General features: G+C 71.6%; 48 protein-coding genes and 3 pseudogenes (2 of these 51 running past the window's edge). 23 read left to right on the plus strand and 28 right to left on the minus strand.

The window, feature by feature from the left end:
* The 8 genes from ABZ562_RS02085 to ABZ562_RS02120 form a co-directional block, all read right to left on the minus strand.
* Positions 1–1,383 carry the 5' portion of an ABC transporter ATP-binding protein gene (locus tag ABZ562_RS02085; RefSeq protein WP_361472675.1) on the minus strand. The gene continues 318 nt to the left of window position 1, outside the view, so the window shows 1,383 of its 1,701 coding nt (coding positions 1–1,383); the start codon lies at positions 1,381–1,383; its stop codon lies off the left edge, out of view.
* Positions 1,380–12,278, minus strand: a complete 10,899-nt coding sequence (locus ABZ562_RS02090; RefSeq protein ID WP_361472678.1) for an amino acid adenylation domain-containing protein — start codon at positions 12,276–12,278, stop codon at positions 1,380–1,382. The genes ABZ562_RS02085 and ABZ562_RS02090 overlap by 4 nt, the downstream gene beginning before the upstream one ends.
* Before the next feature lie 69 nt (positions 12,279–12,347).
* The gene (locus ABZ562_RS02095; RefSeq protein WP_361472680.1) at positions 12,348–14,135 is read right to left on the minus strand and encodes an ABC transporter ATP-binding protein; all 1,788 of its coding nucleotides are present in this window, start codon (positions 14,133–14,135) and stop codon (positions 12,348–12,350) included.
* On the minus strand, positions 14,132–15,187 hold the full coding sequence (locus ABZ562_RS02100) for an iron-siderophore ABC transporter substrate-binding protein (RefSeq protein WP_361472683.1): 1,056 nt from the start codon (positions 15,185–15,187) through the stop codon (positions 14,132–14,134). Before ABZ562_RS02100 ends, ABZ562_RS02095 begins: the two co-directional genes overlap by 4 nt.
* A gap of 86 nt (positions 15,188–15,273) precedes the next feature.
* Positions 15,274–16,107 carry an ABC transporter ATP-binding protein gene (locus tag ABZ562_RS02105; RefSeq protein ID WP_361473256.1) on the minus strand — a complete coding sequence of 278 codons (834 nt, stop codon included), beginning with the start codon at positions 16,105–16,107 and terminating at the stop codon, positions 15,274–15,276.
* 135 nt (positions 16,108–16,242) lie between these two features.
* Positions 16,243–17,322: an iron ABC transporter permease gene (locus tag ABZ562_RS02110; RefSeq protein ID WP_361472686.1), complete on the minus strand. Its 1,080-nt coding sequence runs from the start codon at positions 17,320–17,322 to the stop codon at positions 16,243–16,245.
* Positions 17,319–18,377, minus strand: coding sequence for an iron ABC transporter permease (locus ABZ562_RS02115; protein ID WP_361472689.1), 1,059 nt, complete (start codon positions 18,375–18,377; stop codon positions 17,319–17,321). The genes ABZ562_RS02110 and ABZ562_RS02115 overlap by 4 nt, the downstream gene beginning before the upstream one ends.
* Before the next feature lie 17 nt (positions 18,378–18,394).
* The gene (locus tag ABZ562_RS02120) at positions 18,395–19,765 is read right to left on the minus strand and encodes a lysine N(6)-hydroxylase/L-ornithine N(5)-oxygenase family protein (RefSeq protein WP_361472691.1); all 1,371 of its coding nucleotides are present in this window, start codon (positions 19,763–19,765) and stop codon (positions 18,395–18,397) included.
* Between the two features lie 247 nt (positions 19,766–20,012).
* Here ABZ562_RS02120 and ABZ562_RS02125 point away from each other — a divergent pair, with 247 nt between their 5' ends.
* Positions 20,013–20,960: a methionyl-tRNA formyltransferase gene (locus ABZ562_RS02125; RefSeq protein ID WP_361472694.1), complete on the plus strand. Its 948-nt coding sequence runs from the start codon at positions 20,013–20,015 to the stop codon at positions 20,958–20,960.
* A gap of 73 nt (positions 20,961–21,033) precedes the next feature.
* Here ABZ562_RS02125 and ABZ562_RS02130 read toward each other — a convergent pair whose 3' ends face one another.
* The 3 genes from ABZ562_RS02130 to ABZ562_RS02140 are packed head-to-tail and all read right to left on the minus strand — an operon-like array spanning position 21,034 to position 23,623.
* A complete protein-coding gene (locus ABZ562_RS02130; protein ID WP_361472697.1) occupies positions 21,034–22,032 on the minus strand; it encodes a sugar phosphate isomerase/epimerase in 999 nt (332 codons plus the stop codon).
* Positions 22,033–22,057: 25 nt separating this feature from the next.
* The gene (locus tag ABZ562_RS02135; RefSeq protein ID WP_361473259.1) at positions 22,058–23,254 is read right to left on the minus strand and encodes a Gfo/Idh/MocA family oxidoreductase; all 1,197 of its coding nucleotides are present in this window, start codon (positions 23,252–23,254) and stop codon (positions 22,058–22,060) included.
* Positions 23,255–23,284: 30 nt separating this feature from the next.
* Positions 23,285–23,623, minus strand: coding sequence for an MFS transporter (locus tag ABZ562_RS02140; protein ID WP_361472700.1), 339 nt, complete (start codon positions 23,621–23,623; stop codon positions 23,285–23,287).
* A 201-nt stretch (positions 23,624–23,824) separates the two neighbouring features.
* Between ABZ562_RS02140 and ABZ562_RS02145 the strand changes: the two genes are divergently transcribed.
* From ABZ562_RS02145 to ABZ562_RS02165, 5 genes are all read left to right on the plus strand, one after another.
* Positions 23,825–24,856 carry a LacI family DNA-binding transcriptional regulator gene (locus ABZ562_RS02145; RefSeq protein WP_361472703.1) on the plus strand — a complete coding sequence of 344 codons (1,032 nt, stop codon included), beginning with the start codon at positions 23,825–23,827 and terminating at the stop codon, positions 24,854–24,856.
* 332 nt (positions 24,857–25,188) lie between these two features.
* A complete protein-coding gene (locus ABZ562_RS02150) occupies positions 25,189–25,371 on the plus strand; it encodes a CopG family transcriptional regulator (RefSeq protein WP_361472705.1) in 183 nt (60 codons plus the stop codon).
* Between the two features lies 1 nt (position 25,372).
* Positions 25,373–25,720, plus strand: a complete 348-nt coding sequence (locus tag ABZ562_RS02155; RefSeq protein WP_361472708.1) for a VOC family protein — start codon at positions 25,373–25,375, stop codon at positions 25,718–25,720.
* Positions 25,721–25,751: 31 nt separating this feature from the next.
* The gene (locus ABZ562_RS02160; protein WP_361472711.1) at positions 25,752–26,609 is read left to right on the plus strand and encodes a class I SAM-dependent methyltransferase; all 858 of its coding nucleotides are present in this window, start codon (positions 25,752–25,754) and stop codon (positions 26,607–26,609) included.
* 104 nt (positions 26,610–26,713) lie between these two features.
* A complete protein-coding gene (locus ABZ562_RS02165) occupies positions 26,714–28,768 on the plus strand; it encodes a SpoIIE family protein phosphatase (RefSeq protein WP_361472714.1) in 2,055 nt (684 codons plus the stop codon).
* On the opposite strand, the gene ABZ562_RS02170 is transcribed toward ABZ562_RS02165, so the two are convergent.
* Complete coding sequence (locus tag ABZ562_RS02170) at positions 28,765–29,460, minus strand: type 1 glutamine amidotransferase domain-containing protein (protein WP_361472717.1); 696 nt, start codon at positions 29,458–29,460, stop codon at positions 28,765–28,767. The genes ABZ562_RS02165 and ABZ562_RS02170 overlap by 4 nt on opposite strands.
* 111 nt (positions 29,461–29,571) lie before the next feature.
* Between ABZ562_RS02170 and ABZ562_RS02175 the strand changes: the two genes are divergently transcribed.
* Positions 29,572–30,192 (plus strand): L-threonylcarbamoyladenylate synthase, encoded by a 621-nt coding sequence (locus tag ABZ562_RS02175; protein WP_361472719.1) that lies wholly within the window; start codon positions 29,572–29,574, stop codon positions 30,190–30,192.
* Between the two features lie 2 nt (positions 30,193–30,194).
* Here ABZ562_RS02175 and ABZ562_RS02180 read toward each other — a convergent pair whose 3' ends face one another.
* Positions 30,195–30,440: a hypothetical protein gene (locus ABZ562_RS02180; protein ID WP_361472722.1), complete on the minus strand. Its 246-nt coding sequence runs from the start codon at positions 30,438–30,440 to the stop codon at positions 30,195–30,197.
* A 311-nt stretch (positions 30,441–30,751) separates the two neighbouring features.
* Between ABZ562_RS02180 and ABZ562_RS02185 the strand changes: the two genes are divergently transcribed.
* From ABZ562_RS02185 to ABZ562_RS02205, 5 genes are read left to right on the plus strand one after another with little or no spacing between them, the layout of a single operon-like run.
* Positions 30,752–32,356 (plus strand): ABC transporter substrate-binding protein, encoded by a 1,605-nt coding sequence (locus tag ABZ562_RS02185; protein ID WP_361472725.1) that lies wholly within the window; start codon positions 30,752–30,754, stop codon positions 32,354–32,356.
* A gap of 1 nt (position 32,357) precedes the next feature.
* Positions 32,358–33,287, plus strand: coding sequence for an ABC transporter permease (locus ABZ562_RS02190; protein WP_361472727.1), 930 nt, complete (start codon positions 32,358–32,360; stop codon positions 33,285–33,287).
* Between the two features lie 14 nt (positions 33,288–33,301).
* The gene (locus tag ABZ562_RS02195) at positions 33,302–34,267 is read left to right on the plus strand and encodes an ABC transporter permease (protein WP_361472729.1); all 966 of its coding nucleotides are present in this window, start codon (positions 33,302–33,304) and stop codon (positions 34,265–34,267) included.
* The gene (locus tag ABZ562_RS02200; RefSeq protein WP_361472732.1) at positions 34,264–35,247 is read left to right on the plus strand and encodes an ABC transporter ATP-binding protein; all 984 of its coding nucleotides are present in this window, start codon (positions 34,264–34,266) and stop codon (positions 35,245–35,247) included. The genes ABZ562_RS02195 and ABZ562_RS02200 overlap by 4 nt, the downstream gene beginning before the upstream one ends.
* Complete coding sequence (locus tag ABZ562_RS02205) at positions 35,240–36,262, plus strand: ABC transporter ATP-binding protein (protein WP_361472735.1); 1,023 nt, start codon at positions 35,240–35,242, stop codon at positions 36,260–36,262. The genes ABZ562_RS02200 and ABZ562_RS02205 overlap by 8 nt, the downstream gene beginning before the upstream one ends.
* Positions 36,263–36,293: 31 nt before the next feature.
* Here the strand turns inward: ABZ562_RS02205 and ABZ562_RS02210 are convergent, their stop codons facing one another.
* Positions 36,294–37,484 (minus strand): alginate lyase family protein, encoded by a 1,191-nt coding sequence (locus tag ABZ562_RS02210; protein ID WP_361472737.1) that lies wholly within the window; start codon positions 37,482–37,484, stop codon positions 36,294–36,296.
* Between the two features lie 143 nt (positions 37,485–37,627).
* Complete coding sequence (locus tag ABZ562_RS02215; protein ID WP_361472740.1) at positions 37,628–38,047, minus strand: hypothetical protein; 420 nt, start codon at positions 38,045–38,047, stop codon at positions 37,628–37,630.
* Positions 38,048–38,404: 357 nt separating this feature from the next.
* Here ABZ562_RS02215 and car(A) point away from each other — a divergent pair, with 357 nt between their 5' ends.
* The 4 genes from car(A) (at position 38,405) to ABZ562_RS02235 (ending at position 41,590) form a co-directional block, all read left to right on the plus strand.
* Positions 38,405–40,060, plus strand: a complete 1,656-nt coding sequence (gene car(A), locus ABZ562_RS02220; RefSeq protein ID WP_361472743.1) for an ABC-F type ribosomal protection protein Car(A) — start codon at positions 38,405–38,407, stop codon at positions 40,058–40,060.
* A 201-nt stretch (positions 40,061–40,261) separates the two neighbouring features.
* Positions 40,262–40,993, plus strand: coding sequence for a hypothetical protein (locus tag ABZ562_RS02225; protein ID WP_361472746.1), 732 nt, complete (start codon positions 40,262–40,264; stop codon positions 40,991–40,993).
* Positions 40,918–41,448: a hypothetical protein gene (locus ABZ562_RS02230; RefSeq protein ID WP_361472748.1), complete on the plus strand. Its 531-nt coding sequence runs from the start codon at positions 40,918–40,920 to the stop codon at positions 41,446–41,448. The genes ABZ562_RS02225 and ABZ562_RS02230 overlap by 76 nt, the downstream gene beginning before the upstream one ends.
* Entirely contained in the window at positions 41,438–41,590 is a 153-nt protein-coding gene (locus ABZ562_RS02235) for a hypothetical protein (protein WP_361472751.1), read from the plus strand. Before ABZ562_RS02230 ends, ABZ562_RS02235 begins: the two co-directional genes overlap by 11 nt.
* Before the next feature lie 25 nt (positions 41,591–41,615).
* On the opposite strand, the pseudogene ABZ562_RS02240 reads toward ABZ562_RS02235, so the two are convergent.
* Positions 41,616–42,114: pseudogene (locus ABZ562_RS02240) on the minus strand (SGNH/GDSL hydrolase family protein); the annotation flags it as partial.
* A gap of 241 nt (positions 42,115–42,355) precedes the next feature.
* Here ABZ562_RS02240 and ABZ562_RS02245 point away from each other — a divergent pair.
* Positions 42,356–43,006 (plus strand): annotated as a pseudogene (locus ABZ562_RS02245) (response regulator transcription factor); the annotation flags it as partial.
* A gap of 102 nt (positions 43,007–43,108) precedes the next feature.
* Here ABZ562_RS02245 and wrbA read toward each other — a convergent pair.
* Positions 43,109–43,729, minus strand: coding sequence for an NAD(P)H:quinone oxidoreductase (gene wrbA, locus ABZ562_RS02250; protein ID WP_361472754.1), 621 nt, complete (start codon positions 43,727–43,729; stop codon positions 43,109–43,111).
* A gap of 235 nt (positions 43,730–43,964) precedes the next feature.
* Between wrbA and ABZ562_RS02255 the strand changes: the two genes are divergently transcribed.
* Positions 43,965–44,726 carry a pirin family protein gene (locus ABZ562_RS02255; RefSeq protein ID WP_361472756.1) on the plus strand — a complete coding sequence of 254 codons (762 nt, stop codon included), beginning with the start codon at positions 43,965–43,967 and terminating at the stop codon, positions 44,724–44,726.
* 67 nt (positions 44,727–44,793) lie between these two features.
* On the opposite strand, the gene ABZ562_RS02260 is transcribed toward ABZ562_RS02255, so the two are convergent.
* From ABZ562_RS02260 to ABZ562_RS02270, 3 genes are all read right to left on the minus strand, one after another.
* Positions 44,794–45,411 (minus strand): SUKH-4 family immunity protein, encoded by a 618-nt coding sequence (locus ABZ562_RS02260; RefSeq protein ID WP_361472759.1) that lies wholly within the window; start codon positions 45,409–45,411, stop codon positions 44,794–44,796.
* A 103-nt stretch (positions 45,412–45,514) separates the two neighbouring features.
* A complete protein-coding gene (locus tag ABZ562_RS02265; protein ID WP_361472762.1) occupies positions 45,515–46,102 on the minus strand; it encodes a helix-turn-helix domain-containing protein in 588 nt (195 codons plus the stop codon).
* A gap of 32 nt (positions 46,103–46,134) precedes the next feature.
* The gene (locus tag ABZ562_RS02270; RefSeq protein WP_361472765.1) at positions 46,135–46,611 is read right to left on the minus strand and encodes an aminotransferase class I/II-fold pyridoxal phosphate-dependent enzyme; all 477 of its coding nucleotides are present in this window, start codon (positions 46,609–46,611) and stop codon (positions 46,135–46,137) included.
* Between the two features lie 144 nt (positions 46,612–46,755).
* Between ABZ562_RS02270 and ABZ562_RS02275 the strand changes: the two genes are divergently transcribed.
* On the plus strand, positions 46,756–47,178 hold the full coding sequence (locus tag ABZ562_RS02275; protein ID WP_361472767.1) for a PPOX class F420-dependent oxidoreductase: 423 nt from the start codon (positions 46,756–46,758) through the stop codon (positions 47,176–47,178).
* Between the two features lie 61 nt (positions 47,179–47,239).
* On the opposite strand, the gene ABZ562_RS02280 is transcribed toward ABZ562_RS02275, so the two are convergent.
* From ABZ562_RS02280 to ABZ562_RS02295, 4 genes are all read right to left on the minus strand, one after another.
* Positions 47,240–48,265, minus strand: coding sequence for a tetratricopeptide repeat protein (locus ABZ562_RS02280; RefSeq protein ID WP_361472769.1), 1,026 nt, complete (start codon positions 48,263–48,265; stop codon positions 47,240–47,242).
* Between the two features lie 164 nt (positions 48,266–48,429).
* Complete coding sequence (locus ABZ562_RS02285; protein WP_361472772.1) at positions 48,430–49,383, minus strand: ABC transporter substrate-binding protein; 954 nt, start codon at positions 49,381–49,383, stop codon at positions 48,430–48,432.
* Positions 49,380–49,910, minus strand: a complete 531-nt coding sequence (locus ABZ562_RS02290) for a GNAT family N-acetyltransferase (RefSeq protein ID WP_361472775.1) — start codon at positions 49,908–49,910, stop codon at positions 49,380–49,382. Before ABZ562_RS02290 ends, ABZ562_RS02285 begins: the two co-directional genes overlap by 4 nt.
* Positions 49,907–51,046 (minus strand): LLM class flavin-dependent oxidoreductase, encoded by a 1,140-nt coding sequence (locus ABZ562_RS02295; protein WP_361472777.1) that lies wholly within the window; start codon positions 51,044–51,046, stop codon positions 49,907–49,909. The genes ABZ562_RS02290 and ABZ562_RS02295 overlap by 4 nt, the downstream gene beginning before the upstream one ends.
* A gap of 610 nt (positions 51,047–51,656) precedes the next feature.
* On the opposite strand from ABZ562_RS02295, the gene ABZ562_RS02300 reads away from it, so the two are divergent.
* Entirely contained in the window at positions 51,657–52,631 is a 975-nt protein-coding gene (locus tag ABZ562_RS02300) for an amino acid ABC transporter permease (protein WP_361472780.1), read from the plus strand.
* Here ABZ562_RS02300 and ABZ562_RS02305 read toward each other — a convergent pair.
* The 3 genes from ABZ562_RS02305 to ABZ562_RS02315 form a co-directional block, all read right to left on the minus strand.
* Complete coding sequence (locus tag ABZ562_RS02305; protein ID WP_361472782.1) at positions 52,606–53,499, minus strand: glutathione S-transferase C-terminal domain-containing protein; 894 nt, start codon at positions 53,497–53,499, stop codon at positions 52,606–52,608. The two genes, ABZ562_RS02300 and ABZ562_RS02305, sit on opposite strands and share 26 nt — an antisense overlap.
* Before the next feature lie 371 nt (positions 53,500–53,870).
* Positions 53,871–54,329, minus strand: coding sequence for an Rrf2 family transcriptional regulator (locus tag ABZ562_RS02310; RefSeq protein ID WP_361472785.1), 459 nt, complete (start codon positions 54,327–54,329; stop codon positions 53,871–53,873).
* Between the two features lie 33 nt (positions 54,330–54,362).
* Entirely contained in the window at positions 54,363–55,574 is a 1,212-nt protein-coding gene (locus ABZ562_RS02315) for an acyl-CoA dehydrogenase family protein (protein ID WP_361472788.1), read from the minus strand.
* Positions 55,575–55,681: 107 nt separating this feature from the next.
* On the opposite strand from ABZ562_RS02315, the gene ABZ562_RS02320 reads away from it, so the two are divergent.
* From ABZ562_RS02320 to ABZ562_RS02330, 3 genes are all read left to right on the plus strand, one after another.
* Positions 55,682–56,356 carry a formylglycine-generating enzyme family protein gene (locus ABZ562_RS02320; RefSeq protein ID WP_361472790.1) on the plus strand — a complete coding sequence of 225 codons (675 nt, stop codon included), beginning with the start codon at positions 55,682–55,684 and terminating at the stop codon, positions 56,354–56,356.
* A 33-nt stretch (positions 56,357–56,389) separates the two neighbouring features.
* Positions 56,390–56,845 carry a hypothetical protein gene (locus ABZ562_RS02325; RefSeq protein ID WP_361472793.1) on the plus strand — a complete coding sequence of 152 codons (456 nt, stop codon included), beginning with the start codon at positions 56,390–56,392 and terminating at the stop codon, positions 56,843–56,845.
* Between the two features lie 66 nt (positions 56,846–56,911).
* Complete coding sequence (locus tag ABZ562_RS02330; protein ID WP_361472796.1) at positions 56,912–57,478, plus strand: NUDIX hydrolase; 567 nt, start codon at positions 56,912–56,914, stop codon at positions 57,476–57,478.
* A gap of 63 nt (positions 57,479–57,541) precedes the next feature.
* Here the strand turns inward: ABZ562_RS02330 and ABZ562_RS02335 are convergent.
* Positions 57,542–57,671, minus strand: a pseudogene (locus ABZ562_RS02335) (MFS transporter); its annotated part runs 884 nt beyond the window's last position; the annotation flags it as partial.

A 57,671-nucleotide genomic window follows, 5' to 3' on the forward strand; every position in this document is an offset into this window, starting at 1 on the left:
ACCATAGTCGAGTCCTTCGCGGTGGAGGGCGACGACATCGGTCAGCATGGACGCCTCGACGGCCTCGGCCACCGTCCGGCTGGTGCCCGACGGGTCGATGTTCGTCCGCAGGGTGCCCGCGAAGATCTCCCCGTCGTACGGGTTCACCAGCACGCACGCGCGGACCTCTTCGATCGACAGGTCCGCCAGCTCCTGTCCGCCGATCCGCACCGCTCCCTCGTACGCGCCGGGCGGGACGCGCACGGCCAGGACCGACGCGAGGTCGGCCGCCGCGCGCGGCTGGTAGGCGGCGATCGCCACGAACTCGCCCGCGGCCACCTGGAACTTGAGCCTGCGCAGGGTCCCGTACCGGACGCAGTCGACCTCCAGGTCTCCGCCCGCGTCCGGACGGCCCGGCCCCGGGCTCGTCACCGGGGGCGCGGACAGCACCAGCGCCATCCGCTCGGCCGACGCGCGCGCCATCATCACGTACTTGGGCATCTCCGAGAACAGTCTGAGCGGTTCCATGATGAACTGCGCGAGCCCCACGGCCATGACCAGTTCCCCGATGGTGATCCGGCCGCTCCACGCCAGCGAGCCCGCCGTCAGGGTCACGGCGGCGGCGAGGACCGCGTTGAGGGCCAGCGCGGTGCCCGCGTACACCCCATTGACCTTGGCGACCGTGATCGCCTGGTGTTTCGCCTCCGTGCTGACCTCGCGGTAGGACCGGAACGCCGCGTGGTTGCCGCCGAAGCCGTGCAGCGGGCGCAGGCCGGTGATCAGGTCGGCGACCTTCGCGCCCGCCCGCGCCACCCGGGCCTGCTGTTCGCGGGTGCTGGAACCGATCCGTTTGGACAGCACGCTGAGCACCGACAGGATCGCGACGGTCCCCACGATCACCAGCAGGCCGAGCCGGACGTCGGCCAGGCCCAGCGCGATGGCCGCGACCAGCACCGCGACCAGCGAGCTGATCAGCAGCGGCACCACTTCGATGATGTCGGCGGTCTGGTCGGCGTCCTCGGTGGCGATGGTCAACACCTCGCCGGACTTGAGGTCCACGTCCCAGGCCACCGGCTGGAGTCCACAGCCCGCGACCTTCACCCGCCAGTGGTGCGCCTCGGTGGTGTTGGCCTTCTGCAGGACGCGCATCCCGAACCGCCACGACAGCGACACCGTCGTGATGATCACCGCCAGCGCGGCGATCGACAGGCCGAGCGCGCCGGGGCTCCGGTCGCGCATCGTGTGTTCGACGATCAGGCCGAGCGCGATGGGAAACGCCGTCTCACCCGCCTGGTACAGGCCCATGAGGACGGTGCCCCGGGCCATGGCGCCGAGGTTGCGGCGCAGCGCGGTGCGGAGGATGTCGGACCCCGGGCGGGGCCGCTGGGTGTCGGATGTCGTCATCGGGAATCCGCGCTGTCGAGGTGTCGGGCAATCGCTTCCGGGGTGCGCAGGGTGAACAGATCCCGGATGGTGATCACAGGACCGTACTCGCGGCGGAGCAGCCCGATCAGCCGCACCGCCAGCATGGAGTGTCCTCCCAGGGACACGAAGTCGCTCACCGCGCTCACCTCGTCGTCGTCCAGATCCAGTGCCTCGGCGAAGAACTCGCACACCGCCGTCTCGGTTTCCGTGGCGGGCCCCCGCTCCCCCGCCGTGGTCAGCGCGCCCAGCGGCTTGGCCTCCGGCAGCGCCTTGGTGTCGGCCTTCCCGTTCACCGTCAGCGGGATGCTGTCGACTCGCGCGTAGTGCGTCGGGCGCAGGAAATCCGGCAGCCCGGCGCCCACCTCGGCGGCCACCGTCGCCAACTCGGCGCCGTCCAGCACCAGATAGGCGGCCAGCCGGTACGCGCCGTCGACCCGCGGGTCGGGCTGGGCGACCGCGGCGGCGAACCGCACCGCCGGGTGTGCCGCGAACGCGGCCTCGACCTCGCCGGGTTCGACCCGGTGCCCCCGGATCTTGACCTGCTGGTCGGTGCGGCCCAGGTACATCAGGTTGCCGTCGGGGCGGCGGACCACCAGGTCCCCGGTGCGGTACATGCGCGCGCCGGGTTCGCCGAACGGGCACGCCACGAAGCGGTGCGCGCTCCGGGCGGGCTGCCCGAGATAGCCGCGCGCGATGCCGATGCCCGCCACGTACAGCTCGCCGGGCACTCCGTCCGGCAGCGGCCGCAGCCACGGATCCAGCACATACACATCGGTGTTGTCGATCGCCACTCCGACCACCGGATCCTGGCATTCGAAGGTACCGACGCCGAGGGTGTTGATGGTGTATTCGGTGGGCCCGTAGAGGTTGTAGCCGACCGTCCCCTCGGTCCCGGCGAGCCGCTGCCACAGGGCCGGGGGGACGGCCTCGCCGCCCAGCAGCACCAGCGCGGGCCGCCGGTCCGGGTCGTCGAGAAGGCCCTCGGCCACCAGTTGCTGCGCGTAGGTCGGGGTCACGTTGATCACGTCGATGCCGTGCTCCCGGCAGTAGGCGACCAGCCGGGGCGCGTCGCGGCGCAGTTCCTCGTCGCAGATGTGCACCTCGTGGCCGTCGGCGAGCCACAGCAGTTCCTCCCACGACATGTCGAAGGCGAACGACACGGTGTGGGCGATCCGGAAGGTCCGGTGGCCGTGTTCGGCCAGCACCGGTTCGAAGATCCGGCGCTGGTGGTTGATCAGCATGTTGGTGAGCCCGGCGTACTCGGTCACCACGCCCTTGGGGGTGCCGGTCGAGCCGGAGGTGTAGATCGTGTACGCGGGGTGCCGCAGCCGGTCCGGGTCGTCCGGGGCGTACGTCACCCACGGCTCGGTTTCGGGCAGCGGGCGGTCCAGCTCGATCAGGTCGCCGGTGAGCCGCGGCGATACGGCGCTCACGGTGAGGATCACCTCGGGGCGGGCGTCCGCGACGATGGCGGCGATCCGCTCGTCCGGGTGGTCCAGCTCCAGCGGCACATACGCGGCGCCGACGCGCAGCACGGCGAACAGCGCCACGATCGAGTCGAGGGAGCGCGGGACCGCGAGGCCCACGGTCCGCTCGGGGCCGATGCCGCGCCGGGCGAGCACCCCCGCCACCGCCCGGCTGCGGTCCCTGAGCTGGGCGAACGTCAGCGTCGAGCCGTGGGCGACGAGCGCCACCCGTTGCGGGTCGCGGTCCGCCGCCCGGTCGAACCGGTCGACCACGGTGTCCGTGCCGATGTCCGTGCGTGGCCCCCGCGAGGGCCACGGGCCCAGCCCCGGCAGCGCACCAACCGGTCCGGTGGAGCGGGCCAGGCCGTCGAGCACGCGCAGGTAGTCGCCGAGGAGACGGCGGGCGCGCCCGGCGTCCTTGTCGCGGTACTCCAGTTTGACATCAAGCCGGTCGCCGGGGGTGATGACCCAGGTGAACGGGTAGTGGGTGGAGTCGTCGGCCTTCACCGAGGTGATGCCGTGCCGGGCGTTCATCTCGGCGAGCGCGTCCAGGTCCAGGAAGTTCTGCAGCACGAACAGGTTGTCGAACAGGGTGTCGTGCCCACTGGCCCGCTGGATCTCGCCGAGCCCCAGGTGTTCGTGGTCCATCGCCTCGACCCTGGCCGCCTGGACGGCCGACAGATACGCGCCGACCGTGTCCTCCGGCCGGGCCCGCGTCCACATCGGCACGGTGTTGAGCAGCACGCCGACGATGCCGTCCAGGCCCGCACCCTCGCGGCCGGAGACGGTCACGCCGAACACGGCGTCGCCGCGGCCCGTATGGGCGCCCAGCAGCAGGCCGAACGCGCCGGTCAGCACCGAGTTCAGCGTGACGCCGTGCGCCCTGGCCGCTTCCCGCAGCAGCTCCGACTGGTCGGCGGAGAGGGTGTGCACCAGCGTGTCCGGCAGGTCGTCGGACAGGGACGGGGCAGGTCCGGCGAGCAGCGTCGGGCCGGAAAGGCCGGTCAGGTGCTCGGCCCAGAAGCGCTCCGATACGGCGCAGTCCCTGGCGGCGAGCGCCCGCGCGTGGTCCTCGAAGCTCGGCGTGGCGGGGGTGGCGTCCAGTGGTTCGCCCGCGAGAACGGCGCGGTAGGCGTCGAACAGGTCCCGCAGCACGATCTCGCGGGACCAGCCGTCCCACAGCAGCAGGTGGTAGCTGAGCAGCAGCCCGTCGCGGTCGTCGGGCAGCCGCACCACGGTCAGCCGGATCAGTGGCGGTTCCGCCACGTCGAATCCCGTGTCGCGGTCCCGGGCGCGCAGGGCGTCGACGTCCGCGTCCGTGGCGAGCGCGATCGTGCGGACATCGACGCGTCGGCCCGCCCTCAGGACCTGGACCGGGTTGCCGTCGTCGTCGGTGGCGAATCCGGCGGCCACGACCGGGTACCGCGCGATGACCCGCGCCATCGCCTCGGCCAGCGCGTCGGGGTCCAGGCGCCGGTCGAAGGTGAACCAGCTCTGCGCGACGTAGTGTCCGGCCGCGCCCGCCATCTGGGCCTGGAAGAACAGGCCCCGCTGGAGCGGGGTGACCGGGGCCGTGCGCTCGGCCGTCGCGGAGGCGTCCGCGACGCGTCGCAGTGCGCTGCGCCAGTGCTCGGTGATCTCGTCCGGGACGCCCTCGGCGAGGGTGAAGTCCGCGTGGAGGCTTCCGGTGGCCGCGTCGGTCCAGGCGTTGACCTCGACGGCGTACGGGCTGCCCCGGTCGCCGCCGGTGAGGCGCGGCGCCTGGGACTCGCCGCCCCGGCCGAGGTAGTTGAACAGCACCTGGGGGTGGCGGGTGAGCAGCGGGGCCGTCTGCGGGTTGAGGTATCGGAGCTGCCCGTACGCGATGTGTCCGCGCTCGTCCGGCTGGCGCTCGGCGACCTCGTGCGCCGCCGCGACGGGGTCGGTGTGCGGACCGAGCCGTACGGGCGCGATGGAGGTGAACCAGCCGACCGTGCGGGTGTAGTCGTGGTGTTCCAGCGCCGGGACCCGGCCGTGCCGCTCCAGGTCGATCGCGAGATCGGTGGGCGAGGACTGGATATGGGTGAGCGCGGTGCGCAGGGCGCCGCACAGCAGCTCGGTGAGGCCGACGCCGAGCGCGGCGGGCGCGCTCCGCGTCACGCGGTCGCTCACGTCGGGCGCGAGCACGACGGTGGTCTTGCGCGACTCCCCTACAGCCGGCAGCAGTTCGGGCGCTTGGAGCGTGCCGGCCCAGTGCCCGAGGTCGTCGATCGCGTGGCCGGACCGCGACGCCAGCGCGTCGGCGTACTCGGCGTACGGCGTGGTCGGCGGCGGCAGGGGCTCGCCGCGCAGGGCGGTGGTCAGGTCGTCCAGCAGGACCAGCCAGGACACCGCGTCGACGGCGAGGTGGTGCACGGTGGCCACGAGGGTCCGGCTCGCCTCCAGCCATGCGAACGCGACCACGTTCCCGGACTCGGGGTCGAGCCGTGCGGCGGCCTCGTTCGCCACGGCCGTCGCGTCGGTGGCATCCGTCGCCACGACGGTGACCTCGCGGGTGGGCTCGGTGCGCAGGGCCCACACCCCGTGCTCGACGCGCAGCCGCAGCCGGAGGGCCGGGTGCGCGGCCACGACGGCGTTCGCGGCGCGCTCGGCGTCGGCGACCCCGGTGCCCTCCGGGGCGACCAGCGTTCTGGCCTGGGCGAAGCGGGCGAGGGATCCGCCCAGTTCCCGCTGGCGCAGGATGATGGGCGTCGGCGTCAGCGGGCCGTCCGCGCGGCGGGCGGGCGCGGGCGCCGGGGCGGTCCGCGGTGTCCGCGTCGCCAGGTGCTCGGCGAGCGCGCGCGGTGTCCTGCGCAGGAACACGTCCCGTGGCGCGATCGGCAGGCCGAGCGCCCTGGCCCGGTTGATCACGGTGATGGCGACGATGCTGTCGCCCCCGGCCCGGAAGAAGTCGGTGTCACCGTCCACAGCGGTTCCGGGCAGGGTGTCGGCGAAGATGTCGGCCAGTGCGCTGAGCGCGTCGCCACTCGAAACCACCGGCGGGTCGTGCTGTGCGGCCCGCTCGGTCAGGGCCTTACGGTCCAGCTTGCCGTTGACCGTCAGCGGCAGCGCGTCCACCGGCAGCACCCGGCCCGGCACCATGTGCGCGGGCAGTTTCGCGGACAGCAGGGAGGTGAGGTCGCCGGGCACCCGGCCCACGATGTGCGCGACCAGGTGGTCGCCGCCGTCCGCCACGGTGACGGCCACGTCGGCCACGCCGTCGAGTTCCCTGATCGCGCCCTCCACTTCCCCCAACTCGATACGGAATCCCTTGAGTTGGACCTGATCATCGGCGCGCCCGGTGAACTCCAGCTCGCCGTCGAGGGTGCGGATCGCGAGGTCGCCCGTGTGGTACATGCGAGAGCCGTCGCCCGTGAACGGGTTGGCCACGAACCGGCCCGCGGTGAGCCCCGGCCTGCCCAGATAGCCGAGCGACACCTGGTCCCCCGCGACGTAGATGGCGCCCACCCGGCCCGGTGGCACCGGCCGGAGCCGGTCGTCGAGCAGATAGGTGGCCAGGCCCGGAATCGGGCCGCCGATCGGGCTGGTGTCGCCACCGGGGCGGAAGTCCGCCTCGGTCAGCACCCGGTGGGTGACATGGACGGTGGTCTCGGTGATGCCGTACATGTTGACCAGCTCGGGCGATCCGGTGCCGTGCCGCTCGACCCAGCCGCGCAGCCGCCCGGGGTCCAGCGCCTCGCCGCCGAAGATGATCCGGCGCAGCGCGGGCAGGGGCGCACCGGCCTGCCGGTCGGCCTCGATGAACTGGTAGAACGCCGACGGGGTCTGGTTGAGCACGGTCACCCCGCGCTCGCGCACCAGCCGGTGGAAGTCGACCGGCGAGCGGGTCAGCCCGTACTCCGGTACCAGCAGCTCACCACCGTGCGCCAGCGCGCCCCACAGCTCCCAGACCGCGAAGTCGAAGGAGAAGGAGTGGAACTGGACCCAGACGTCGTCTGGGCCGAAGCCCATGCCGGGCCGGGTGTTCACGAGCAGCGACACCACGCTGGAGTGCGGGACGACGACGCCCTTGGGCCTGCCGGTCGATCCGGACGTGTAGATCACGTACGCGGGGTCGTGCCAGGCGGCCTCCGGACCGGGCCCGGTGGCGGTCCGCGGCGGCTCCTCCTCCGGCACGAGCACCCGGGCCGGTACGCCCGCCCGGGCCAGCAGCCGCGTGCAGCGGCCCCGCTGCTCACGGTCCACGAGAACGACGTCCGGAGCGGCGTCGGCGAGGATGTACTCCAGCCGTTCGTCCGGATAGGCCAGGTCCAGCGGTACGTACGCGCCGCCCGCAGTGACGACCGCGACCAGGGCGACGACCTGCTCGACGGAGCGCGGGACGGCGACGGCGACGCGCCGGCCCGGCCCGGCCCCGGCCGCGCGCAGGGCCGAGGCCAGCCCGTCCTTGGCGTCCGCCAGTTCGCCGTAGGTCAGTGAGCGGGCGTCGCCGTCGAGACCGCACCAGGTGACGGCGGTGGCGGCCGGGTCGCGGCGGGCGGCGGCGTCGAACAGCGCGCCCAGGGTGGCCGGGGTGACCGGCGGCGCGGCATGCCGGGCACCCTCCGGTGTCAGGGTGTCGACCGGGGCGTCCGGGCGGGTGAGCAGGCCGGTGAGGGCCTGGGTGAAGGTGTGCAGGACCGCCCGGGCGGTCGCCTCCCGCAGCAGTGCGCCGTCGTAGATCAGGTTGAAGCGCGGGCGGCCCTCGGGCGCGCGCTCGACCACCAGCGTCAACGGGTAGTGCGGGGCGCCCTCGTTGACGATGCCGGTGATGACGAGCGTGTCGCCGGGCCGCCGCAGCCCGTCCACGTCGGTCGCCACGTCGAACACCACCAGGGTGTCGAACAGCGTGCCCGCGCCGGCCCGGCGGCCGATCCTCGCCAGCGAGACATGCTGGTGCGGCAGCACCGCGCTCTGGTGTTCGCGCACCGAGGCGAGCAGGTCGCGGGCGGTGGTGGTACCGGTCCACCGGGCGCGTACGGGGATCGTGTTGATGAACAGCCCCACCATGTCCTCGATGCCGGGCACCTCCGCGTCCCGGCCGGACACCGTGGATCCGAACACCACGTCCCTGCCGTGCAGGATGCCGCCCAGCGTCACCGCCCAGGCGCTGTGCACGGCCACGCTCAGCGGCACACCGGCCGCGCGGGCCGCCGCGTCGATGTCCTCCTCCGGCACCACGGCGGTGTCGGCGAACCGGTCGGACGGGGTGTGCCCCTCGGCGACCAGCGAAGGACCGGGCAGCCCGGCGAGCTGATCGCGCCACACCCGGTCGCTCTCGTCGGCGTCGCGTCTCGCGAGACGGCGTACGTAGCCGGGGAAGCCGCCGAGCGGATACCCGGACCCGGGCGCGTGGTATTCGGCGAGCAGGGTACGGAGCATCGGGGGCACCGACCAGCCGTCGGCGATGATGTGGTGCACGGTCTGCACCAGAACGTCGCGCCCGGGGCCCTCGCGGATGAGGGTGTACCGCATCAGCGGCCCGGTGGCCAGGTCGAACCCGGCGCGGCGGTCCCGCTCGGCCACGGCGCGGATCTCGTCGTCGGTGATGCCGGGGCGGTCCAGTGTGGTGAAGGGCGCCTCCACGCCGCTCTCCAGCACCGAGACCACGCGGCCGTCGGCGAGGGCGGTGAACCGCGCGGCCAGGTTCGGGTACAGGGTGAGCAACCGGGTGGCCGCCGCCGAGAGCCGGTCGGGGTCCACCTCGCCATCCAGGGTCAGCAGCTGCTGCTCGACGTAGGCGCCCGTCGAGTCGTCGTCGAAGACGGAGTGGAAGTACAGGCCCTCCTGCAGCGGGGTCAGGGGCAGGATGTCGCGCAGCGCCGGGCCGTCCAGGGCGTCGACGTCGGCCTGGGTCAGCGGCACCGGGGCGAAGTCACTCGGCGAGTGGCCGCCCCGGTCGAGCCCGGCCAGCCCGGTCAGGGCCTCGCGGAAGTACGCGCCGAGGGTCGCGATGTCCTCGTCGGTGAACACGCCGTCCGGCCAGGAGATGGCGGTGACGAGTTCGTACGCGCCGGTCGCGGCCGGTTCGGTGATGGCATTGAACTCCAGGGCGCGCGGAAGGCGCATCCTCGGATCGCGCCTCTCGCCCAACTGCCCAGTGGGTGCGGAGAGTTGCCAGTCCCCGGAGGCGCCCGCATCGAAGCGGCCCAGGTAGTTGAACAGCACCTGCGGTGCGGGGGCGTCGAACTCGGCGCCGCGCAGATACCGCAGGGCGCCGTAGGAAAGCCCGTTCCCCGGCACGCGGGCGAGGTCTTCCTTGACCGCCTTGAGCGCGGCGCCCAGATAGGCGGGGTCGGTGAGATCGGCTGCCGCGCCGGGGTCCACGGTCACCGGGAACAGGGTGGTGAACCAGCCCACGGTCCGCGACAGCTCCGGTTCGAATCCGGCGGCGTCCGCCACGAACCGTCCTTCGCGGCCGTGGCCCTCCAGCTCGATGTGCGCGAACGTCTGCTCCTGACCGAGGTCGCGGCGCCATCGGGCGAGGGTGACGGCGAGCGCGGTGAGCAGCACCTCGCCCACGCCCGTGTGGAACGTCGCGGGAATCTCGCCCAGCAGCGCGGCCGTGACCTCGGGGCCGACCGAGACGGTCCGCACCCGCTCCCGCGCGACGGTGTCGGCGTCGGTGAGCGCGCGCCTGCCCACGAGCCCGTCCACGCCCGGCAGGGGACGCCGGTAGTACGCACGGTCCGCCTCGAACCCGGCCTGTGCCAGCAGCTGCGTCCAGCGCCGGAACGACGTGCCCACCGGGGGCAGCGCGATCGGCGCGCCCGAGGCGAACTGCCGCCAAGCCGTGGCCAGGTCGTCCATCAGGACACGCCAGGACACGCCGTCGATCACCACGTGGTGGACGACCATGACCAGCTGCCGTGCCGCGCGTCGCCAGACGGCCCGCAGCATCACACCGCCCGCCGGGTCCAGGCCGCCGGTGGCGAGCGCGACGCACTCCTGGAGCGGCCGGTCGCTCTCCTGCCATCCGGCGACGGCCCGGTCCGCCGCCGGGATGTCGAAGCTCCAGCGGTCGCCGCGCACCAGCCTGGCGCGCAGCATGTCATGCCGCCCGACCACGGCGGTGAGGATCGCGTCGAGGGCGTCGGCGGTCAGGTCCGCCGGGGTGTTCACCACGACCGACTGCACGAATCCGTCGATCGCGTCCGTGGTCTCGCCGAGCCACCGCACGATGGGCGATCCCACGACGGAACCGGTGGCCACATCGGCGTGGTCCACGGTGGCGGCGTCCTCGACGCTCGCCACCGCCGCCAGCGCCCCCACGGTGCTGTGGGTGAAGATCTGCCCGGTCGTGAGGTGGAGGCCCGCCTCGCGCACCGCGCTCAGCAGCGAGATGGCCAGCAGGCTGTCCCCGCCGAGCTGGAAGAAGTCCTGGTCGACACCGACCGCGTCCAGCCGCAGCACCTTGGCGACCGCCGCGCACACCACGCGCTCGTTCTCGGTGGCGGGCGGGACGAGCGGGCCCTTACCCGTCGCGGGTTCCGGCAGCGCGCGGCGGTCGAGCTTGCCGTTCGCGGTGAGCGGGAACTCCTTCATCACGACGATGTGGGCGGGCACCATGTACTCCACCATGTGCTCGGCGGCCCACGCCGTGACCTCGTCCGCGCGCAGGTCCTCGCTCCCGGCGGCCGGGATCACGTAGCCCACCAGGTGGGTGCCGCCCGCCGCGTTCTTCTTCGCGACGACACAGGTGTGCCGTACCCGCGGGTGCTCCGCGAGGCCGACCTCGACGTCCTCGATCTCCAGCCGCATTCCGCGGATCTTGATCTGGTTGTCGGCCCGGCCGAGGAAGTCCAGCGACCCGTCCGGGGCGAACCGCGCGAGGTCACCGGTCCGGTACAGCCGGGACCCGTCCCCCGCGAAGGGGTTCGCCACGAACCGGGACGCCGTCAGACCGGGCGCGCCGATGTATCCGCGCCCCAGGAGGAAGCCTCCCACGTACAGTTCGCCGCCGACCCCGACCGGGACCGGGCGCAGTTCGTCGTCGAGCACGTACAGCTGGGTGTTGGGGTTGGCCTTGCCGATCGAGGTCGACAGGCGTTCCGCCACGCCCCGGTAGACGACGTGTGAGACACCGATCGTGGTCTCGGCCGGGCCGTAGCCGTGGTAAAGCGGGATGTCGAGCCGGGTGCGGAACCGCTCGTACAGCTCCGGGGTCAGCACCTCGCCGCCGCACCACACGTGCCGCAGGCCGGCCAGCCGCCCGGAGTCGCCCGCGATCTCCAGCAGCACGTCCAGCATGGACGACACCAGGTAGGTGAAGGTGACGCGCTGCCCGTCGATCACGCTCAGCAGATGGTGGGGGTCGCGTTCGCCGCCGGGCCGCAGGACCACCAGCCTGCCGCCGTGCACCAGCGGCAGGAAGATCTCGTTGATGGAGATGTCGAAGGACAGCGGCGCCTTGAACAGCGACGCGTCGTCAGGGCCGAAGCCCAGGATCTCGTGGCCCTGCCACAGCAGGCGCTCGCTGATGGCTTCGTGCCGGATCATCGCGCCCTTGGGCCGCCCGGTCGAACCGGAGGTGAAGATCACGTAGGCCAGGGCGTCGCCGGGGACGGTGACCTCGGGTCCCTGCGCGGGGAAGGCACCGTAATCCCAGTCGCCGAGGTCGACGGCCACGGCGTGCGGTTCACCCGGGCCGTGCTCGCCCGAGTCGTTGAGCTGCGCCACGACCTGGGCGTCGGCGATGACGACGGCCCGGCGCTCGGCGGGCCACCGCGGATCGAGCGGTACGAAGGCGCACCCCGCCCGGAGCACGCCGAGCAGCCCGACCACCATGTCGGCGCAGCGGCCGAGGGAGATGCCGACGACCTGTTCGGGGCCGAGTCCGCGCTCGATGAGGTGGTGGGCCAGCTGGCCGGAGAGCTGGGCTGCCTCACGGTAGGTCAGCGACCGGTGCTCGTCGACGATGGCGACGGCGTCCGGCCGGGTGCGCGCCTGCTCGCGGAACATCTCCACGATGGTCGGGCGGACCCGGTCGGCGTGGGTGTCGTTCCACTCGGCCAGGGCGGCGAGCCGCGCCGCCACGCCGGACGGGCCGATGGTGCCGAGGGGCCGGTCGGGGAAGTCGGCCAGGTCGTCCAGCGCGAGCTGCGCGTCGGCCGGTACGACGCCTTCGGGGAGGGTGATGCCGCGGCCGTCCGCGCCGGCCTCCCAACCGCCGGGCGCGGTACCGCCGTTGTCGACCCAGCCGAGGACGTCGGCGAACAGGGTGGCGGGGGTGAGGTCGATGCCGTCGGGGCTCCGGCCCGTCGCCCAGTACGACAGCCCGACGGCGCACGCTTCGGCGATGGTCCTGTCGGAGAAGTCACCGGTCCGCCGGCGTACGCCGGAAAGGCGCGCGGGCGAAAGCAGTACGCGACGAGCGCTCGGTTCCATCATCGAAGACTCAGCATTCCTTCCACATCACGAACACCACGTCCTGACGACCTCATGTGCGTCAGGGCGTGCCTAGCTGCCTTCTCGCCAGGCCCGCCACAGCCGGGCGTAACGGCCGCCCAGGGCCACCAACTCCTCGTGCGTCCCCTGCTCCACGACCCGTCCCGCGTCGAGCACGGCGATCCGGTCCGCCGCCATCGCCTGGGTCAGCCGGTGTGCCACGAACAACGTGGTCCGGCCCGCGCACGCGGCCAGCACGACCCGCTCCAGTCCGGCGGCGCCCTCGCTGCCCGCCTCCGCGGTCGACTCGTCGAGCACCACCACCGGCGACCGGCGCAGCACCAGCCGGGCCAGGGCGATCTGGGCGACCTTGGTGACGTCCAGGCGCTCGCCGCCCTCGCCGACCATGGTGTGCAGCCCGTCGGGCAGCGCGTCGACCCACCCCCCGGCTCCGACCGTGCGCAACGCGTCCATCAGCTCGGCGTCGGTCGCTTCCGGCGCGGCGAGCCGCAGGTCGTCGGCGAGTGGACCGGAGAACACATGGGTGTCCTGCGTGAGGATGCTCACCAGGGACCGTGCCCCGGCCTCGTCCAGACCGGCGAGGTCGGTCGGCCCGATGTGCACCGACCCGGCCTGCGGGGTCCCGATGCCCGCGATCAGCGCGGCCAGGGTCGACTTGCCGGCGCCCGTCGCCCCCACCAGCGCGAGCGAACCACCGGCCGGGATGGTCAGGCTGACGTCCCGGAGGACCGGGTCCTCGGCGCCGGGATAGCGATACGTCAGCCCCGTCACCGTCACCGGGTGCGGCACGGCGTCCGGCGGCGCGACGGCCGCGTCGCCCACCAGCCGGTCCTGAGCGGCCTCCCCGACCACCCCGACCAGCCGGGTCAGGCTCGCGCCCGACTTCTGCGCCTCGTCGAAGGTGAACATGATGGAGCCCAGCGGCGTGAACAGCCGGTGGAACATCAGCGGGGCCGACGACACCTCGCCCAGGCTGGCGGCGTCGGCCTCCAGCAGCGCGTATCCCACCACGATGATCAGCACCAGCCCGATGAACTCGGCGCGGTTCTCCCGGCCGACGAACCGGCCGAAGAACCGGAACACCTCGATGCCGAGATCGCGCACGCGCCACGACTCACGGGTGACCTTCTCGCGGAAGGCGCCCTCCAGGCGGTAGGCCCGGACCGTGTCGATCCCGTTCAGTCCGCTGATCAGCGCCTGTGCGCGGTCGGCCTGGGCCGCCCGCTGCCTCTGGTAGAGCGGGGCGGACCGGGGGAGGTACCAGCGCAGGGCCAGCGCGTACGCGGGCAGCGCGCCGGCGCCCGCCAGGCCGAGCCGCCAGTCGAGACCGAACATGCCGGCCGTGGCGATGAGGACCAGCACGCCCGCCGAGAACACCGTGGGGACGGCCGTGCGGATGCCCTTGGACAGCACGGCCACATCGTCGCCGACCCTGGAGAGCACGTCTCCCCGGCCCACCTGCTCGATTCGGGCGCTCGGCATCCCCAGCACCGCGCGCACGGCGCCTTCCCGCAGCCGCGCGAGCAGATCCGCGCCCAGCCGTCCGATCAGATAGGTCGACACCGCGGTGGCCGCCGCGCCGAGCAGCGCGGCGGCACCCATAAGCACCCCGACCGTGACCAGGGCCGACCGCGGTTCGCCCTCGACCACTCCGTCGACCACCCGGCCGAGCAGAAGCACCGGGAGCACTTGGAGCGCCGCCCCGGCCACGGTGGTGAGCACGGTGGCGGCCGTCAGCCACGGCACCTCGCGGCAGTGCGCCGCGACCCATCGGGTGGCCACGCGTCCGGTGGCCGTGCGCAGGGTGGCCGGGGCGACAGGTGCGTCGGTGACGCTCACCCCTGGCCGGCCGACGTGACGAGCTGGTCGATCGCGTACGGCAGGGACAGCAGGGTGCTCTGGGACATGGCCGCGCCGACGGCCGGGCCCTCACTGTCCAGCAGGTACGACACCTTGCCCTTCTTCACGGCGTCCAGGTTGGTGAACAGCTTGAACTTCTTCAGCGCCCGCTGGTCCGCCGCGTCGTTGATGACGAAGACGCGGTCGGCGTCGGCCAGGTCGACGCGCTCGGGCGAGAGGACGGTGAAGAACTTCCCGTCCGCGACCTCGTCGACCTTGGCCTGATAGGTGAAGCCGATGCCCGTCACCAGTCGTCCGCGCACATCGGTGGAGGTGAACGGCGCCACCGAGTTCTTGTACCAGGACAGCGCGACGGCGGTCTGCCCGGCGAACTTCGGATGCGCCTTCTTGGCCGCGTCGAGCTTGTCCTGAACGCCCCGCACCAGCTCGGTGCCCTCGTCCTCCTTGCCCAGCGCCTTGGCGATCTGCGCGGCGTTGTCCTGCCAGGGGGCGCTGAACGGCTCCTTCTCGCCCTTGGTGCGGCCCACGGTCGGGGCGATCTTGGAGAGCTTGTCGTAGGCGGCCTTGTCGATCTCGGAGTAGACCGCCACGATCAGGTCCGGCCGCAGGGAGGCGATCTTCTCGTAGTCGGGGCCGGTGTCGCCGTTCTTCATGACGACCTCGGGCCGGGTGCCGCCCCACTTGTCCTTCACCCAGGGCCACTGGGTGTTGATGTCGGGCTCCTTGCCCGCCGGGTTCGGGTACTGGTCGACCATGCCGACCGGCTTGACGCCGAGCGCCAGCATGGCCTGGTCGTCCGTGTAGCCGAGGGAGACGACCCGCTGGGGCGCCTCGGTGATCTTCGTGGATCCGAACGCGTGCTCCACCGTGACCGGGAAGGCGCCGGAGGCTGCGGCCGGGTCGTCGTCACCCGTGGTGTCCGCCGAGTCCGCGCCACATCCGGCGAGGAGGCCGATGCCGAGGGCCGCGGCGGAGAGTGCCGCCGCTGACCGCCGCCCTGGCGTCGTACGCGTCGTTCTCTGGAGGAGCATCCGGAATCCCTTGCTGTCGCGCCGCCGTTACGTCCCTGACTAAGGGCAGGCAAACCTTATCTCGCCCAAGTGAGGCCAGCCTAGCCTTACTTGGATATTTCTTGGCCGGGACCTGGCCGGGCCCTGGCCGGGGTCTGGTCCAGCCGGACGTGGGTGCGCCCGATCGGCACGATGAGCGGCCGGTCGCCCACCGGATCGTCAACGACCGTGGCCCGCAGCCCGAACGCCTCGTCCAGCAGCTCGGCGGTGATCACGTCACGGGGGTGCCCCTGCGCCAGGATCGAACCCGCCCGCATCACCACGAGGTTGTCGCTGTACCGCGTGGCCAGATTGAGGTCGTGCAGCACCATGACGACGGTGCACCCCGACTCGTGCAGGTCGTCCACCAGGTCGAGCACATCGATCGCGTGCGCCAGATCCAGGTAGGTGGTCGGCTCGTCGAGGAGCAGCAGATCGGTGCCCTGGGCCAGGGTCATGGAGATCCAGACCCGCTGACGCTGCCCGCCGGAGAGCGAGTCGACCGGGCGGTCGGCCAGATCCGACACCCCGGTCATGGCCAGCGCGCGCTCCAGGACGTCCGCGTCGTCCGAGGACCACTGCCGCAGCCAGCTCTGGTGCGGATGGCGGCCCCTGGCGACCAGGTCGGCCACCGTCAGCCCCTCCGGCGCGACCGGCGCCTGCGGCAGCAGGCCCAGCTTCTTCGCCACGTCCCGGGTCCTGAGCCGGGCGATGTCCTCGCCGTCCAGCACGACGGTCCCCCCGGCGGGCTTCAGCAGCCGGGTCAGGGTGCGCAGCAGCGTGGATTTCCCACAGCCGTTGGGCCCGATGATGGTGGTGATCACGCCCGTCGGGATCGCCACATCCAGGTCGTCGATGACGTTGCGGCCGCCGTACCCGACGGTGACGCCTCGGGCCGCCAGCCGTGAGAGGCCCTGGGCCCCTGATGCGGTCTCGGTGCCGGTTTCGGTGCCGGTCTCGGTGCCGGTTTCCGTCCCGGTGACGCACTCGGCGCTCACACGTGCCCCTGTCTTCACGTTCGTCCCCTTCATTGCCGTCTATCCGAGGTTCGCCCGCACCAGCAGGCAGACGAGGAAAGGGCCGCCGATCGCGGCGGTGACCACGCCCACCGGGAGCGTGATCGGCAGCGCGGTGCGCGCGATCAGATCCGCGCCGATCAGCAGCAGCGCGCCCACCACGCCGGAGGCCACCATCGGCGGCGTCGGGCACCGGACCAGACGCATCGCCACCTGCGGCGCCACCAGCGCGACGAACGGGACCGGGCCCGCCACGCTCACCGCCACACCGGCCAGCAGCACCGCGCACAGCAGCAGGACGGCCCGCACCATCGCGTACCGGACGCCCAGGCCCGCGGCGACCTCGTCGCCCAGGTGCATCGGCTTGAACTGGAACGCGGCGCAGGACACGACGGCCAGCAGGACGAGCGTGCACCACACGCCCATCCGGACCTCGCCCCACGAGCGGTTGTCCAGCGAGCCGACCAGCCACGCCTGGGCCCGGGCCACATCCTTGATGTCGGCGGTGGCCAGCAGCCAGGTCGTGATCGCCTCCATCACGGCGCTCACCGAGATGCCGATGAGGATGAGCCGGAAACCGTCGATCCCGCGCCGCCACGCCAGGAAGTACACCAGCAGCCCCGTGCCGAGACCGCCCGCGAGCGCCGCCACGGACAGCCCCACGGCGCTGACGACCGCCGTGCCGGCCCCGCCCGACACCGTCACCAGGAACACCGAGACCACACCGGCGCCCCCGGTGATTCCCAGAATGTCCGGGCTGGCCAGCGGGTTGCGCGCGACGGACTGCGTGATCGCCCCGGACACCCCCAGCGCGATCCCCACGACGAGCCCGGCCAGGGCCCGTGGCATCCGCAGGTCCATGATGACGAACCGGTCGACCCGCTCGCCCCCGCCGAGGACCGTGGCGACCACCCGGGACAGGCCGATGGGGAACTCCCCGACGCCGATGGACAGGCAGAACACCAGGAAGGCCGCCGCCGCCAGCAGCAGGGTGACGCCGACGAGCCAGGGCCGCCACACGAACGACAGCCCGCCGAGCCGCACCCCCGGCGCGACCACCGATGGCTTCGCGACCGTTCGCTTCACATCTGTTCCGCTCATGTGTCCTTGAACTTTCCGCGCCACACCAGGGCCGCGAAGAACGGGGCGCCCAGGAGGGCCACCACCACACCCGCGTCCAACTCGCCCGGCCGCACCACCACCCGCCCCACGATGTCGCAGACCAGCAGGACGACGGCGCCGAGCAGGCCCGCGTACGGCACCAGCCAGCGATAGTCCGGCCCGGTCAGATACCGGGCCACATGGGCCACCATGAGCCCGAGAAACGCGATGGGGCCGCACGCCGCCGTCGCCGCGCCCGCCAGCAGGGTGATCGCGACGATGCCGATGGTCCGGTTCAGCGCGATGTTCACGCCCAGCCCCCGCGCCACGTCGTCCCCCAGGTTGAGCAGGTTGACGGCGGGCAGCGTGATCACGGCCGGCACCAGCCCGACGGCGATGAACGCGGTCACCGGCCAGATGACATCGAATCCGACACCGGCCACGGAACCCGCGTTCCAGAACCGCAGCGCGTTCAGCGACTTCTGGTCCGCCAGCGCGACCGCCGTGGTCATCGCCGCCAGGAACACCGTGATCCCCTGCCCGGCCAGTGCGAGCGTCAGCGGATTCCCGGCGCCCCGGCCGATGCTCGCCAGCCCGAACACCACGACACCGGCGACCGCCGCCCCCAGGAAGGCGAACCAGACGTACTGGAAGGGGTCGGCGAACCCGAACACGGCGATGACCGACACCACGGCGAACGAGGCACCGGCATTCACCCCCAGCAGCCCCGTGTCCGCGATCGGATTGCGCGTGTACCCCTGGATCAGCGCCCCGCCGACCCCGAGGGCGACGCCCGCCACGATCGCGAGCACCGTCCGGGGCACCCGCACCGTCCGCACGATGAGCCTGATCCCGGTGAGCCGCTGATCGAATTCCGGCCCGGCGAACAACCCGTGCCACACCTCGGCGGGACTCAGCGCGCGCGCACCGACGGCCAGCGACACCGCCGCCACGGCCACCAGGACCAGCACCAGCACGCCCAGCCCCACACCCCGCCACCGGCGGGCCTCTGCCGCGCCCCCCGATACGGGGCGCTCCATCACCGTCGTGCCCATGTCTCAGTACGTCATCCTCAACGCGCCGTGCTGCCGACTTCGTCGGCGACCGGCCGGGCCCCGGGGGAAGCGGACGTGGCGCCCCGGTCGAGGAGCGAGTCCAGGATCTCGCCGACCCTGATCGCGGTGTTGGACAGCAGCGACGAGGTGATGCCGTGGGTGTGCTCGGTGCCGCCCTGCAGATAGATGCCGCAGCGCAGGCCGGGGTCCGTCGCGATGCGGTAGTCACGCTCGACGCGGACCCGGCCCTCGTCGTCGCGGAGGCAGTGGCCGGCGGCCTCGCCGAGCAGTCCGATGGGGTCGACGGGGCGGTAACCGGTGGCGAAGACCACGACGTCCGCGTCGAGGAAGGTCTCCTCGCCGGTGACGAGGGACCGCACGGTGGCACGGACCTGGGCGGGTGTCTCCTTGACCTCGGTGACCCGGGACACGTTGAGGAAGCGCAGCCGCTCGGCGCCGAGGACCTTCTCCCGGTACGTCTGCCGGTACAGGTCGTCGATCAGATCGATGTCCACCACGGAGTAGTTGGTGTTGCCGTGGTAGTCCATCAGCCGCCGTTTGACGTCCTCGGGCGCGGCGAAGTAGTCGTCGACCGCCGCCGGGTCGAAGATCCGGTTGGCGAAACCGCTGTCGTCGGCGGGGCTGTAGCCGTAGCGGGAGAAGACCGCGCACACCTCGGCCCCGGGGAAGCGGCGGTGCAGATGGGCCACGTTCTCGGCGGCGCTCTGCCCGGCGCCCACGACGATGAACCGGGAGGGCGAGGTGCCCTCCAATTGCCCGGCCTTCGCCAGCAGTTCGGAGGTGTGCCAGACGCGGTCACCGCGTTCCACGCCCTCCGGCATGAAGGGGCGCAGCCCGGTGCCGATGACGAGGTTGCGGGCCCGGTGGACCTCCAGCCCCTCCCCCGACCGGACCGTCACGTCCAGGTACTCCACGGCGCCGTCACGCATGACGGGCGCGACGCCGACAACCTCGTGGCCGTAGGAGACCATGCCCTCGACCTTGGCCGCGGCCCACTCGAAGTAGTCGTGGAACTCCACCCGCAGCGGGAAGAGGTTCTTGTGGTTGATGAAGTCGATCAGCCGCCCCTTGCTCTGCAGGTAGCAGAGGAAACTGAATTCGCTGGCCGGGTTCCGCAGGGTCACCAGGTCCTTGAGGAAGGACACCTGCATGGTGGCGTCGTCGATGAGCATGCCACGGTGCCAGCCGAAGCGCGGCTGCTGCTCGAAGAAGCGAGCGCTGATCGCTCCCTGTCCCCCGGTGCGTGCGTTGTGCTCGCTGAGTGCGATCGCCATGGCCACATTGGACGGCCCGAAGCCGATGCCTATGAGGTCGTGGACCGGTAAGTCGTGGACCGGCAAGGCGTCACCAGGAAGAACCTGTGACATGTCACTCCCATCGTGCGGGGCAATCGCCTTTCAGGCGTGCGGAAGATGCGAAGGGGCACGCCGACGAAGCGACACGCCGAGAACTTAGGTGAGCCTAAGCTAAACCAGCAAGGCTGTCGATAGGCCACCGCAGGGAATGCGGATTGCCCACGGGCACCAACTGGCCCGCCACGGAGGATCGTTGCGCAATAAGGTAAGCCTTGCTTTACTTGCCCCTCGGTCATCCCCTGCTGCGAGGAGGAACCCCATGCGGGTCGTCATGTTCGGTTATCAGACATGGGGGCACCGCACCCTGCGAGCCCTCCTGGACTCCGAACATGATGTGGTCCTGGTCGTGACGCACCCCAAGAGCGAGCACGCGTACGAGAAGATCTGGAGCGACTCCGTCGCCGACCTCGCCGAGGAGCACGGCGTCCCGGTGCTGATCCGCAACCGCCCCGACGACGACGAGTTGTTCGAGCGCCTCAAGGAGGCCGACCCGGACATCATCGTGGCGAACAACTGGCGGACGTGGATCCCCCCGCGCATCTTCGGCCTGCCACGGCGGGGCACGCTCAACGTCCACGATTCGCTGCTGCCGAAGTACGCCGGGTTCTCCCCGCTGATCTGGGCCCTGATCAACGGCGAGTCCGAAGTGGGCGTCACCGCGCACATGATGAACGAGGAGCTCGACGCCGGGGACATCGTCCGGCAGGAGGCGGTCCCGGTCGGGCCGAAGGACACCGCCACCGACCTCTTCCACAAGACCGTCGACCTCATCGCCCCGGTCACGATCGGCGCGCTCGACCTCATCGCCGCCGGGCAGACCCAGTTCACCCCGCAGGACCGGTCCCGGGCGAGCTTCTTCCACAAGCGGTCCGCCGAGGACATCCGCATCGACTGGACCTGGCCGGCAAAGGACCTCGAACGCCTGGTCCGCGCCCAGTCCGAGCCGTACCCCAGCGCCTACGCCTTCCACCAGGGCAAGCGCCTCGAAGTCCTGGCCGCGGTCGTGTCCCAGGGCCGGTACGGCGGCACTCCCGGCCGCATCTTCTACCGCGAGGGCGACGGCGTGGTCATCGTCGCCGGCGCCGACGCCCGCACCGGCCGCAACCACGGCCTGGCCATCACGCGCGTACGGACCGAGGAGGGCCACGAGATGGCCGCCACCGCGTACTTCACCTCCATGGGCGGCTACCTGACCAGCCACCCCTGACCCCCCGGCCCCTGGACGAGCCGTGGCCCCGCACCCGCTCCCGCGGGTACGGGGCCACGGGCGCGGCGGTGGGTCAGAGACCGGCCGCCGCGCTGTGCAGGTTCTTGGCGGCCAGGGCGAGCCCCTCGGTCCGGGAATAGGCGGCGTCCTCGTGCTCGATGTTCACGGCCATGTCCGGGTCGACCTCCGCGAGAGCGCGCAGGAACTCGGTCCAGTAGGCGGTGTCGTGTCCGAGGCCGACGGCGACGAACTTCCACGCCGGGTTCTCCGGCCAGGCGTTGCACCAGAAGCCGTAGCCGGTGGGCACCTTGCCGGGGGCGTCGGCGGGCACGCGGGTGAACGACGAGTCCAGTACGCCACGGATGTCTGCGCCGGGGCAGAGCGTCGCGTCCTTCGCCGCGGCGTGGAACACCAGCGGGCCGAGCCACTTGATGGAGGCCACGATGTCCATGCCCTGCCACATCAGGTGCGAGGGGTCCATCTCCGCGCCGACGTTGGTGGCGCCGGTCTCCTCGACCAGCCGCTTCAGGGTGACCGGGGAGAACACCAGGTTGTGCGGGTGCATCTCGACGGCCACCCGGACGTCGTGCTCCCGGGCCAGCGCGTCGATCTCCCTCCAGAACTCCACCGCCACGCCCCACTGGTAGTCCAGGACGTCCATGTAGACGCCGTCCCACGGGTTCACGACCCAGGACGGGTACGCGGCGCCGGGGTCGGAACCGGGTGTGCCGGACATGGTCACCACGTGCTTCACCCCGAGCAGGCCCGCCAGCCGGATGGTGCGGCGCAGGTCGTCGGCGTGTTTCGGGCCGACGCCGGGGAGCGGGCTGAGCGGATTGCCGTTGCAGTTGAGGCCGGTCAGTTCCATCCCCCGGTCGGCGAAGGTGGCCAGGTACTCGTCCCGTGCGGTGGCCGAGGACAGCAGCAGGTCCACCGGGCAGTGCGGGGCGGGGATGAAGCCGCCGGTGTTGACCTCCACGGAGGTCAGCCCGTTCTCCTCGAGGATGTCCAGGGCCTCGGTGAGCGTGCGGTCGTGCAGACAGGCGGTGTAGGCGCCGAGCTTGAGAGCCATGGGTTTCTCCTTCGTACGGGGGTGGTCAGGAGGCGGCCGGGACGGTGACGGCGGCGCCACCGTTGTGGGAGGACTCGACGACGGCCCGGATGATCTCCATGGTCCGCAGCCCGTCGGCGAAGGTGGCGCAGGCCGGCAGCGGGTCGGCGACGCCCGCGACCTGGTCGAGGAAGGCCCGCGCCTGGTAGGTGAACATCTCGGCGTTGCCGCCGCCCACGCCCGGTGCCTCCATCGGATAGCCGCCCTTGAAGTACGGCATCTGCGGCCCGGCGATGATGTGGCGCGCACCGCGCGTACGAGCGTCCGGCTGGGCGTCGTCGAAGAGGTACTCGGCGGGCCGGTGCTGGTCGAACGCCGCCCGGCCGCCGAGCCCCACGATGTCGAAGCCGAGTCCGTTGGGCAGGCCGAAGGCGGTGCGTGACAGCGAGAAGGTGCCCACGAGGCCGGACTCGAAGCGGGCGGTGAAGGACGCGGTGTCCTCGTTCTCGACCTCGCCGAACTCATCGGAGACGGGGGCGGCGTTGTGTCCGACGACCGCGCCCAGCGGCAGCGGGCGCCTGGGGATCTGCGTCGACAGCGAGGCGCCGGAGACCGCGGCGATGGGACCGGCGAGGTACTCGGCGGTGTCGATGGCGTGGACGCCGATGTCCCCGAGGGCGCCGGAGCCGGGGCCGCCCTTGAAGCGCCAGCTCAGCGGCCCGTTCGGGTCGGTGGCGTAGTCACACCAGTAGCGGCCGCTGAACAGGGTGAGGTCGCCCAGCTCACCGCGCTGGACGTGGTCACGGACCGCGGAGATGGCGGGAGAGCGCCGGAAGGTGTACCCGACGGCCGTCACCACATCGGCGGTGCGCTCCAGCTCGGCCATCGCGCGGGCGTCCTCGAGCGATCCGGCCAGCGGCTTCTCGCACAGCACGTGCTTGCCCGCGGCGACCAGGGCCTCGACGATCGGGCGGTGCAGATCGTTGCCGACGACGATGCTGACGGCGTCGATCGTCGGGTCCTCGGCCACGGCCTCCCAGTTGGGGAGCGCCTTCTCGTAGCCGTACCGGCGGGCGGCGTCCTCGCCGAGTGCGACATTGGCGTCGGCTATCGCGGCCAGACGGACCGGCGGCAGGCCGGCCGCGAAGACCGTGTTGACGTTGCGGTAACCGGCGGCGTGGGTGCGGCCGGCCATGCCGGCCCCGATCACCGCGACGGAAAGGGGCTTGCCGGACGTGGCCATGAATGTGCCTCTCAGCATGGTGGGGGTTGGTCAGGTGGCGGACCGGCCGCGGAAGTGGGCCTCGATGGCCTCCATCGAGCGGCCCCGCGTCTCGGGGACGGTGCGCAGGTAGCAGCGGACGGTGGCGACGTTGACCGCCGCGAAGAGCGGGAACGTGGCACCGACGACCGCGGCGATCAGCGGCGGGAAGGCCAGCGTCAGCACGAAGTTGGCCGTCCAGGTGCCCAACGCCCAGCGCGCCGGCGAAGAACAGCACGGCGAGCCCGAGGATCGCCCGCTTGCGCCCCAGCGGTCGGAGAGGCGCCCGCCGTACAGCGCGCCGAACGCGGCGCCCGCCACGAGGGAGGACGCGACGATCCCCTCGGTCATGGCCACCTCCCAGGATCGGGGTTAAAGCGCTTTAAGTCAGCTTCGGCGAGTACGATGCCCTCGCACAAATGTCATGTCAATAGGTTGTCGCTACGTCGTTGCGCAGAGCGATTGAAGCGCTTTAAGCGCTGGTACCATCGATTGGCTTCGAAAGCGGCGTCAAGGGCGTGGCGCGAGGAGATCGCCGTCCGGGAGGTACAGGTGGACGATGCCGATTCCGAGCGGCGCCAGGACGGCGCGAGCAAGCGCCCCCGGCTCGAGGACGTGGCGGCCCGCGTAGGCGTGTCCACCGCGTCCGTCTCCCTGGTGCTGCGCGGGGTGTCCGGCCCCAGTGAGCGCACCCGGCAGCGCGTCCTGAAGGCCGCCGCCGAGCTGGGCTACCAGGCGGATCGCACCGCCAGTCTGCTCGCCAGCAGGCGCACCCGGCTGCTCGGCGTCATGGTCGACGTCCACAGCCCCTACCACGCCGAAGTGGTCGACTATCTGCACACGGCCGCCGAGGAGGTCGGCTACGACCTCGTCCTCAGCACCCTGACCCGGACCCGCGACGAGCACACCGCCGTCGAGACCCTGCTGGCCTTCCGTAGCGAGGCCCTGATCCTCCTCGGCCCGACCTCCCCCGCCGACACGCTCGCCGCCCTCGACCGCAAGGCCCCCGTGATCGTCGTCGGCCGCCGGATCACCGACGGGCAGCTGAACGTGGTCCGCACCGCGGACGACGACGGAGTCGGCCAGATCGTCGACCACCTGGCAGGGCTCGGCCACCGGGCCATCACCTACGTCGACGGCGGCAAGGGCGTCATCGCCACCGACCGGCGCCGCGGCTACCGCACCGCCATGCGCCGCCACGGCCTGGACGCGCACATCAGGATCCTGCGCGGCGAGAACACCGAGGCGGCCGGCGAACGCGCCGCCCGCCACCTCCTCGACGGCCCCGCCCTTCCCACCGCCGTGGTCGCCTTCAACGACCAGTGCGCCATCGGCGTCCTGGCCGCCCTCTCCCGCGCCGGTGTCGCCGTCCCCGGCGAGGTGTCCGTGGCCGGATACGACGACGACACCCTCTCCCGGCTGAGCTGCTTCAACCTGACCACGGTCAGTCAGAACGCCGAGCAGCAGGCCCGGCAGGCGGTGGCCGCCGCCGTCGAACGCCTCGACCAGGGCCGTACCGAGCCCCGCGAGGTCGTCCTCAGTCCGCAACTGGTCGTGCGCGGCACCGTGGCCGAGCCCGCCTGACCCGCCGCACGCGAAACGAGGGACTCCCCGTACGCCATGCGCGCGGGGAGTCCCTCGGTGCCACTCGGCAGAGCGCCTCAGATCAGGACTGGGGGCGGCTACCGTGGTTGGCGCCGTTCTTACGACGGGCCTTCTTCTTGCGACGTCGCTTCGACGACATGTCGCCCTCCTTCCAACGATGCTCTACCTGTGCCGATCACATCGGTGTCTCACGCGGTGATCATGACGCGCTTACCCAGCTCGTCACGTCGCACGCCACCCTCCATTGTGAAGGGCCTCACGTCACCGCACGCCATGGTGGCCTAGCTTGCTAGGATGCTAGCATCGCCCGCGTGGGTGATGAGGACGTCAAACAGTTCAACGTGTACCTGCCGATCGGACTGATCAAGCAGGTCAAGTACCGCGCCATCGAGTCGGGCATGTCGCTGTCGGCGCTGGTCGCCGACGCGCTGCGCGCCTACCTCGACGACACCGACAGGAATTCCGGACAGCGATCGACCGAGCAGGAGAGCTGATATGGCAACCGAAGGCATCGAGGCCGTGTTTCTGACGACGCACAACTGGGGCAAGGCGGCGAAGTTCTTCCAAACCCTCGGCTACGAGCTGGAGTTCGCCACGGACCACAACTCCGGCCGGCTCCGCAACGGCGAAGGGCCCTACGTGTTCATCGCCGAGGTCCCCGAGGACCAGGAGCCCGAGACGCGGATGGTGCTGAAGGTGCCGGACGCGGACGCGTTCCGGCCCGATCCGGCTGCCGTCGAGGTGGTCACCCCGTTCGCGGACACGCACTACGGGACCAGGGAGATGACCGTCCGCGACCCCGACGGGCGCCTGTGGAGCCTCCAGGTTCCCGCGGGCGACTGACCCACGACGGCCGGGGCGAAGGGAGAACACCATGGCGGACGAACACATCGAGGCGCCCGACAGCACCGCGGTGCGGACCGCGCTCTGGCGGGCCATGCACGTACGGGTCGACGCGCCCCCGCACGTGGTCGAGGACGAGGTCGGGCTGCGGCTGGTGGCGCCCGGCGAGGACTGGCGGGACCGGCCGGACATGGACCCGCACACCACCAGCGGGTTCCGGGCGGCCATGGTGGCCCGGGCCCGTTTCATCGAGGACCTGATCACCGAGCAGGCCGGGCGCGGCGTCGCCCAGTACGTCATCCTGGGCGCCGGCCTGGACACCTTCGCCCAGCGCAAGCCGGAGATCGCCTCCCGGCTGCGGATCTTCGAGGTCGACCAGCCCGGCCCCCAGTCCTGGAAGCGCCGCCGCCTCGCCGAACTCGGCTATGGCATCCCGGAATGGCTGCACCTGGTGCCGTTCGACTTCGAAGCCGGTGCGTCCTGGCCGGAGCGGCTGGCCGCCGCCGGTTTTGATCCCGGGCAGCCGGCGGTCATCGTCTCCACCGGCGTCAGCATGTACCTCACCAGGGACGCCACCACAGCCACCCTGCGCCGGATCGCCGGGCTCGCCCCCGGCTCGACGCTCGCCCTGACGTTCCTGCTGCCGATCGAACTCGTCGAGGACGCCGACCGGCCCGGCCTCCGGGCGAGCGAGGAGGGCGCGCGAGCGTCCGGGACGCCGTTCCTCAGCTTCTACACCCCGCAGGAGATGCTGGCCCTGGCCCGCGAAGCGGGCTTCCGGGAGGCGCGCCATGTGTCGGGTGCGTCGCACACCGCGCGCTACTTCGCCGACCGCGCCGACGGCCTCCGCCCGTCAAGCGGAGAGGACCTGCTGCTGGCCACCACCTGACCTGCTGAGAAACCGCGTCGCGTGGTCGAGGAACCGCGCCCTCACGGAGGACCGCCCCGCGTCCGTGGAACCGCCCGCATCCGGTGTGGTAAATCCTTTTTCGGGTGGGTAAATGGCCTGATGTGCGCTGGCTGAGCAACGTCCGGACAGCGATAGCGTTCGCCCTGGTGGGGCCGCTGATCGTGTCGCTGGCGCTGGTGCCGTTCCGTACCGCCTTCCCGCGGACCGACGCGGCTCTGGTGCTGGTGGCGGTGGTGGTCGCCGTGGCCGCCCTGGGCCACCGGAGCGCCGGTGTGATCGCGGCGCTGTCGGCCACCGTCTGGTTCGACTTCTTCCTGACCCGCCCCCGGGGCACGCTGTCCGTCACCAACGCCTATGAGGGCTGGACGGCCGCTCTGCTGCTCGTCATCGGTCTCGCCGTCTCGGAACTGGCGGTTCGCGCCCTCAACCAGCGGGATCGGGCACAGGCGGCGCACGGCCGCCTCAAGCTGCTGCATGACGCCGGTACGGCCATCGGCGCCACCCTCGACGCGCAGCGCACCGCGCAGGAGCTGGCGCAGGTGGCGGTGGGCCGGTTCGCCGACTTCATCGCCGTGGATCTGGCGGTGTGCGTCCTGGCCGGGGAGGAGGTGCCCTCGGACGGCACCACGCACATGCGCCGGGTGGCCCTGGCCGGGGTCCGCGACAACCATCCGCTGCTCCCCGTGGGCGGCCCGCCCAGGCTGACCCTGTCCGGGCCGCGGGCCCGTGGTTCGCCCAGCGGGCGGCCGAGGATCGAACCCGATCTGCGGGCCCGCACCGACTGGCAGACGCTGGTCCCCGACCCCGCCGGGGAGGTGCTGGACTACGGCATGCGCTCGCTGATCACCGCTCCGCTGCGGGCGCGGGGCAGTGTGCTGGGGACGGTCTGCTTCTGGCGCGCGCGGGACACCGTGCCCTTCACCGACAGCGATCTGTCCGACGCCGGGGAGCTGGCCGCCAAGGCCGCCGCGGCCATCGACAACGCGCGCCGCTACACCCGCGAGCGGGCCACCGCCCTAGCGCTGCAGCGCAATCTGCTGCCCCGGCACCTGCCCGGGCAGACGGCCGTCGATGTGGCCTCGCGCTATCTGCCCGCGGATTCGCGGGCCGGAGTGGGTGGCGACTGGTTCGATGTGATCCCGCTCTCCGGCAGCCGCGTCGCCCTCGTCGTCGGGGACGTGGTCGGCCACGGCATCAACGCCTGCGCCACCATGGGGCGGCTGCGCACCGCCGTGCGCACCCTGGCCGATGTCGACCTGCCGCCCGACGAGCTGCTCACCTACCTCGACGACCTGGTCATCCATCTCACCGATGACGAGCAGGACACCACCGCCGAAGAGGCCATGGACATCGGTGGGGTGGGAGCGACCTGTCTGTACGCGGTCTACGATCCGGTCTCCCGGCACTGCGCGCTGGCGTCGGCCGGACACCCGCTGCCCGTCCTCGTCTCTCCCGACGGCGGGGCCGACCTGGTGCGCGGCTTCACCGGCCCGCCGCTCGGAGTGGGCGGCCTCCCGTTCGAGACCACCGAGCTGGAGATGCCCGCGGGCAGCGTCCTCGCCCTGTACTCCGACGGCCTGGTGCGCTCCAGCGACCGCGACATCGACACGGGGCTGACGCAGCTGTGCGACGCGCTGTCGGTGCCGGACACCTCCATGGACACCGCCTGCGACACCGTTCTGGGCGCGCTGGCGGCCGACCGCCCGGCGGACGACATCACGCTGCTGCTCGCCCGTACCCACGCCCTGACCCCCGACCGGGTCGCCGGCTGGGACATCACCGCCGACCCGGCCGTGGTCATGCAGGCCCGGAAGCTGGCCGTGGAACAGCTCGACGCATGGGGGCTGTGGGATCTGGCCTTCATCACCGAGCTGCTGGTCAGCGAGCTGGTCACCAATGCCATCCGCTACGGCGCCACGCCGATCCATCTGCGGCTGATCCGCGACCGCAAGCTGATCTGCGAGGTGTCCGACGCCAGCAGCACCACCCCTCATCTGCGCCGCAGCCGGGCCTATGACGAGGGTGGCCGTGGCCTGGTGCTCGTCGCCCAGCTCAGCCACAACTGGGGGACGCGCCAGACCACCGCCGGGAAGACCATCTGGTGCGAGCAGAGGCTGCCCGCCAACGGTTGCTCCTAGCCGAGCTTCTTGAGCAGCTCGGTGGCGAGGGGGCCGGAGGAGGCGGGGTTCTGGCCGGTGACGACGTTGCGGTCGACCTCGACGTGCGGCGCCCACGCCTCGCCGGCCTCGACGGTGAGTCCGGCCTCGGTCAGCCGGTCCTGCAGCAGCCACTTGGCGTTGCCGGCGGTGCCGGCCAGCTGCTCCTCGGTGTTGGTGAACGCGGTGATCCGGTAACCGGCGTAGGCGTTGGTGCCGTCCTCCTTGACCGCCGCCAGCAGCGCGGCCGGGCCGTGGCAAACCACGCCCACCGGCAGTCCCCGGTCCACCGCCCGCGTCAGGAGGCGCCCGGAGTCGGCGTCGACGGCGAGGTCCTCCATGGGGCCGTGGCCGCCGGGAACGTACACCGCGTCGAAGTCCTCGACCCGCACATCGGCCAGGACGGCGGGCCGGTGGAACTCGGCGGCGGTCTCCACCACCTTGGTCAGCCGCGCGGCCTCCTCGGCGCCACCGGCGGCCTCCGGGGCCAGGCTGGCCGGGTCGACCGGCGACACCACACCGCCCGGAGTGGCCACGGTGACCTCATGCCCCGCGGCCTTGAAGGCCTCCAGCGGGACGACGGCCTCTTCCGCCCAGAAGCCCGTGCGGTGGGTGCTGCCGTCCGCCAGCGTCCACGCGTCGGCGCCGGTCATCACAAAAAGGATCTTCGCCATGTCTCTCTCCTCGTAACGGTGTTTTCACAGCGCGGTGAGGTACCGCCCTCCCCGCGACCTTTCCAGATCATCACTCTGCGCAGGATCCGGACGATCGACTACGCTCGGCGGATGGCGAAGTACTTCGATGTTCACCCCGACAATCCCCAAGCGCGCACCATCGGCAACGTGGCCGACAGGATCCGTTCCGGCGCGCTGGTCGCCTACCCGACGGACTCCTGTTTCGCACTGGGCTGCCAGATGGGCAACCGCGACGGCATCAGCCGGATCCGGTCGATCCGGAATCTCGACGACCGTCACCACTTCACGCTGGTGTGCCAGGACTTCTCACAGCTGGGCCAGTTCGTGCACATCGACAAGGATGTGTTCCGGGCGATCAAGGCATCGACGCCCGGGAGCTACACCTTCATCCTCCCGGCGACCAAGGAGGTGCCGCGGCAGCTGCCGCACCCGAAGAAGAAGACGGTCGGGGTGCGGATTCCGGACCACGCCGTCACCCAGGCGCTGCTCGCCGCCCTCGGTGAGCCGCTGCTGTCCAGCACCCTGTTGCTGCCCGGCGAGGACGAGCCGATGACCCAGGGCTGGGAGATCAAGGAACGGCTCGACCATGTGGTGGACGCCGTGGTCGACTCGGGAGACTGCGGCACCGAGCCGACCACGGTCATCGACTTCTCCGACGGTGAGGCCGAGATCGTACGCCGGGGAGCGGGCGACACCGCGCGGTTCGAATAGGACTAGTCGTCGATGCACTTGGGGTACTTCGAACCCCGGTTGCAGTCGTGGTAGTCGTACTTGCTGACCCGGAACTTCTTCTCCGCGCCTCCCTTGGCGGGATCGACGACCAGATAGAACTTCTTCCCGTCCTTGACCTTCTCGGTGACCTTCCCCTCCGGGCCTTTGTCGAAGTCCTGCGCGCACCCGGTGAGTGCGAGGGCGGTCACGGCCACGAGAGCGAGGGCGGGGGCGAGACGGCGTTGCATGTGGTGCTCCTGATCGACTTGAAGACGAGGGCAGTCTAAGGTCATCGGCCGCCCCGCTGAGCAGGCAGGGTGTACCGATCACACCCCCTTCACACACCGCACTTCACACCGGCGCACCGGCATGCCGGGAAGCGGCCTGCCGGCACCTGATGTCGGGCCAACGGTGCCTTTTGTCAGATGTCTTGACGCCCCGCCACCTCCGCCTTAGCTTCGGCGTTTATAAATGCAGACCGAGTACGCAAGTGTAGACGGCCAGGTCGAGTGTCGTGTCTCCCGCGGCACCGCGTCAGCACCCTCGGAGGTCGCCCGGGATGAGATCCTCCGTACGCTCCAACCAGCGGCCGAGGCGGGGCCGGGCGCGCCCCGCGCTCACCCTCGCGGTCTCCGGGATCATGCTGCTGACCAGCGCGTGTGCCGTGGCGAACAGTGACGCCGCGGGTGATGCCGGGAGCGCCGGCGGCGGCACTCTGCGGGTGGTTCTCACTCAGGAACCCCCGACGCTGGAGCCCTGTGAGTCCTCGCTGACCGCGACCGGAGTCGTCGTCCGCTCGAACGTCACCGAACCACTGGTTGAACGGGACCCGACCTCGGGCAAGCTGCAACCGCTGCTGGCGACCGGCTGGCAGCGGACCGAGCCCACGACGTGGACCTTCGGCATCCGCTCGGGTGTGTCCTTCCAGAACGGGCGGCCGTTCACCGCTCAGGACGCCGCCTTCTCCATCGAACGCGCCGTCAACTCGGATCTCGCCTGCAATGTGGACGGCTATGTCTTCGGCGACGAGAAGCTCCGCGTGCGCGCGGTCGGCCCCACCCGGCTGACCGTCACCACCGAGAAGGCGGACCCCATCCTCCCGCTGCGGCTGAGCTTCATCGAGATCGTGCCGCGCACCACCGACACCCGGGCCAAGGTGCGCATACCGATCGGGACCGGCCCCTACGCCGTCGGAAAGTGGGAGACCGGCGTGTCGATCTCCCTCGTGCGCAACGAGAGTTACTGGGGCCGGGCCCCCGCCTATCCCCGGGCCAGATATGTCTGGCGCAGCGACGCCAGTGTGCGGGCCGCGATGATCGACAAGGGTGAGGCCGACATCGCGACGGCGCTGGACCCCGTGGACGCGTCCAAGGACACCACCGTCGCCTATCCCAACAACGAGACGACCGCCCTGCGGCTGGACGGCCGTGAGGCACCGCTGGACGACATCCGGGTACGCAAGGCGATCGGCATGGCCATCGACCGCACGGGCATCGTGGACGCCCTTCTCGGGGGGCTCGCCAAGCCCGCCGCGCAACTCGTCCCGCCCGGTGTGGTGGGCCACAACGACGACCTCGCCACCACCCCGTACCGGGTGGCCGCGGCCCGCGCGCTGGTCGAGCGGGCGGCCGCCGACGGCGTACCCGTCCACCGGCGGATCACCCTCGTCGCGCGCAACGGCCAGTTCGCCGGGATCGCGGAGGTGGCCGAGGCGCTGCAGTACCAGATGGCGCGCATCGGGCTGAACGTGCGGATCCGGATGGCGGACACCGCCACCCACCTCCAGTACCAACTGCGCCCGCTCCCCCGCGGCGTCGGGCCGATCGCGCTGCTGATCATGCACGGCAACCAGGCCGGGGACGCGGCCTTCACCACCAGCCAGTACCTGCTGAGCGACGGTCCCCAGTCCACCTTCGGGACCCCGCGGCTCGACCGCCGCATCGCCGCGGCGAACGCGCTGTCCGGCAAGGCCCGGCAGAAGGCCTTCGCCCGCGTGCTCGCCTACCAGAACGAGAAGGTCGCGCAGTACGCCTACCTGGCCCATATGCGCGGGCTGCTCGGCCTGTCGCCCTCGGTGCGATACCGCCCGGACTCCGCCACCGGGGACGAGATGCGGCTGGCCGAGGTGCGGCCGGTGAAGGCCCGGAAGGCGGCGAACCCCTGATATGGCGCCCTTCCTGCGCAAGCGCATCATCTCCAGCGCGATCCCCCTGGTGTTCGTGGTGCTGGGCGTGTTCTGCCTGGCCCGGCTGACCGGCAACCCCGTCGATCTCTACCTCCCGCTGAGCGCCACCCCCGAGCAGCGCGCGGACTTCTCCGCCGCCCACGGTTTCGACGACTCCCTCCCGGTGCAGCTGTGGGACTACCTCGGCAACGCCGCGCGGCTCGACTTCGGCACATCGCTGCGCACCGGGGAGTCCGCCGACTCGATGGTGCTGGAGGCGTTTCCCGTGACGCTCCAGCTCGCGGGCATGACCATGCTGCTGGCGGTCCTCGGCGCCCTGCTGGTCGGAAGCCTGGCCGCCTACCGGCCCCAGTCGGCCGTCGACCGGCTCGCCGGTCTGCTGTCGATGACCGCGGCCAGCATCCCCGACTTCTGGTTCGCGATCATGGGTGTGCTGGTCTTCGGAGTGGGGCTGGGCTGGCTGCCGACCTCCGGCACCCTGGGCGGTCCGGAGGTATGGGTGCTGCCGCTGGCCACCTTGCTGATCCGCCCGTTCGGGGTGCTCGTGCAGGTGGTCCGCGGCAGCATGGTCGGCGCGCTGTCCGCGCCCTATGTCAAGGTCGCCCGCAGCAAGGGGGCCGATGCCACGCGCGTGGTGTTCGGGCATGCCCTGCGCAACGCCGTCACGCCCGTGCTGACCGTCGCCGGGGATCTCGCCGTCGGCCTCGTCAACGGCGCGGTGGTGGTAGAAACGATCTTCGGCTGGCCCGGGATCGGCAAGCTCATGATCGACTCGATTCTGCAGCGCGACTTCGCGGTGTTGCAGGCCGCCGTCCTGCTCACCGCCGTGACGATCTTCGCGCTGAACATCCTCGTCGACGTCTGCCACGCGCTGATCGACCCCCGAGTGCGCCAGGCGGTACCGGCATGAGCGAAGGAGCCACCATGCCCGCCTCCGATGGCCGTTCACTCTCCGACGCGGCCACGTCCCCACCGCGCTCCCGTCCGCCCCGCTGGTGGCTGCTGCTCGGCAGGGACCGGACGGCGGCCGCCGCGGCCGTCGTGCTGGCCCTGGTGTTCCTCGTCGCGCTGTTCGGGCGGTTGTTCCTCGGCGACCGGGCGGTACGGCAGGACCTGCGCGCCTCGCTGCGTCCGCCCTCCCTCGACCACGGCCTCTCCGGGCTGCTCGGCACGGACGTCCTCGGACGCAGCGTGCTCGCCCGGCTGGTGGACGCCGCCGGGACGACGCTGTCCATCGCGGTGCCCGCGGTGCTGTGCTCGCTGCTGATCGGCTCCGCCCTGGGGCTGTGGGCCGGGTACCACGGAGGCGTGCGCGAGAACGTCGCGATGCGCGTCGCCGATGTCATCCTCAGCTTTCCGTCCCTGCTCATCGCGGTGGTCGTGCTGTACGTCTTCGCGCCCAGCGCCATGAACATCGTGCTGATCCTCGCCGTCGCCCGCGTCCCCGTCTATCTGCGCACCGCCCGCGCGGAGTCGGCCGAGCTGAGAAGCCGTCTGTTCGTCGACGCGGCCCGGACCTTCGGCACCCCCAGCTCGGCCATCATTTACCGGCACCTGCTGCCCATCGCGCTGCCGACGCTGCTGACCGTGGCCACGCTCGACTTCTGCTTCGTCATGCTGACCGAGTCGTCGTTGAGTTTCCTCGGTATCGGCATCCAGCCACCCGAGGTGAGCTGGGGGCTGATGGTGGCCCAGGGCCGCCAGTACCTGCGGACCGCCTGGTGGATCGCCGTACTGCCGGGACTCGCCATCATGCTCACCACCGTGTCGGCCACGGTGCTCGCCGCCTGGGTGCGCCTGGCCACGGACCCCGGACAGCGGTGGCGGCTGACGCTGCCCCGTAAGCGGCGCGGCAACCGGGCCGCCGTACCCCCGGAGATGATCGCGTGAAGCCACCAGCCGCCCTGGAGGTCGAGGGGCTGTGCGTCGATCTGCACACCCCCACCGGCACGCTCCGCGCCGTGGACGGCGTCAGCTTCGGTGTGCACAGGGGGCGCACCCTGGCGCTCCTCGGCGAGTCCGGCTGCGGGAAGTCGATGACCGCGCTGTCCATCGCCGGGCTGCTCGACCCGGTGGCCGAGGTGACGGGCGGAGCCGTGCGGGTGTCCGGCACCGATGTGATGCGGCTCGGCCGGGCCGAGCGCCGGAAGCTGGCCGGTCCCGTGCTGTCGATCGTCTTCCAGGACGCGCTGACCGCGCTCAACCCCGTGCAGCCGGTCGGCCGGCAGCTCGCCGAGCCGTTCCGCATCCACCGCGGGCTGTCGCGGCGCCAGGCCGCGCGGAAGGCGGTGGAGCTGATGACGCGCGTCGGCATCCCCGAACCCCGGCTGCGGGCCCGCTCGTATCCGCACCAGTTCTCCGGCGGCATGCGCCAGCGGCTGCTGATCGCGATGGCCGTCGCCCTGGACCCCGATGTGCTGATCGCCGACGAGCCGACGACCGCGCTCGACGTCACCGTGCAGGCGCAGATCATGCGGCTGCTGCGGGATCTGCGGACCGAGCGGGACATGGCGCTCGTGCTGATCACCCACGACCTGGCGGTGGTCGCCCGGCACGCGGATGACGTCGTGGTGATGTACGCGGGCACCGTGGTCGAGACCGGCCCGGTGCGGGACGTCTTCGCCCGCCCCCGCCACCCTTACACCAAGGCCCTCCTGGGCTCCGTGCCCGAACACGCCGTCAGGGGCCGCCCGCTGCCCGCCGTCCCGGGCAGTCCGCCCGAGCTGAGCGCGGTGCCGTCCGGCTGTGTCTTCCAGGCCAGATGCCCACTGGCCGGTGAACGCTGCGTACGGGAGCGCCCGCCCCTGGAGCCGGTGGCCGCCTCGCGCTCGGTCGCCTGCCACTTCTCCGAGGAGCTGGACCGTGGCTGAGAACGTGCCCGGGAAGGTGTCCGGGAGCCCCGGAACGCCGCTGCTCGAGGTCCGTGGCGTGACGAAGTCGTTCGGCCACGGCCGCCGCAGGCTGACCGCGGTGGACGGAGTCGACCTCCGGGTGGGGCGCGGAGAAACCCTCGGCCTGGTGGGCGAGTCCGGATGCGGAAAGTCGACCCTGGCCAGGGTGGTGCTCGGGCTGGAGCGGCCGGACGCGGGAACGGTGCGCTTCGACGGCATCGACCCGTTCACTCTGAAGGGCCGGGAACTGCTGGCGTGGCGGCGCCGGGTGCAGATGGTGTTCCAGGACCCGTTCGCCTCGCTCAACGCCCGCATGTCCGCGGCCGATCTCATCGGCGAGCCGTGGCGCACCCACCGCGACATCGTGCCCACGGCGCGCGAGCGGGACCGCCGGGTCCTCGAGTTGCTGTCCCTGGTCGGACTGCGCGAGAGCGACGCCCACCGCTACCCGAACGAGTTCTCCGGCGGGCAGCGGCAGCGCATCGGCATCGCCCGCGCGCTGGCCCTCGAACCCGACCTCATCGTGTGCGACGAGCCCGTGTCCGCGCTGGACCTGTCGGTGCAGGCGCAAGTGCTGAACGTGCTCTCCGAGTTGCGGACGCGGCTCGGCGTTTCCTATGTGTTCATCTCCCATGACCTGTCCGTGGTCCGCTACATCTCCGACCGGGTGGCGGTGATGTACCTGGGCAAGGTCATCGAACACGGCGGCGCCGACGATGTCTTCGACCGGCCGCTGCACCCTTACACCGCCGCCCTGATGTCGGCCGCTCCCCGGCTCGATGTGTCCGGGGCGGCTCCCGGGGAGGAGATCGCCCTGCACGGGGAGATTCCCTCCCCGTACGGCATCCCCTCGGGCTGCCGGTTCCGGACCCGCTGCTGGAAGAGCGAGCCCCGCTGCGCCGGGACCGCTCCCCCGGCCGTCACCCGCGCCGCCACGGCGGACCCGGGCCGGGAGCCGCACGAGGGCCTGTGCCACTTTCCGCTGGACGGCTGAGGTGGAGCGGTCGGGCGCGTCACGTGGCCGGTCAGGACGGGTTGTCCGCGTGGGTGAGGGTCGTCCAGGCGTTGAAGTAGTTGTCGGTGCCGGACGGCCGGTGCGCCTCGGTGTACGTCTGGGTGTTGGACATGGCGATGCCCAGGCGGGTGTGGAGGGCGTTGAAGCCGACCTCGGTGACCTCGTCGAGGCCCTTCTTGACCGAGCCCCCGCACAGCCAGGACGGCACGGTGGCGCCGTTCTCGTAGGAGGTGTGGAAGCCCAGGGCGTAGCGCAGCCGGTCCTGGATCTTCGGGTAGAGGTCCTGGCCCTGGATGCGGCTGGTCTCGGCGATGTCCGCGATGGAGGCGAGGCCCCAGCCGGTGTGCCCGAAGTCGCGGCAGGTCTCCTGGGCGAGGCCGTCGGCGAAGGTGCTCTGGCCTTGCCAGTACGTGACGATCTCGGCCTTGGTGTCGATGCTGCTGCCCGCGGGCGGCTTGGGCAGATCGCCGTCACTGGTCAGGTAGACGTACGCCGGGACGCGGGCGAGGTAGGTGCTGACCGCCTTGTCGTAGGTGGTGCGGTCCTCGATGAAGACGGAGATGCCGATCGCGGCCTCGGTCATGACCAGTTGCCAGTTGCCGTTCTTGGTCTCGGCACCGCTGATCACCTCGGGGAGGTAGACGTCGCGCAGCATGGTCGCGAAGCGGCCGGCGCCCGACCAGCCGCCGTCGTAGGTGTACTTGATGATCTCGGCGGCGCGCGGCCAGGTGGATCCGGCCCAGCCGGTCTGCAGCGGGGCGTTGGTGTTGGTGTGATCGGTGATGGTCGCGGACCAGGCGTCCATGATCTCGATCGCCTTCTTGGCGTAGCGGCTGTCCCGGGTGAAGTACCAGGCGAGCGCGTCGGTGTAGGCCGCGATGGCGTCCTGACGCTCCTCGGTGCAGCCGTGGTTGGGGTTGGAGGACGATCCGCACTCCACGACGGCGCGGGGCTTGGGGGTACGCGACAGTGAGGCGTAGGAGCTGCCCATCATGTCGTCGTAGGCGGCCTTCCAGGGCTGCTGGCCGGCCTGCACCTTCGCGCGGGCGTAGTCGAGTTGGCCCCGGCTCACGAGCACTCCGGGGTGGGTGAACGTGGCCGGCGCGGCGGTGGCGCGGGGGGCCGGTCCGGTGAGCTGAAGGCTCAGCAGCCCGGCCAGCAGGGCGAGCACGCCGAGCAGCGCGGTTCTGGTTCGTGCCATCCGATGACCTCTTCCATGCTCGATGGGGGACGCGGTGGCGCAGGATTGGCCTGGACCATAGAAAGAGGTCGTGAACATGTCAATACTCATATGTGGCTCGTGTTCACCTCCTTGTCCATGAAACGGGTCGGTCGGTCAGCTGTCTACGGGCCGGGGGCTGGGTGTCCGCCGCGGGAAGCCGGCTCGGACAGCGCCGCGCGCCGCAGGTGTTCGGCAAGCGCCGCGATGGCCGTCGGGGCGGCCCGGGACTTGGCGCCCCAGGCCAGCAGATGCCGGCGGCGCGACCAGGCGTCCTGGAGGTCACACACGTCGAGCAGTTGGCCGGGGTCGATGGCGCGGCGCGGCACGACGCTCGCGCTGGCCGGAATCGGTCTCCTCCACGCGTCGGCGGGCACGGCGGCGGAGGGCCAACAGGACTCGTTCCACGAGGTGTTCCAGCAGCCGCCCCACTGGAACCCCTGATTCGAGCCGTTCCCGGTCCCGCCGCCGACCGCGGTGGCGGGATCCACGAGCGGATGGCCGAACTCCGCCGCTACAGCGTCCAGTGCTGGTGGAGAACGCACTGGACGCCACCCTGACACCACGCTGTGCCGCGCGGAGACCCGAGCGGATCGAGGCCATGGCGCCCTACACCCAGGGCGGCCTGGTGCACCGGGCCTCCCGCCCGGTTCCGGCCTAACCGGTTGCCGGTACAGATTCGTGCCATCTACGATGCACTTATGGGTTCCCTGTGATCGGTACGTGTGGTCCGCGAAGGTGTGGGACGTCGAGCCTGGCTCCGTCACCGCGCCCCGCCGTGCACCCCTGAGAAGACGGACGCGCTGCGATTCCTTCGTCATGCGCTGTCAACCGTCTGCGTTTTCCAACGGTCTGCTGTGTGCGCGGCGACATCACTCGAACCAGATCAGGAGGACTTCTGCGTGTCGACAGCGCAACTCACTCTGCATGACATCACCAAGCGTTACCAGGACCACGTCGTACTCGACCGGATCGGTTTCACGATCAAGCCGGGCGAGAAGGTCGGTGTCATCGGGGACAACGGATCCGGCAAGTCCACGCTGATCAAGCTCATCGCCGGTCAGGAACAGCCGGACAACGGTGCGCTGACGGTGGTCGCGCCCGGTGGCGTCGGCTATCTGGCCCAGGCACTGGAGCTGCCGCTGGACGCCACGGTCCAGGACGCCGTCGATCTGGCCCTGGCCGACCTGCGGGAGCTGGAGGAGGGCATGCGCCGGGCCGAGGCCGAGCTGGCCGAACGGCCCTACCAGGCGGGCCAGGATCCCGAACTCGCCAGCCTCCTGGAGGATTACGCCGCGCTGGTGGACCGGTATCAGGCCCGCGGCGGCTACGAGGCCGACTCGCGCGTGGAGATCGCGCTGCACGGGCTCGGGCTGCCCGGGCTGGCGCGCGACCGGCGGCTGGGCACCCTGTCCGGAGGCGAGCGCTCACGCCTCGCCCTGGCGGCGACGCTGGCCTCGGAGCCCGAACTGCTGCTGCTGGACGAGCCGACCAACGATCTGGACGACCGGGCCGTGAGCTGGCTGGAGGAACACCTGCGCAAACACAAAGGCACCGTCGTCGCAGTCACCCATGACCGGCTCTTCCTCGACCGCCTCACCACCACGATCCTGGAGATCGACTTCGGCAAGGTGGCCCGCTACGGCAACGGCTACGAGGGCTACCTGGCGGCCAAGGCAGCGGAACGGCAGCGCCGGCTGCTGGAGTACGAGCAGTGGCGCGCCGAACTGGACCGCAGCCGCGACCTGATCACGTCCAACGTTGCACGGCTGGACAACATCCCGCGCAAGCTCCCCTTCGCCGTCTTCGGCGCCGGGCAGTTCCGGATGCGCGGGCGGGGCCACGGCGCCATGGTGCGGATCCGCAACGCCAAGGAACGCGTCGCGCGGCTGACCGAGAACCCGGTCGCGCCGCCGCCCGAGCCGCTCACCTTCTCCGCCGAGATCACCACCGAGGCCGCGCTTTCCGAGGAGACGGTGGCCCAACTCACCGACGTCCGGGTCGCCGACCGGCTCGGCATCGACTCCCTGCGCCTCGGGCCCGGTGAGCGGCTGCTGATCACCGGGCCCAACGGGGCCGGCAAGACGACGCTGCTGCGGGTGCTCTCCGGGGAGCTGGCGCCCGACAGCGGATCGGTGCGGGTAGCGGGCCGCGTGGGGCATCTGCGGCAGGAACAGACACCATGGCCACAAGGGATGACGGTGCTTCAGGCGTTCAGCAGCGGACGGGTCGGCGACATCGGCGAGCACACCGAGGCGCTGCTCTCCCTCGGCTTGTTCAGCCCGGACGACCTACGGCAGCGTGTGCGGGACCTGTCGTACGGGCAGCGGCGCCGCATCGAACTCGCCCGGCTGGTGACCGAGCCGGTCGACCTGCTGCTGCTGGACGAACCCACCAACCACCTCTCGCCCGCGCTCGTCGAGGAACTGGAAGAGGCGCTGACCGGCTATCAAGGCACGGTCGCCGTCGTCACCCACGACCGGCGCATGCGGTCCCGCTTCAAGGGCGCCCATCTGACAATGTGGAACGGACACGTCGCCGAGTTCACCACCGCCTGATCGCCGAAGCGGTGTGAGGGAGGGACGGCACAAGGTGTCCGTCCCTCCGGAGGGGATGAGGGAGGCCTCGGCCCTGGGCGGCGATCAGCGCCTCGGCGCCAAGGCAGTCGCATGCTTGGCACCCTATTTCTTGCGCCAAGATTCGCTCCGCACGGGCCACCGTGGGATCCGGGCCCCACGGGCCCTCGGTAGCCTCGACGGGTGATCGGTCGTACGGGTGGTGTTGACGATGACGACGCGCGGGTGACCGCGCGAGCCGCTTGGGCGGCGGCACTGCCTGCCGGGGTGGACGCGCTCCTGTGGGCGGTGCTGATGGCGGCGGGCGTCCTCTGGTACGCGGACCGGGCGCGGCCGTCCCTGGTGACGGGGCTGTTGCTGCCGGCCTTGGTGCTGGCGGTGGCGGTCCCGGGCAGCCGCAGGCGGCCCGGCGGCGCCGTGTTCCTTGCCAACGGACTGTGCGCGCTCGGCCTGGCCTCACCTGGCACACCGGCGAACGCCTACCTGCTGTCCCTGGCCGTCCTGTCCTGCCTGCTCGCCACCAGGTCCCTCGACACCGGAGCCGCCCTGCGCGTGTTCGGCGGCTGCGTGGCGGTGGACCTCGGGCTGTGCGCCGTACTGCGGGCGGGCGCCGTTCACTGGTTCTACGCCGTGACGCTGTTGCCCGCGGCCATGGTGCTGCCCTGGCTGATCGGGCGCTACTGGCACGCCGGGCAGGCCCTGGTGCACGGCGGCTGGCAGCGCGCGCACAGCATGGAGAGGCAGCAGGGTCATGTCGCCGAGCAGGCGCGTCTGAGGGAGCGGACCAGGATCGCTGCCGAGATACACGATTCCTCGGGCACGAGCTCAGCCTCATCGGCTTGCGCGCGGGGGCTCTGGAGCTGTCTCCGACCCTGTCGGGCCAGGACCGGAAGGACCTCGCCGAGCTGCGGGTGATGGTCTCGGACGCGGTCGACCATCTACGGGACGCCATCGGGGTGCTGCGCGAGGGCCCCGCAGCGGAGCGGGCACCCGAGCCGGTGCCGGCGCACGGGCCTGCCGCCGTCTCGGTGGAGTCCCTGGAGCAACTCGTCGGGCGTGTGCGGGAGTCAGGCGTCACGGTGGAGCTGCGCGGAGACGGTGAGGGCGCCCTGCCGCCGGTGGTCGACCGGGCGGTGTACCGCGTGGTGCAGGAGTCACTGACCAACGCCGTCAAGCACGCTCCCGGCAGTGAGATCCTCGTCGGCATCATCCGCGAGGGCGGCTGGACCACGGTGCGGGTGACGAACACGGCTCCACGGTCGGCTGCGGCGCCCGCCGTGGAGCAGGGCGGGTATGGGCTGGCCGGGCTACGGGAACGGGCCCTGACCGCCCGAGTCGTTCCGCTACCCGTCCGACCGCATGAGGGCTGAGCCCGCGCCCGCCGGCTCCACCTGCGAGTTCTACCGGTCCAACATCAATCTCCTGGAGCGGGTGGACGTGTACTGGCTCTGCTGGTCGGACGGCCGGCTGGTGGTCAAGGACGTGATGCCGGGCGTGCCGGGCGCCGTCTGAGGGATCGCGCTCGCTCTCGATCCGCTCACCGTTCCTCACCGCGGCCGGTGTCGACGGACGTCCGCACGGGGAGCAGGTGGGGGCGTTTGGCGGTGCGGCCGTCACCGGTCGAGCGGCCGCGAAGGCGCCGGCCGACCCAGGGGCCGAGGAAGGCGGCGGCCCAGCGCGGTTCCGCGGCGGTGGCCCGCCATCCGGTGGGGGAAGGCGTGACGGGAGGGGGCAGGGGGTGTGTCCAGTCGTCGTTGCTGTTCGGGAGAGCGAGGGCATGGGCGAGGGCAGCGGCGATCCGCTGGTGGCCGAGGGGGCTGGCGTGAAGCCGGTCGGGGCTCCACAGGCGGGAGTCGGTGACCACCGCGTGGTGACCGGTCTCCGCGACGGTGACTTTGTGGCGACGGGCCGCGCGGCGGATGGCTGCGTTGAGGGCGGTGACGCGGGAGGTGAGTGGCCGGGCGAGCGGCGATGCGCGCGGGGTCGGGGAAGGTGAGGGTGGCGACGTGGGCGCCCTGAGCGGTCAGCGCGGCGAATCCTTGATGTCGAATGTCAGGCCGTCGACGGCCGCGGTCGCGCCATAGCGTTTCGTCAGACCTCTGAGCGTGATCACGTATCTCCTTCGGTCACCGGTGTTCCAGGACGTCCACGACCGTAGGAATCACCGGGCCCCTCCCACGTCGCTCCGGCGGAGGTGATCACACCCCTTACTTTCGTCAGGGGTTCCCCTGCCGAACGCCCAATCCGCGGACGCGGTCCGGTGGTTAGGCTGTGGCGGTGGTGCGCGTGCTGGTGGCAGACGATGAGGCGATGGTCCGCGCCGGCGTGCGCGCGATTCTGGCCCGGGACTCCGGGATCGAGGTCGTGGCGGAGGCTGCCGACGGGCGCGAGGCCGTCGAGGCGGCCCATCGACACCGGCCGACCGTGACCCTCATGGACATCCAGATGCCTCGGCTGGACGGGATCACCGCCGCCGCCCGGATCTACCGGAACCTGCCGGACACCGCGGTGATCATGCTGACCACGTTCGGCGAGGACGACTTCATCGCGCACGCCCTGCGCGTGGGCGCGAGCGGCTTCCTGCTCAAGGCGGACGACCCCAGGGAGCTGCTGACGGGCGTGCACGCGGTGGCCGCCGGAGGCGCCTGCCTGTCACCGAGAGTCGCCGCCCGGGTGATCAGTGGGCTGCGCACGGGGCGCATGGCCGGCGCGATGCCGCCCCGCCACCAGGTCGAACAGCTCACCGAGCGCGAGCACTCCGTCCTCACTCTGCTCGGCTCGGGACTGTCCAACGCCGAGATCGCCTCCCGCCTGCACCTGGTGGAGGGCACCGTGAAAGCACACGTCAGCGCGATCCTCGGCAAGCTGGGAGTACGCAACTGCGTGGAGGCGGCGCTCGCGGCCTGGGAGGCGGGCCTGGTCGGCCGCGATGGCCAGCGCTGTGACCGCAGGTTGCCCGCCGAGACCGACCGGCCGTACGACGTCATACGACCGCTCGGCCCGGGGGTGGTGTTCCGCGGGATGACCGGCTCAGCCAGCGGCGAGACCGGCCTTGAGGGCGGTGGTGATGCGCACGACACGCTCGGCCTGGACGCGAGCGGCCTCGCGGGTGGTCCGGTCGACGGGGTTGTCGCCCTGTGCGTCCACGTGGGAGGTGCCGTAGGGGTTGCCGTCGGCGAACTTGGCGGGGTCGGTGTAACCGGGGGCGACGACGATGCCGCCGAAGTGGTGGAAGGAGTTGTACAGGGCGAGCAGGGTGGACTCCTGGCCGCCATGCGTCGTGGCGGAGGAAGTGAACCCGCTGTAGACCTTGTCGGCGAGCTTGCCCTGGCCCCACAGGCCGCCGAGAGTGTCGATGAACTGCTTCAGCTGCGAGGCGATGTTGCCGAAGCGGGTGGGGGAACCGAAGATCACGGCGTCGGCCCACTCGATGTCGGCCGGGGTGGCCTCCGGGATGCCGGCGGTGGCGGCGGCGTTGGCCGCCCAGGCGGCGTTGGAGTCTATCGCGTCCTGCGGGGCCAGTTCGGCCGCCTTGAGCAGGCGGACCTCGGCGCCGGCATCCTTCGCGCACTGGGCGATGTGCTTGCCGATCTCGGCGATGGTTCCGGTGGAGGAGTAGTAGACGACAGCTACCTTGATCGGGGTGCTCACGGCTGTGGTCTCCGTTCCGTTGGTGTCATTCGTTCGAGTGCGGCTGAAGATGCCCATGCCGGATGTCATCCGTGGGGTCCATGCCCGCCGATCGAACATCAGTTGAACCGTAAATCATGGGGAGGGCGATCGCGCCCATGGGGTGACGGGAATAACCCTGCCCACCATTTTGTATAACGTTCAACTAGATGCCCGGGTCGGCACCTCCGGCCGCACGAACAGGAAGGACGGCACCATGGCCCTCCCCCTCGACATCCGGCGCACCGACGAGCGCTTCCACACCCGCGCCGGCTGGCTGGACTCCCACCACTCCTTCTCCTTCTCGCACCACCGGGACCCCCAGAACACCCATTTCGGGCTTCTGCTGGTCTCCAACGACGATGTCGTCGCCCCCGGCACCGGCTTCGAGACCCACCCCCACCGGGACATGGAGATCATCACCTGGGTCCTCGACGGCAGCCTCGTCCACCAGGACTCCGAGGGCCACAACGGGGTGATCTACCCCGGCCTCGCCCAGCGGATGAGCGCCGGCACCGGCATCCTGCACAGCGAGAAGAACGACTCCTGGACCCTGACCGGCCGGCCCGAGCACCACGACCCCGTCCACTTCATCCAGATGTGGACCATTCCCGACGAGTCCGGTATCCGCCCCGGCTACGAACAGCTCGACATCAACGACGAACTCGCCCTCGGCGGCTGGACCACTCTCGCCTCCGGCATGCCCGGGCACGGCGACCAGCGCGCGATCGGCATCCGGCAGAAGCACGCCGCCCTGCACGTCGCGCGCATCCGCCCCGCCGAGACCCTGGAGATCGTGGCCGCCCCCTTCGTCCACCTCTTCGTCGCGCGCGGCAGCGCCGAACTGGAGGGCGCGGGAGCGCTGGCCACCGGCGACGCGGTCCGGATCACCGGTGCCGAGGGCCGGCGCGTCACCGGCGGCCCCGACGGCGCCGAGGTGCTCATGTGGGAGATGAACGCCGCCATCTCCATGGCCTGACCCGCCGGGCAGTCGTTCTGCGCGCCGCGCGGCCCCCGCGCGGCGCGTGGGCGACATCGACCGGCGATCACCCGTGGAGCGAGCGGGCTACCGGACCGTTGCCCTTGAAGCGCTGACCCATGGCGATCTCATCGCCCACTACCGACCAGACGGTCTCGTCGTCCCGGAAGGGGAGCGGGTCGACGCTGCTCGTCTCCTCACGGATGCGATCGACCTCGCCGTCCAGGCGCTCGAAGTCGGCTTCCGCCTCGTCCTCGTCGCCGCTGAAGGTGAACTCCTCGAGCAGGCGCTGGAGCCGGAGGGTGACCTGGACGAGGGAGGAGACGTCCGCGTGGAGTTCGGCCACGGTCTCCTCGTCGGGGTCGAAGGCGTGCACCGTGCCGGATACGGGGTCGAGGGCGAGGTGCGCGTTGAGCAGCCAGCCGATGACGGGCCAGCCACCCGCGCCCTCCGCGGCGTCCTCGAAGTCCTCGACGCGGACGACGTCCTGGACGAGGGGCAGCAGGCCGTCGTCCTCGTCGGCCGGACGCAGCAGGAGCGTCCCCGTGGGGACGCCGACGGTCCGCAGGAGGCGGGCGCCCTCGGTGTCCGCGGTGGCGGGCGGGAAGGCGGTGGCGGGCACGGTCGCGACCCGGTCCTCGCCGAAGACGTCGACGAGCTCGCTGCGGGTGAGGTCGAAAAGCACTTCCGGAACTCCGAACTGGGTGGCGGCACGGGCGCCGTGGGGCCCTTGGCGGACGCTATCCGACTGAACCGAGCCCCACCAAGATCGGCGAGCGCGCGTCCTGTCAGGAGCGCTGTGGCTGATCCGCCGCCGACCACCCGATCAGCGCACCGCGCAGGGCTGCCACCAAACGCGTGGCCGCCTCGTCCTCGGTGTGTCCGCTCTTGATGAGGTCGAGGATGTCGCGCGGGTCGAACAACGCGTTCCACAGCCAGAGGGCTTCGTCGCCGAGATCTCCGAGGCCGAGCTCCCGCGTGGTCTGCCGCAGTGGCTCCGCGAGTGCTTCGGCCTGCGGGGTGAGGTAGCCGGTGTTTTCGCGCAGACGCTCGAGATAGCCGCGGTGCGAGCGCATCTGCGCCATCGCGCCGCCGTGTTCGAGGACGAGGGACACCCAGTGCCGTGACACCGCGTCGAGTCTCGCCATGCCCCGGCTGGTCTGCCGGGCGCTGAAGTCCCTCAGCTGTGTGCCCACTTGGGCGCGGAAGGCGTGCAGGACCTCCTCGACGGAAGGGAAGTGGCGGTAGGCCGTCGCCGTGGACACCTCGGCGTGCTTGGCGATCTCGGCGAGGCTGACGGGCGTCGGAGAGTTCTCGAACAGCCGCGCGGCCGCCTTGATGAGGTGCCTGCGGTTGCGCTCGGTATCACTGCGCATGGGGCGACTCCTCGTCGCGTTCGGGGCCGGGTTCATCGCAGCGCCGCGAGACCGTCGGCCAGCCTGCGGACACCCTCGACGATGGACTGCGGGCCGGCGGCGTACGACAGGCGCAGGTGCTTCTCGCCGCACGCCCCGAACTCGCTCCCCGGCCGGACGACGACGCCGTGCGCCCGCAAGCCGGCGACGACCTCCACGGAGGGCAGGTCGAGGTCGTAGCGCGGGAACTGGTAGAAGGCCCCTTCGGGTGCGCTGAGGGTCAGACCGGGAATCGCGGCCAGCTCGGCGCGCATGATCTCGCGGCGCTGTTCGTACGCGGCGCGCATCCGGGCGACGTCTTCGTCGCAGCTCTCCACCGCGACGAGCGCGGCGTCCTGGACGACGGTGTTGACGGAGCCGTTGAAGGTGTTGTGGACGCGCGCGGATGCCTGGATGAGCTGCGAAGGCCCCCAGAGGTAGCCGACGCGCCAGCCGCCGCACCGACGCGGGACACCACGCGCGGCCGACAACCCCTGCCCGGCGACCGGCCGTTCGGACAGTGAGCCCCGGCTGAGTCTCCTGGGCTCGGGCGCGCCCGTTCACGTACCATCCGGGCAGTGCGGGGCCCGCCATCTCCGACAGCCCGCCCCGCCACCCGTCAGCAAGGAGTTCTCATGTCCAAGCCGCCGCTGCCGCCCGAGGCCGACGCCCTGCTGCGCCGCCCCAATCCGGCCGTCATGGCCACCGTGCGCTCGGACGGCACCCCCGTGTCCACTCCCACCTGGTACGCGTGGGAGGACGGCCGCGTCCTGGTCAACCTGGACGACGGCCGGGTACGGCTGAAGCACCTGCGCCGCGATCCGCGGGTGACCCTCACCGTCCTGGACAAGGACGACTGGTACACCCATGTCACGCTCATCGGACGTGTCGTGGAGATGCGCGAGGACGAGGGCCTGGCCGACATCGACCGCATCGCCCACCACTACATCGGCGGGCCCTACCCGGACCGGGACCGCTCCCGTACCAGCGCCTGGATCGAGGTCGAGCGGTGGCACGGCTGGGGTTCGATGAAGGACAACGACCAGGCGTCCGGGTAAGTGCCGTGTGCGTGGGGAGGCCCCTCCTCACGCACACGCACCGCCCGGGCCGGGTCCTCGCTTACACGATGCCGAATTCCACCCGCGCGCGGTCCACCATCCGGCGGGCGTGCCGCAGTCCGATCCGGTCCAGCACACCGGCCAGATCGGCCAGATCGGCGGCCGTCCGGGCGCGGTCGCGCCCGAGCCGGGCCAGGGACTTGACGAGTCCCAGCCGGGCGAGGGCCTCGCCGCGCGGCTCGCTCATGGCGCGGAACTCGGTCAGTGCCTGCTGGTAGACGTCACGCGCCTCCGCGCAACGACCCGCGCGATAGAGCACATTGCCGCGCATCTTGTGGTTGTACGCCAGCGCGCTCATCAGGTTCATCTCGCGACACGTCACCTCCGCCTCGGCGAGCAGGTCCAGCGCACGGTCCACGTCGCCGTCGCGCACCGAGACGATGTCGGCCAAGCCGCGCAGGGCCCAGGCGTGTCCGCGCCGGTCCTCGGCCTGCGCGGCGATCGCCGCGGACTCCTCGAACATCGCGTACGCCGTGTCGTACGATCCGGTGTTGCGATGCATCTGGGCGATCCCCTCCAGCGCCCATACGGTGTGCCGTGCCTCGCCGCGCTCCCGCGCCTCGGCGAGAAGTTGCTCGTGCAGCGCGCCCACGGCCTCGTAATCCCCCTGGATGCGGCCCGTCTCCGCCAATCCGGCGAGCGAGTAGCCACGGGCGAGGATGTCCCCTCCCTGTTCGGCGAGTTCGGCCGCGAACCCGAGCAGACGCCACGCCAGTGCCAGCGCGCCCCGCTGCCGGGCGAGGGTGCCGCCACTCCACAGCGCCCACGCCATCGCCCCGGCGTCCCCCGCCGTACGGGCCGCCCGATAGCTGGCCTTCCACTCCCGGTCGGCATCCGACACATTCCCCAGCCTGCGGTTCGCCTCGGCCACCGCCAGCCCCACGCGCGCCGTCTCCCGGGGGCAGCCGCTGCGCTCGGCCGCCCGCAACCGTTCGGTGCCCGCGGCCAGTACGTCGACCAGCGACGAGTTCACGGACAGGGTGGTGAGGGAGCCCTGGTACTCCGGGGCGAATGCCTTGTCGTACATGGGTGCCTTTCCGTCTTCGTTCCACGGAAGCGCGCGCCACCTTTCTGTCCACTCCCTCTATACACCGAGTGTATAGAGGGGCGGAAACAACCCTCGCCGAGTTGTCCGCCACGCGTCCGTTGCTGATCTAGACGCGATGCGGCCCGGCGAGGTTGTTCCAGTTCTTACGCGGTGTGTTCGGGCGGGTTGATCCGCGAAGATTTGATCGCGGAGGCCTTGGTGCCCCATTTGTCGAGGATCCGGGCGTAGGTCCCGTCCTTGATCAGCTCGTTGACGGCGGCCTGGAAGGCCCGGGGAAGCCGGGAGCCCTTCTTGAAGGCGAAGCCCACGTCGAGCCGGTGGTACTCGCCGAGGAAGCTGGTCTGCGCCGCCTTCTGTGCCGCCTGGTGGCGAAGGCCGTTGATGGTGGACATCTCCACGTCGATGCGGCCCTGCTGGAGCGCGGTGAGGAGGGCGCCGTTCTCGGAGAACACCTTCACCTCGTACGGTTTCCTGCCCGCCTTCGCACACACCTTCTTCCGGGCTTCGAGGGTCGCCTCGAAGGTGGTGCCCGCCCCGGTGCCGATGGTCAGGCCGCACAGCCGGGTGAGGTCGGTGACCTTGCCGCCGAGCGCGGTGTTGCCCTTCTTCACCGCGAAGCCCTGGCCGTCGTTGATGTAGGTGGCGAAGTCGATGGTCTTCAGCCGCTCGGCGGTGACGCCGAAGTTGCCGGTCCCCACGTCGTACTTGCCACTGCCGAGGGCGGGCAGGATCGTCTCGAACGAGGCGTCCTGGCGTTGCAGCTCGACGCCGAGGACCTTGGCCACCGCGTTCGCGAGGTCGATGTCCTGGCCCACGGGCTTCCCGCCCGTCCCCTGCGGGTAGTACGCGCCCGGCGGGCCCCCGACCGAGCTGCCGATCCGCAGCGTGCCCGACTTCCTGACGTCGGCGGGCAGCAGCGCGGCGATGGAGTCGGCCTTGTGCACCGAGGCGACCGGGTTGCCGGTCGGTGCGGGGGACGCGGCGCCCGCCGCCGCGGTGCCACCGGGGTCGCCGGAACCGCAGCCGGCCAGCGCCAGCGCGGAGACGGTTATGGCGGCGGCCGGACGGAGGCGCGGTCTCGCGCGGGAGGAGTTCATGGGGCGGGGGCCTTTCGGGTCTGTGCGTCGGGGGTGAGGTGTTTCTCGAACGGGAGCGGGCCGATGGTCTCCGGGTCGGCCCCGGTGTCGAACAGCGGTGTGTAACCGGTGGCCAGGTACAGGCCGCGGGCCTCGGGCTGGCGCGGCCCGGTGGTCAGGTAGACGCGCCGGTAGCCGCGGGCCGCCGCCGTGCGCTCCAGTTCGGCCACGACCCGGCGGGCGAGGCCGCGCCGGCGGTGGGCGGAGTGGGTCCAGATCCGCTTCAGTTCGGCCGTGGTGCCGTCGTAGCGGCGGAAGGCGCCGCCCGCGACCGGCTCCCCGTGCTCCAGCAGCAGGAGCAGCACGCCGCCGTGTGCGGGGGTGAACTCCTCGTCGGGGTACCGGGCGAGTTCGGCGTGGGCGTCCTTGCCGTAGCGGGTGGAGTACTCGTCGCCCAGTTCCCGCAACAGCGGCGCCACGCGCGGGTCGCCGACCTCGACGGTGACGACGGTCGGCCCGGTGGCGGGCCGCTGCGCGGCTGTGGTCATGCGCGCACCGCCGCGAGGGGCTGGGGGCCGCGCGCCGCGCGCACGGCGTCGCGCTCGGCATCGCGTTTGGCGACCTCCTCGCGGACGATCGGGATGACGTGCCGCCCGAAGTCGATGGCGTCGTCCAGCAGGTCATAACCCCGGGCCGAGAGGATGTCGATGCCCAGGTCGTAGTAGTCCAGCAGCGCCTGAGCCACCGTCTCGGGGGTGCCGACCAGGGCGTTGGAGTTGCCCGCGCCGCCGGTGGCGGCGGCGGTCGGGGTCCACAGTGCGCGGTCGTACCGCTCCCCCTGCTCCGCGATGGCGATCAACCGCTGGGAGCCGGTGTTCTCCGGGGCGCCGTCGCGGTGGTGCCGTACGAGCCCCTGCTCACGCCGCGCCCGGATCGCGCCGACCGTGCGGTGGGCCTTCTCCCAGGCCAGTTCCTCGGTCGGGGCGATGATCGGCCGGAAGGCCGCCTGGATGCGCGGGACGTCGGTGCGGCCCGCGGCCCGCGCGGCCGCCTTCACCGCCTCGATCTGTTCCGCGGTCTTCTCCAGGGGCTCGCCCCACAGGCAGTAGATGTCGGCCTCCGCTCCGCCGGCCGCGTAGGCCGCCGGGGAGGAACCTCCGAAGGAGACCCGGGGCCTGGGCTGCTGGACGGGGAGGACATCGCTGACGAAGTCGTGGAAGCGGTAGTACTCCCCCTCGTGGTCGAAGGGCTCGCGAGCCGTCCAGATCTTCTTGACGATCCGGATGTACTCGCGGGTGCGCTCATAGCGCTGGTCCTTGGTGAGGGTGTCGCCCTCCCGGCGCTGCTCATGGTCGTTGCCACCGGTGATGAAGTGCACCGTCAGCCGGCCCTCGCTGATCTGGTCCAGGGTGGCGAAGGTCTTCGCGGCGTACGTCGGATACGAGACGTTGGGCCGGTGGGCGAGCAGGATCTGAAGGCGGTCCAGCCTGCTCGCGATGTACGCGGCGGCCGGGGCGGGGTCCGGCGATCCGGAGCCGTAGGCGAAGAGCACCCGGTCCCAGCCGTGGTCCTCGTGTGCCCGGGCGAGCCGGAGGGTGTACTCCTTGTCGAAGGCGGCGCCGGAGCGCGGGGTGGTCTCGGAGCCGTCATGGGTGGCGGCGATGCCGAGGAATTCCACGGGCATGCGAAAAGCCTCTCGGGATGGGCGGAACACCCGTCGGTCCGGTTACGGATGACGGGAGATCAGCGGATGTGGTGGGGAGGGCGGGGGTGAAGCAGGCAGGCGTGATGAGGCCGGAAGGTGCGAAGGCAGCGCGTGTCCGGGGCCGCGGGAGCGTTCGTACGCCGGGTCAGCGCCCGGGTACGGCGGTCGCGCGGAGGAAGAACTCGGCCCGCGACGGGGTCACCGAGGGAGGGAAGGGCCGGTCAGACAGCCCGCTGCCCAGTCAGGCGCAACACATGGCGGACCACACACGACCGAAGTCGATGTGGTCGCGGGAGACCAAGCGCGGCTGGGCATTCATGGGACCAATTGAGCAGGAGACATGGCGTCGCGTCAACCGGTGCCCGGATGACGGACCGGCGAGGGACGCCTTTCCCGCCACGCCCCCGGCCACATTGACAGCGCTACGCGGTCGGCACATACCATTGCCCCCTGGATCGGCTCCGCCCCGCGCGGCGGCCTCTCCGGCCGCGTTGAGGGACGCGGCGAGCGTGATGAAGCCCCGCCCCGGCCGCATGCCACCGGGGCGCACCCGCCCACGCCCGCGATCCTTCCCCCCGAGGACCCTCAGATGGCCACGCCTTCCGATGTCACCGCCCCCGATCCCGTGTCCGTATCCCCCTCCGCCACACCCAGGCGCTCCGGCTCCGGCGACCTGCCGCGGATCGTGCCGCGCCGCCACCTCGGCCGGTGGTTCGCGGCGGCCGTCGCGCTGCTGGTGTTCGCGATGGTGGCCAACTCCGTCGTCCGTAACCCCGCCTTCCAATGGGACGTCGTCGGGCGTTACTTCACCACCGCCGCCGTGCTCGACGGGCTGCTGCTGACCCTGTGGCTGACCGCGGTGGTCATGGTGCTCGGATTTCTGCTCGGCACCCTGCTGGCCGTGATGCGGTTGTCCGCCAACCCGGTTCTGGCCACGCTGAGTTGGGGCTATGTGTGGATCTTCCGTTCCACACCGCTGCTGGTCCAGCTGCTGTTCTGGTTCAACATCGGCGCGCTCTACCCGACGCTCGGTGTCGGCGTCCCCTTCGGCCCCCAGTTCGTCACGGTCAAGACGGTCAACCTGCTCGGCCCCGTCCTCACCGCCGTCATCGGTCTGACCCTGCACGAGGCCGCCTACGCCGCCGAGGTGGTACGCGGCGGCATCGTGTCCGTGGATTCCGGCCAGACCCAGGCGGCCCAGGCGCTCGGCCTGGGCCGGTGGCGCACCCTGCGCCGGATCGTGGTGCCGCAGGCGATGCGCTCCATCGTGCCGACGGCGGGCAACATGCTGATCGGCACCCTCAAGGGCACCAGCATCGTCAGCGTCCTGGCCGTGCACGACCTGCTGTACTCGGTGCAGCTGGTCTACAACCAGACCTACCAGGTCATCCCGCTGCTGATGGTGGCCACCCTCTGGTACATCGCCGTCACCACGGTGCTGAGCGCCGGGCAGTTCTACGTGGAGCGGCACTACGCGCGCGGGGCCGCCCGCACGCTGCCGCCCACTCCGCTGCAACGCCTGCGCGGGCAGTTGGCCGTCAGCCGGGTTCGGCGGGGGTCCTGAGCCGCGCGTGCGTGGCCCAGTCCAGGATCTGGACCGCCGCTCCGGCGGCCTCCAGGCCCTGGCAGTGCGCGTGGTGCCGGCGGGCGATGCCGCCCAGATCGAGGTGGCGGCCGAACGCCGGGTGGGCGGCCAGCCGACGCGCGTAGGCCCACAGGTGCGGGTGGTCCGTGATGCGGTGCACCGCGGCGGCGTCCAGATGCTGCCGGTGCACGGTGTCGAGCCACACCAGGGTCACCCACACCTGCACGTCGGAGGCGGTCAGTTCCTCGCCCAGGACGTGTTTGCGGACCGCGAGCCGTCGCTCCAGCGCGTCCAGCGCGCCGAACACGGTACCGAGCGCGGTGTCGCGCGCCGCGGTGTCGGCGCCGGGCTGTCCGGCGCGCTGGACGGCGTCGTCGATGCCGCGCTCGCAGAGGCGTGCGATCGCCTCCATCTCCCGCTCCGCGCCGCACGGGTGGAGCACGGGGCGGTCGGGGCCCCCGCTGCCGAAACGGCGGTCCAGGTCGCGCAGGATGTCGGGGGTGTGGGTGCTGACGATCCTGCCCGACCAGTCGTCGCCGAGCACCGGTGCCGCGGTCGGCCCGGCGTAACGGTGCGCGCTGGCCTCGTACATCAGGCGCAGCGCGGAATGTCCGCCGTCCGGTCCGTCGGGCACGGCGGGCAGCAGGGTCACCGGGAGGGTGTCCTCGAGGCCGAGCAGGCTGTGGGTGATGGCGATCCGCAGACAATGTCGGCAGGACAACGCCAGATGGAGGCGGTAGCGGCGCGGCACGGCGTAGTGTCCGCTGCGCGCGTCCCGGCCGATCCTGCCCCGGAACGATGCGACGGACAGCGATGACGGCACGGCTTTCCCAGGTGTGACGGACACGTTTCTCCCCAGGTCGGGTTCTTCGCCGGCGGTGAGACGTACGGTGAGCGACCGGCGGTGAGCGGCCCCCGGCGGGCAGCACTCGGTGGGCGCGTGGCGGTGGGCTCGCGGTGCCGCGGGACGACGGTGTCAGGCGCCCGCGAGGGCCTGCCGGCTCAGGACGGCAGACTCGCTGCGCTGCAGACGCGCAGCAGGTCGATGTGGCGGCGGGAGGTCAGAAGGGGGGAGGGCCGACGCGCGCGGACCGCTCGATCGGCGGCCGCCTGCCCAGGCCTCATCATTCCCCACCCATTCGCTAGGAATCCCCTCCCGAGGAGTGTCGAGCGCCTCGCGAGTCCCGTCAAGGGGTGTCCCACGTCCCGGTGACGGAGCTACGGGTTCGTCCACGCCTCGGGGTCCTCGGCGAGGTCCAGGACCCCCTCGGGCAGCTCGGCCGCGGCGACCTCGGCGAGGGTGACCTCACCGAGGATCTTGCGGACATTGGCCCGTACCGCGATCCACAGCGGCAGCAACGACTCCGCCGGGCCGTGGTAGGACAGCTCGGGCGGCCGTACGCCCCGCACGGACACCAGGGGCCCGTCGACCACGCGGATCACATCGGCGATCGTGATCTCTTCGGCGGGGCGGGCCAGCCGGTAGCCGCCGTTCCCGCCGCGCTGGCTGGCCACCAGCCCGCCGCGGCGCAGATCGCCCAGGATCCCCTCGAGGAACTTGTGCGGAACGCCCTGCGACGCGGCGATCGCCTCGGCCTTGACGGAGACACCGTCCACCGCCACCGCCAGTTCCAGAGCCGCCCGCACCGCATAGTCCGCCTTCGCAGAGATCCGCATGTGGTGATTATCCGCCACCGGGTCGCGTGGCGATCAGAAGGGCAGGGCGAACGGCGGGTGCTCGCCGCGGAGGAAGTAGTCCCCCACCTCCTGGAGCCGGGGCGCGACCGGAACGCAGAGGGTGTGGGTCCGTACGTTGCGCCAGAAGCGGTCGAAACCGTACGCCGAGGCGGCGGAGCGGGCGCCGAGGACGTCCAGCGCGCGGGCCGTGACGTCCTGCGCGGCACCGGCGGCGGCCGCCTCGGCCGCCGCCGCCAGCATGGTGATCTCGGCGCACTCGTCGTCGGTGAGGTCCTCTCCGCGCGCCAGCCCGCGGTCCAGCGCCTCCAGCGCCTGGTCGGCGAGCGCGGACGCGGAGAACGTGGCGACGGTCAGCTCGCCGTAGGTCGTCAGCACGTACGGATTACGGGGCGAGCTGTACGACGGCCCGTCCGGCTGCCAGGGCACGTCCACGGCCCGGGTGTACTCGCGGGCCTCGGCGAGCACCCCTTGGGCGATCCCCAGGCAGATCTGGGCCGAGACCAGCCGCCCGGTCGGCGCGGACAGCCCGGCGAAGGGCGACAGGGTGCCGTCGTCCGAGGAGAGCGGGCCGAGCACCGCGTCGCTCTCGACCGCCACCGCGTCGAACTCCACGCTCCCGCCGGCCGCCAGCCGCTGGCCGAAGGTCTCCCCGCCGTCGCCGCCGGCCACCACTCCGGGGCGGGTCGCGTCGACGAGCACGGCCAGCGGCTCCCCCGTCTCGGAGTGGTCCGCGCGCACCGCGAGCCGGTCGGCGACCAGGACGCCGGTGGCGTACCCCTGGCGTCCGTTCAGCACATAGCCGCCCCGGCCCGGGGTGAGCGTCAGACGCGGCTCCACGGAGGCCAGCCCGCCGCCCCAGCACCACTGGCCGGCCGCGGACTCCCGCTCGACGCGGGCGGCGAGGCCGGGCGCGCCGAAGAACCGCGCGCTGGAGGACAGCAGATAGTGGCAGCCGAGCACTTGGCCGATGGCGCCGTCGGCCGCGGCGATCGTCCGTATGACGGCGTGCGCCGTGGGCCAGTCCGCCCCGCCGCCCCCGCTTTCGGCGGGGATCAGCAACGACAGGAGCCCGGCCTCCCGGAGCCGCGCGACCTCGTCGAAGGGTGTCTTCCCGGCCTGGTCACGGACCACCGCGTCGATGGCCAGGTCGTCCGCCGCCTCATGGGCGACCTGCAGCCAACGCGCGCGGTCGGGTGTTTCCGCAACCGCATCCACCACCGTCACGCCTGCTCCTCTTCCTTCGGCAAGGGCCGTCCGCCATAATTCCCTATTAATCCAGTAGGGAAAATAGGGAATCCAGCCGTCGACGTCCACCCGGGTATCGTCGGTCCGTGAACACGAGCGCGGGGCACGAGATGATCGCCATACCGCCGGGGCAGGTGACGCTGTCGGACCGCCGGACCCAGCGCAGTTGGCCGGTCGATCTGGCGCCGTACCAGCTCGGCGCGCACCCGGTCACCCAGGCGCTGTACGCCCAGGTCACCGGCGCGCGGCCGAGCACCGCCCAGGCGGACGCGGCGCCCGTCGAGGGCGTCTCCTGGCAGGACGCGGTGCGGTTCTGCAACGCCCTGTCGCAGCGCGACGGGTTCGCCCCCGCGTACCGCCTCCATGCCGATGGCGAAGGCGTCGAGCGGGACCCGTCAGCGGACGGGTACCGGCTGCCGACCGAAGCGGAATGGCAGCACGCCTGCCGCGCCGGCACCACCGGACCGCGCTACGGGCCCCTCGACGACATCGCCTGGTACCGCGGCAATTCGGGGGAACGACTCCATGACGTGGGCGGCAAACGGCCCAACGCGTGGGGCCTGCACGACATGCTCGGCAACGTCTGGGAGTGGTGCTGGGACCTCTACGACGCCGAGGTCTACGGCACCTACCGCGTGCTCCGTGGCGGCGGCTGGTTCGATGAACACTGGAGCTGCCGGGCCTCCGTACGCCGCCGCAGCCACCCGACCTTCCGGGTGGACGACGTGGGTTTCCGCGTCGCGCGTACCGCCGAGCGCTGATCCCACGAGAGGGCTTCGACCTGGAGGTGGCGGGTGACGGCACGGTTCGACGCGGCCACGGGCGATGAAGCGCCCATCGAGACGGACCCCCGGAAGCGGACGGCGGCGGTGCGGGCGGCGTTCGACAGCCTGCTGGAGATCCGTCGGCTGATGAACACCGACAGCGACGACCCTCTCGCCACGCCCGCCGCCTGGGAGCGGCACCAGCCGGTACGGGCCGTGGCCATCGCCCTGGAGGCGGCGGGCATTCCCCCCTCGGCGGTCGGCGCCGACGGCCACCGGCCGGCGACGGGATACCGCTGCGGCGAGGCCGAGCGGGCGGGGGTGGTGCGGGTGGAGTGGCTGGGCCCCACGGGAAGTGGCGCCGCGTACGCGGCGGGAGAGCAGCTGGGCAACTGCGCCCGGGTGCTGCGCGGGCTGGGCTGGGAGGCCCTGGAGTACCGCGGCCGCGGCCGCCACCGCTATCTGGAGGTCGAACCACTCCCCTGACGCCGGGCGGTGCGGCATCGCCCCCGGAGACGTCTACGAGGGCGGTCACACCATGCGGCGCATAGGATGCCGAACGTGACTGCCGCAGAGCCCAACCCCTTGGTGTGGACGCTGAAGAGCGAGCGCCCTCGGTCGGCCGGATACCTGAAAGTGCGATGCCGCACCTACGTTCAGCCCGACGGCCGGGAGTCCGACTGGGACATTCTGGTGGGACCGCGCACCGTCGCAGTGGTCGCGCTGACGGAGGACGGGCAGGGCCTCCTGGTGCGCCAGTACCGGCCCGGGCCGGGCACGGTACTGGCGGAACTACCCGGCGGTCTGGTCGCCGATGGCGAGGAGGTCGTGGCCGGTGCGGCGCGCGAGTTGCTGGAGGAGACGGGGTACGAGGCCGGCTCGCTCCAGGTCGTCGCGACCACCTATCTGGCCTCCTACGCCACCCACGTGCGGTACGCGGCACTGGCCCGCGATTGCCGCAAAGTCGCGGACCCCACGCCGGATGCCGAGGAGTTCGTCGAGCCGATCACGCTGCCGCGGGACCAGTACGTGGCCCACATCCTGAGCGGTCGGCTCACCGACATGGACCTGGGCCTGGCCGGGCTGGTCGCCGCCGGCCTTCTCAGGCCCACGGTGTGACGACCGAGCAGCAGCCCAGGTCACGGTTCCGGTCTTTCGTACGGGGCGGTTCATGGTCAGCGGTGCGCCGACATCGTGCGGGGGCATGTCCGCTGTGGCCAGGGCGGCGGTCGGGGGCATGACGCAGCCGAGGCCGAGCCCGGTGAGCACCAGGGCGGGTGCCAGGTGGAGCGGCAGGATGTCCGTGCTCCGC

The organism is Streptomyces sp. NPDC019937, assembly GCF_040631655.1.
GTDB lineage: Bacteria > Actinomycetota > Actinomycetes > Streptomycetales > Streptomycetaceae > Streptomyces.

Bases quoted from the DNA above. Each gene is read 5' to 3' on its own strand.
- ABZ562_RS02290 (WP_361472775.1), bottom strand. From the start codon at position 49,910: ATGACCACAGCCGCGCAGCGGCCCGCCACCGGGCCGACCGTCGTCACC.
- ABZ562_RS02300 (WP_361472780.1), top strand. From the start codon at position 51,657: ATGGCCACGCCTTCCGATGTCACCGCCCCCGATCCCGTGTCCGTATCC.
- ABZ562_RS02160 (WP_361472711.1), top strand. From the start codon at position 25,752: ATGGCGGACGAACACATCGAGGCGCCCGACAGCACCGCGGTGCGGACC.
- ABZ562_RS02130 (WP_361472697.1), bottom strand. From the start codon at position 22,032: ATGGCTCTCAAGCTCGGCGCCTACACCGCCTGTCTGCACGACCGCACG.
- ABZ562_RS02185 (WP_361472725.1), top strand. From the start codon at position 30,752: ATGAGATCCTCCGTACGCTCCAACCAGCGGCCGAGGCGGGGCCGGGCG.
- ABZ562_RS02100 (WP_361472683.1), bottom strand. From the start codon at position 15,187: ATGCTCCTCCAGAGAACGACGCGTACGACGCCAGGGCGGCGGTCAGCG.
- ABZ562_RS02195 (WP_361472729.1), top strand. From the start codon at position 33,302: ATGCCCGCCTCCGATGGCCGTTCACTCTCCGACGCGGCCACGTCCCCA.
- ABZ562_RS02110 (WP_361472686.1), bottom strand. From the start codon at position 17,322: ATGAGCGGAACAGATGTGAAGCGAACGGTCGCGAAGCCATCGGTGGTC.
- ABZ562_RS02210 (WP_361472737.1), bottom strand. From the start codon at position 37,484: ATGGCACGAACCAGAACCGCGCTGCTCGGCGTGCTCGCCCTGCTGGCC.
- ABZ562_RS02175 (WP_361472719.1), top strand. From the start codon at position 29,572: ATGGCGAAGTACTTCGATGTTCACCCCGACAATCCCCAAGCGCGCACC.
- ABZ562_RS02170 (WP_361472717.1), bottom strand. From the start codon at position 29,460: ATGGCGAAGATCCTTTTTGTGATGACCGGCGCCGACGCGTGGACGCTG.
- ABZ562_RS02180 (WP_361472722.1), bottom strand. From the start codon at position 30,440: ATGCAACGCCGTCTCGCCCCCGCCCTCGCTCTCGTGGCCGTGACCGCC.
- ABZ562_RS02125 (WP_361472694.1), top strand. From the start codon at position 20,013: ATGCGGGTCGTCATGTTCGGTTATCAGACATGGGGGCACCGCACCCTG.
- ABZ562_RS02265 (WP_361472762.1), bottom strand. From the start codon at position 46,102: ATGCGCAGTGATACCGAGCGCAACCGCAGGCACCTCATCAAGGCGGCC.
- ABZ562_RS02120 (WP_361472691.1), bottom strand. From the start codon at position 19,765: ATGTCACAGGTTCTTCCTGGTGACGCCTTGCCGGTCCACGACTTACCG.
- ABZ562_RS02090 (WP_361472678.1), bottom strand. From the start codon at position 12,278: ATGATGGAACCGAGCGCTCGTCGCGTACTGCTTTCGCCCGCGCGCCTT.
- ABZ562_RS02280 (WP_361472769.1), bottom strand. From the start codon at position 48,265: ATGTACGACAAGGCATTCGCCCCGGAGTACCAGGGCTCCCTCACCACC.
- ABZ562_RS02295 (WP_361472777.1), bottom strand. From the start codon at position 51,046: ATGCCCGTGGAATTCCTCGGCATCGCCGCCACCCATGACGGCTCCGAG.
- ABZ562_RS02310 (WP_361472785.1), bottom strand. From the start codon at position 54,329: ATGCGGATCTCTGCGAAGGCGGACTATGCGGTGCGGGCGGCTCTGGAA.
- ABZ562_RS02135 (WP_361473259.1), bottom strand. From the start codon at position 23,254: ATGGCCACGTCCGGCAAGCCCCTTTCCGTCGCGGTGATCGGGGCCGGC.
- ABZ562_RS02235 (WP_361472751.1), top strand. From the start codon at position 41,438: ATGAGGGCTGAGCCCGCGCCCGCCGGCTCCACCTGCGAGTTCTACCGG.
- ABZ562_RS02330 (WP_361472796.1), top strand. From the start codon at position 56,912: ATGCCGAACGTGACTGCCGCAGAGCCCAACCCCTTGGTGTGGACGCTG.
- ABZ562_RS02140 (WP_361472700.1), bottom strand. From the start codon at position 23,623: ATGACCGAGGGGATCGTCGCGTCCTCCCTCGTGGCGGGCGCCGCGTTC.
- ABZ562_RS02255 (WP_361472756.1), top strand. From the start codon at position 43,965: ATGGCCCTCCCCCTCGACATCCGGCGCACCGACGAGCGCTTCCACACC.
- ABZ562_RS02115 (WP_361472689.1), bottom strand. From the start codon at position 18,377: ATGGGCACGACGGTGATGGAGCGCCCCGTATCGGGGGGCGCGGCAGAG.
- ABZ562_RS02275 (WP_361472767.1), top strand. From the start codon at position 46,756: ATGTCCAAGCCGCCGCTGCCGCCCGAGGCCGACGCCCTGCTGCGCCGC.
- ABZ562_RS02285 (WP_361472772.1), bottom strand. From the start codon at position 49,383: ATGAACTCCTCCCGCGCGAGACCGCGCCTCCGTCCGGCCGCCGCCATA.
- ABZ562_RS02155 (WP_361472708.1), top strand. From the start codon at position 25,373: ATGGCAACCGAAGGCATCGAGGCCGTGTTTCTGACGACGCACAACTGG.
- ABZ562_RS02190 (WP_361472727.1), top strand. From the start codon at position 32,358: ATGGCGCCCTTCCTGCGCAAGCGCATCATCTCCAGCGCGATCCCCCTG.